45 protein-coding genes and 1 pseudogene (2 of these 46 only partly in view) are annotated in these 57,671 nt (G+C 71.3%); 10 read left to right on the top strand and 36 right to left on the bottom strand.

All coding sequences use genetic code 11. The features are described 5' to 3' along the window. Positions 1 to 207, bottom strand: the 5' end (the start) of a protein-coding gene (ureA, locus tag ACIP79_RS25640) for an urease subunit gamma (protein ID WP_401226928.1). It extends 504 nt beyond the left edge of the window; 207 of the gene's 711 nt are visible here — the first part of the coding sequence; it begins with the start codon at positions 205 to 207; the stop codon falls past the left edge of the window. A 145-nt stretch (positions 208 to 352) separates the two neighbouring features. On the opposite strand from ureA, the gene ACIP79_RS25645 reads away from it, so the two are divergent. Next, positions 353 to 1,795, top strand: a complete 1,443-nt coding sequence (locus tag ACIP79_RS25645) for a cytosine permease (RefSeq protein WP_401226929.1) — start codon at positions 353 to 355, stop codon at positions 1,793 to 1,795. Between the two features lie 53 nt (positions 1,796 to 1,848). Here ACIP79_RS25645 and ACIP79_RS25650 read toward each other — a convergent pair whose 3' ends face one another. Both ACIP79_RS25650 and ACIP79_RS25655 read right to left on the bottom strand, forming a co-directional pair. Next, a complete protein-coding gene (locus ACIP79_RS25650; RefSeq protein WP_383686748.1) occupies positions 1,849 to 2,937 on the bottom strand; it encodes a branched-chain amino acid aminotransferase in 1,089 nt (362 codons plus the stop codon). Positions 2,938 to 3,205: 268 nt separating this feature from the next. Beyond that, complete coding sequence (locus ACIP79_RS25655) at positions 3,206 to 4,249, bottom strand: 3-isopropylmalate dehydrogenase (RefSeq protein ID WP_383686745.1); 1,044 nt, start codon at positions 4,247 to 4,249, stop codon at positions 3,206 to 3,208. Positions 4,250 to 4,402: 153 nt separating this feature from the next. Between ACIP79_RS25655 and ACIP79_RS25660 the strand changes: the two genes are divergently transcribed. After that, positions 4,403 to 5,974 carry a purple acid phosphatase family protein gene (locus ACIP79_RS25660; protein ID WP_401226931.1) on the top strand — a complete coding sequence of 524 codons (1,572 nt, stop codon included), beginning with the start codon at positions 4,403 to 4,405 and terminating at the stop codon, positions 5,972 to 5,974. Between the two features lie 105 nt (positions 5,975 to 6,079). On the opposite strand, the gene ACIP79_RS25665 is transcribed toward ACIP79_RS25660, so the two are convergent. The 4 genes from ACIP79_RS25665 to ACIP79_RS25680 form a co-directional block, all read right to left on the bottom strand. Next, positions 6,080 to 6,223, bottom strand: a complete 144-nt coding sequence (locus ACIP79_RS25665; RefSeq protein WP_401226932.1) for a hypothetical protein — start codon at positions 6,221 to 6,223, stop codon at positions 6,080 to 6,082. 306 nt (positions 6,224 to 6,529) lie between these two features. Beyond that, entirely contained in the window at positions 6,530 to 7,072 is a 543-nt protein-coding gene (locus tag ACIP79_RS25670) for a GNAT family N-acetyltransferase (protein WP_401226933.1), read from the bottom strand. Between the two features lie 89 nt (positions 7,073 to 7,161). After that, the gene (gene pruA / locus ACIP79_RS25675; protein WP_401226934.1) at positions 7,162 to 8,793 is read right to left on the bottom strand and encodes an L-glutamate gamma-semialdehyde dehydrogenase; all 1,632 of its coding nucleotides are present in this window, start codon (positions 8,791 to 8,793) and stop codon (positions 7,162 to 7,164) included. 31 nt (positions 8,794 to 8,824) lie between these two features. Then, entirely contained in the window at positions 8,825 to 9,751 is a 927-nt protein-coding gene (locus ACIP79_RS25680; protein ID WP_401226936.1) for a proline dehydrogenase family protein, read from the bottom strand. Between the two features lie 164 nt (positions 9,752 to 9,915). Here ACIP79_RS25680 and ACIP79_RS25685 point away from each other — a divergent pair, with 164 nt between their 5' ends. Further along, the gene (locus ACIP79_RS25685) at positions 9,916 to 11,103 is read left to right on the top strand and encodes a PucR family transcriptional regulator (protein WP_401226938.1); all 1,188 of its coding nucleotides are present in this window, start codon (positions 9,916 to 9,918) and stop codon (positions 11,101 to 11,103) included. 19 nt (positions 11,104 to 11,122) lie between these two features. On the opposite strand, the gene ACIP79_RS25690 is transcribed toward ACIP79_RS25685, so the two are convergent. Continuing rightward, positions 11,123 to 11,713 carry a TetR/AcrR family transcriptional regulator gene (locus ACIP79_RS25690; protein ID WP_401226940.1) on the bottom strand — a complete coding sequence of 197 codons (591 nt, stop codon included), beginning with the start codon at positions 11,711 to 11,713 and terminating at the stop codon, positions 11,123 to 11,125. Positions 11,714 to 11,810: 97 nt separating this feature from the next. Between ACIP79_RS25690 and ACIP79_RS25695 the strand changes: the two genes are divergently transcribed. Together ACIP79_RS25695 and ACIP79_RS25700 are read left to right on the top strand one after the other, a co-directional pair. After that, positions 11,811 to 13,415 carry an MFS transporter gene (locus ACIP79_RS25695; RefSeq protein WP_401226942.1) on the top strand — a complete coding sequence of 535 codons (1,605 nt, stop codon included), beginning with the start codon at positions 11,811 to 11,813 and terminating at the stop codon, positions 13,413 to 13,415. A gap of 142 nt (positions 13,416 to 13,557) precedes the next feature. Next, on the top strand, positions 13,558 to 16,536 hold the full coding sequence (locus tag ACIP79_RS25700) for an AAA family ATPase (protein ID WP_401226943.1): 2,979 nt from the start codon (positions 13,558 to 13,560) through the stop codon (positions 16,534 to 16,536). Between the two features lie 160 nt (positions 16,537 to 16,696). On the opposite strand, the gene serA is transcribed toward ACIP79_RS25700, so the two are convergent. The 6 genes from serA to ACIP79_RS25730 form a co-directional block, all read right to left on the bottom strand. Further along, a complete protein-coding gene (serA, locus tag ACIP79_RS25705) occupies positions 16,697 to 18,295 on the bottom strand; it encodes a phosphoglycerate dehydrogenase (RefSeq protein WP_383681386.1) in 1,599 nt (532 codons plus the stop codon). Positions 18,296 to 18,600: 305 nt separating this feature from the next. After that, positions 18,601 to 19,602 carry a ketol-acid reductoisomerase gene (ilvC, locus tag ACIP79_RS25710; protein ID WP_383681384.1) on the bottom strand — a complete coding sequence of 334 codons (1,002 nt, stop codon included), beginning with the start codon at positions 19,600 to 19,602 and terminating at the stop codon, positions 18,601 to 18,603. Between the two features lie 115 nt (positions 19,603 to 19,717). Beyond that, a complete protein-coding gene (gene ilvN / locus ACIP79_RS25715; RefSeq protein WP_326720500.1) occupies positions 19,718 to 20,245 on the bottom strand; it encodes an acetolactate synthase small subunit in 528 nt (175 codons plus the stop codon). 20 nt (positions 20,246 to 20,265) lie between these two features. Further along, a complete protein-coding gene (locus ACIP79_RS25720; protein ID WP_401226945.1) occupies positions 20,266 to 22,137 on the bottom strand; it encodes an acetolactate synthase large subunit in 1,872 nt (623 codons plus the stop codon). A gap of 228 nt (positions 22,138 to 22,365) precedes the next feature. After that, on the bottom strand, positions 22,366 to 25,341 hold the full coding sequence (locus ACIP79_RS25725) for a putative bifunctional diguanylate cyclase/phosphodiesterase (protein ID WP_401226946.1): 2,976 nt from the start codon (positions 25,339 to 25,341) through the stop codon (positions 22,366 to 22,368). 442 nt (positions 25,342 to 25,783) lie between these two features. After that, entirely contained in the window at positions 25,784 to 26,737 is a 954-nt protein-coding gene (locus ACIP79_RS25730) for a 2-hydroxyacid dehydrogenase (protein ID WP_401226948.1), read from the bottom strand. Positions 26,738 to 26,813: 76 nt separating this feature from the next. Between ACIP79_RS25730 and ACIP79_RS25735 the strand changes: the two genes are divergently transcribed. Together ACIP79_RS25735 and ACIP79_RS25740 are read left to right on the top strand one after the other, a co-directional pair. Beyond that, positions 26,814 to 27,821, top strand: coding sequence for an aldo/keto reductase (locus ACIP79_RS25735; protein WP_401226950.1), 1,008 nt, complete (start codon positions 26,814 to 26,816; stop codon positions 27,819 to 27,821). A gap of 195 nt (positions 27,822 to 28,016) precedes the next feature. Further along, a complete protein-coding gene (locus ACIP79_RS25740; RefSeq protein WP_401226951.1) occupies positions 28,017 to 29,201 on the top strand; it encodes a PQQ-dependent sugar dehydrogenase in 1,185 nt (394 codons plus the stop codon). 404 nt (positions 29,202 to 29,605) lie between these two features. On the opposite strand, the pseudogene ACIP79_RS25745 reads toward ACIP79_RS25740, so the two are convergent. From ACIP79_RS25745 to ACIP79_RS25815, 15 genes and pseudogenes are all read right to left on the bottom strand, one after another. Continuing rightward, positions 29,606 to 29,935 (bottom strand): annotated as a pseudogene (locus tag ACIP79_RS25745) (DUF6191 domain-containing protein); the annotation flags it as partial. Between the two features lie 38 nt (positions 29,936 to 29,973). Beyond that, positions 29,974 to 33,054, bottom strand: a complete 3,081-nt coding sequence (locus ACIP79_RS25750) for an AAA family ATPase (RefSeq protein ID WP_401226952.1) — start codon at positions 33,052 to 33,054, stop codon at positions 29,974 to 29,976. A gap of 383 nt (positions 33,055 to 33,437) precedes the next feature. Continuing rightward, a complete protein-coding gene (locus ACIP79_RS25755; RefSeq protein ID WP_401226954.1) occupies positions 33,438 to 33,635 on the bottom strand; it encodes a hypothetical protein in 198 nt (65 codons plus the stop codon). A gap of 206 nt (positions 33,636 to 33,841) precedes the next feature. After that, a complete protein-coding gene (locus tag ACIP79_RS25760; RefSeq protein WP_401226956.1) occupies positions 33,842 to 34,447 on the bottom strand; it encodes a hypothetical protein in 606 nt (201 codons plus the stop codon). A gap of 64 nt (positions 34,448 to 34,511) precedes the next feature. Beyond that, on the bottom strand, positions 34,512 to 35,078 hold the full coding sequence (locus ACIP79_RS25765; protein WP_401226957.1) for a GNAT family N-acetyltransferase: 567 nt from the start codon (positions 35,076 to 35,078) through the stop codon (positions 34,512 to 34,514). Beyond that, positions 35,056 to 37,299, bottom strand: a complete 2,244-nt coding sequence (locus ACIP79_RS25770) for an MMPL family transporter (protein ID WP_401226959.1) — start codon at positions 37,297 to 37,299, stop codon at positions 35,056 to 35,058. Before ACIP79_RS25770 ends, ACIP79_RS25765 begins: the two co-directional genes overlap by 23 nt. 249 nt (positions 37,300 to 37,548) lie before the next feature. Next, positions 37,549 to 39,066 (bottom strand): Asp-tRNA(Asn)/Glu-tRNA(Gln) amidotransferase subunit GatB, encoded by a 1,518-nt coding sequence (gene gatB / locus ACIP79_RS25775; RefSeq protein WP_401226960.1) that lies wholly within the window; start codon positions 39,064 to 39,066, stop codon positions 37,549 to 37,551. A 16-nt stretch (positions 39,067 to 39,082) separates the two neighbouring features. Further along, on the bottom strand, positions 39,083 to 39,325 hold the full coding sequence (locus ACIP79_RS25780; RefSeq protein ID WP_383681367.1) for a hypothetical protein: 243 nt from the start codon (positions 39,323 to 39,325) through the stop codon (positions 39,083 to 39,085). Continuing rightward, the gene (gene gatA / locus ACIP79_RS25785) at positions 39,322 to 40,827 is read right to left on the bottom strand and encodes an Asp-tRNA(Asn)/Glu-tRNA(Gln) amidotransferase subunit GatA (protein WP_401226962.1); all 1,506 of its coding nucleotides are present in this window, start codon (positions 40,825 to 40,827) and stop codon (positions 39,322 to 39,324) included. The genes ACIP79_RS25780 and gatA overlap by 4 nt, the downstream gene beginning before the upstream one ends. A 5-nt stretch (positions 40,828 to 40,832) precedes the next feature. After that, positions 40,833 to 41,129 (bottom strand): Asp-tRNA(Asn)/Glu-tRNA(Gln) amidotransferase subunit GatC, encoded by a 297-nt coding sequence (gene gatC / locus ACIP79_RS25790; RefSeq protein WP_015036350.1) that lies wholly within the window; start codon positions 41,127 to 41,129, stop codon positions 40,833 to 40,835. Positions 41,130 to 41,610: 481 nt separating this feature from the next. Further along, a complete protein-coding gene (locus ACIP79_RS25795; protein ID WP_401226963.1) occupies positions 41,611 to 43,827 on the bottom strand; it encodes a putative bifunctional diguanylate cyclase/phosphodiesterase in 2,217 nt (738 codons plus the stop codon). Between the two features lie 259 nt (positions 43,828 to 44,086). After that, positions 44,087 to 46,279 carry an NAD-dependent DNA ligase LigA gene (gene ligA, locus ACIP79_RS25800; RefSeq protein WP_401226965.1) on the bottom strand — a complete coding sequence of 731 codons (2,193 nt, stop codon included), beginning with the start codon at positions 46,277 to 46,279 and terminating at the stop codon, positions 44,087 to 44,089. Positions 46,280 to 46,294: 15 nt separating this feature from the next. Further along, on the bottom strand, positions 46,295 to 47,302 hold the full coding sequence (locus ACIP79_RS25805) for a methionine synthase (RefSeq protein WP_401226967.1): 1,008 nt from the start codon (positions 47,300 to 47,302) through the stop codon (positions 46,295 to 46,297). 31 nt (positions 47,303 to 47,333) lie between these two features. After that, the gene (locus ACIP79_RS25810) at positions 47,334 to 48,023 is read right to left on the bottom strand and encodes an SDR family oxidoreductase (RefSeq protein WP_401226969.1); all 690 of its coding nucleotides are present in this window, start codon (positions 48,021 to 48,023) and stop codon (positions 47,334 to 47,336) included. A gap of 16 nt (positions 48,024 to 48,039) precedes the next feature. Further along, the gene (locus ACIP79_RS25815; protein WP_401226970.1) at positions 48,040 to 48,579 is read right to left on the bottom strand and encodes a TIGR00730 family Rossman fold protein; all 540 of its coding nucleotides are present in this window, start codon (positions 48,577 to 48,579) and stop codon (positions 48,040 to 48,042) included. A 51-nt stretch (positions 48,580 to 48,630) separates the two neighbouring features. Between ACIP79_RS25815 and ACIP79_RS25820 the strand changes: the two genes are divergently transcribed. Then, entirely contained in the window at positions 48,631 to 48,954 is a 324-nt protein-coding gene (locus ACIP79_RS25820; protein WP_401226972.1) for a DUF427 domain-containing protein, read from the top strand. Positions 48,955 to 49,007: 53 nt separating this feature from the next. Here ACIP79_RS25820 and mnmA read toward each other — a convergent pair whose 3' ends face one another. Further along, positions 49,008 to 50,135: a tRNA 2-thiouridine(34) synthase MnmA gene (mnmA, locus tag ACIP79_RS25825; protein WP_383681354.1), complete on the bottom strand. Its 1,128-nt coding sequence runs from the start codon at positions 50,133 to 50,135 to the stop codon at positions 49,008 to 49,010. Positions 50,136 to 50,195: 60 nt separating this feature from the next. On the opposite strand from mnmA, the gene ACIP79_RS25830 reads away from it, so the two are divergent. After that, positions 50,196 to 50,969 carry an N-acetylmuramoyl-L-alanine amidase gene (locus tag ACIP79_RS25830; protein WP_401226974.1) on the top strand — a complete coding sequence of 258 codons (774 nt, stop codon included), beginning with the start codon at positions 50,196 to 50,198 and terminating at the stop codon, positions 50,967 to 50,969. Here the strand turns inward: ACIP79_RS25830 and ACIP79_RS25835 are convergent. From ACIP79_RS25835 to ACIP79_RS25845, 3 genes are all read right to left on the bottom strand, one after another. Then, a complete protein-coding gene (locus ACIP79_RS25835) occupies positions 50,962 to 52,131 on the bottom strand; it encodes a cysteine desulfurase family protein (protein ID WP_401226976.1) in 1,170 nt (389 codons plus the stop codon). The genes ACIP79_RS25830 and ACIP79_RS25835 overlap by 8 nt on opposite strands. Positions 52,132 to 52,225: 94 nt before the next feature. Next, entirely contained in the window at positions 52,226 to 52,558 is a 333-nt protein-coding gene (locus ACIP79_RS25840; protein ID WP_401226978.1) for a DUF4190 domain-containing protein, read from the bottom strand. 45 nt (positions 52,559 to 52,603) lie between these two features. Further along, the gene (locus tag ACIP79_RS25845; RefSeq protein ID WP_383681346.1) at positions 52,604 to 52,771 is read right to left on the bottom strand and encodes a hypothetical protein; all 168 of its coding nucleotides are present in this window, start codon (positions 52,769 to 52,771) and stop codon (positions 52,604 to 52,606) included. 187 nt (positions 52,772 to 52,958) lie between these two features. Here ACIP79_RS25845 and ACIP79_RS25850 point away from each other — a divergent pair, with 187 nt between their 5' ends. After that, positions 52,959 to 53,585, top strand: coding sequence for a TetR family transcriptional regulator (locus ACIP79_RS25850; protein WP_401226979.1), 627 nt, complete (start codon positions 52,959 to 52,961; stop codon positions 53,583 to 53,585). Between the two features lie 1,196 nt (positions 53,586 to 54,781). On the opposite strand, the gene ACIP79_RS25855 is transcribed toward ACIP79_RS25850, so the two are convergent. The 3 genes from ACIP79_RS25855 to ACIP79_RS25865 form a co-directional block, all read right to left on the bottom strand. After that, entirely contained in the window at positions 54,782 to 55,642 is an 861-nt protein-coding gene (locus ACIP79_RS25855) for a thioesterase family protein (protein ID WP_401226981.1), read from the bottom strand. 84 nt (positions 55,643 to 55,726) lie between these two features. Beyond that, entirely contained in the window at positions 55,727 to 56,392 is a 666-nt protein-coding gene (locus ACIP79_RS25860; RefSeq protein ID WP_383681342.1) for a trimeric intracellular cation channel family protein, read from the bottom strand. Between the two features lie 77 nt (positions 56,393 to 56,469). Continuing rightward, positions 56,470 to 57,671, bottom strand: the 3' portion of a protein-coding gene (locus ACIP79_RS25865) for an ABC transporter ATP-binding protein (RefSeq protein ID WP_401226982.1). 85 nt of this gene lie beyond the right edge of the window; 1,202 of the gene's 1,287 nt are visible here — the last part of the coding sequence; the start codon falls outside the window, past its right edge — the gene reads right to left on this strand; the stop codon is at positions 56,470 to 56,472.

Here is a 57,671-nt window from a genome sequence, read left to right on the forward strand (position 1 = left end):
CACGTCGTCGGGGCCGAGCACAGACCGGGCCGCCTCGACCGCCTCCGCGAGCCGCCGCCCGTCGCGGGCCGCCTCGCACACGGTGTCGGCGATGAGCGCGGTCGCCTCCGGCACGTTCAGCCGCAGGCCCCTGGCCCGGCGGGCACGGGCCAGCTCGGCGGCCCCGAAGAGCAGCAGCCGGTCGCGTTCCGTGGGGGTCAGTCTCACGAAGCGACACCTCCTTGACCTTCCGTGATTTAGAACATCACTCTAACCATGCGCTTCACGGAACGGAAACATTGACGTGTGAGCTTGGATCACGTCACATTGAACGCCACTCAAACTTCAGGCGGCCGTCGAAGGAGACCCAGCCATGCCGGTAGAACAGCGCGGAGTCGACACCATCCCGGACGAGGAGCGCACCAGCGGCCCTCGCGACCTCGTCTCGATCCTGCTCGGCTCCAACCTCTGCCTCGGCGTGATCATCTTCGGCTGGCTGCCCGCGTCCTTCGGGCTCGGCTGGTGGGCCTCCGTCGGCTCGATCGTGGCGGGCACGCTGCTCGGCACCGCGATCACCGCGCCGCTCGCCCTGGTGTCCCTGCGCACCGCGACGAACCTCTCCACCTCCTCCGGCGCCCAGTTCGGCGTGCGCGGACGGCTGGTCGGCTCCGTCGTCGGCCTGCTGCTCGCCCTCGGCTACACCGCGCTGACCGTGTGGATCGGCGGCGACGTGATGGTGGGCGTACTGAACCGGCTCTTCGGACTGCCGGCCGGCGGTCTCTCGTACGGCGTGATCTACGGGCTGCTCGCCGCGGCGACCGTGGCGGGCGCGGTGTACGGCTACCGCGTGCTGCTCGCCATGTCCCGGGTGCTGGCGATCGGCATGACGGCGCTGCTGGTGGTGGGCGTGATCGCGTACGCCCCGCACTTCACCACGGCCCCGCTGCCGGAGGCCGGCGGCTATCTGCTCGGCTCCTTCTGGCCGACCTGGCTGCTCGCCGCGGTGGCGGCGGGCCTGTCCGGCCCCATCGCGTTCATCACCCTCCTCGGCGACTACACCCGCTACATCTCGCCGGCCCGGCACTCCTCCCGCAAGGTCCTGCACGCCACCTGGCTCGGCCTGACCGTCGGCCTGCTGGTCCCCCAGCTCTTCGGCACCTTCACGGCGTACGCGGCGCGCGCCGCCCTCGACTACGCGGGACCGCTCGTCTCCGCCTCCCCCACCTGGTACCTGGTCCCGCTGCTGCTCGCCGCCTCCGCGGGCTCGGTCGGCAACGCCGGCCTGATGCTCTACTCGATGGGCCTGGACCTCGACGCGATCATGCCGCGCGCCTCGCGCACCCACGCCACGCTCGCGGTCGCCGTCGTCGCCACGGCCTGCGTTTTCGTCGGGCACTACGCCTCCAGCGCGCAGGACGCGATGACCTCCTTCGTCCTCCTCCTGACCGCCATCGGTACCCCGTGGGCCGTCATCACCCTCATCGGCTTCGCGCGCTGCCGCGGCGTCTACGACCCGGACGCCCTCCAGGTCTTCAACCGCCGTTCGCGGGGCGGCGTCTACTGGTTCCGGGGCGGCTGGAACATCCCGGCCGTGGTGGCGTGGGCGCTCGGCGCGTCCACCGGGCTGCTGGCGGTGTCGCTTCCGTCGTACGAGGGGCCGCTGCTGTCGCTGACGGGCGGGGTGGACTGCAGTTTCCTGCTGTCGGGGCTGGTGGGCGGCGTCGTGTACGCCGGTCTGACGTACGCGCGCCCGGCCGAGCCGCCTGCCGGCTCCGGCATCGGCCCCGAGGTGGAGCACCGTTCCCCGGTGGCGTGACGCACGGCGGGGCCCGCACCGGTCCACCCGGCGCGGGCCCCGTCAGGTCGGCGTCAGCCCAGCTTGTGCATCCAGCCGTGCCGGTCCTCGCTGGTGCCGCGCTGGATGTCGAGGAGCGCCTCACGCAGCCGCAGCGTGACCGGGCCGGGCTCGCCGCCCGACTGCTGCCACTCGGCGCCGGTGCGCTTGACCGTGCCGACGGGGGTGATGACGGCGGCGGTGCCGCAGGCGAAGACCTCGGTGAGCGTGCCGTTCTCGGAGTCGCGCTGCCACTGCTCGATGGAGACGCGGGCCTCCTCGGACTCGTAGCCCAGGTCGCGGGCGACGGTGAGGAGCGAGTCGCGGGTGACACCGGCGAGCAGGGAGCCGGTCAGCTCGGGGGTGACGATCCGGTCGCCGTACACGAAGTACAGGTTCATGCCGCCGAGTTCCTCGACCCACTTGTGCTCGACGGCGTCGAGGTAGGCGACCTGCGCGCAGCCCTTGGCCGCGGCCTCCGCCTGGGCGAGCAGGGAGGCGGCGTAGTTGCCGCCGGTCTTGGCGTCGCCCATGCCGCCGGGGACGGCGCGGACACGGTCCTCGGAGAGCCAGATGGAGACGGGCTTCACCCCGCCCGGGAAGTACGCGCCCGCCGGCGACGCGATGACCAGGAAGAGGTACTCGTTGGCGGGCTTCACGCCCAGGCCGACCTCGGTCGCGATCATGAACGGGCGCAGGTAGAGGGACTCCTCCCCGCCATGCGCCGGCACCCACGCGCTGTCCTGCTGCACGAGGAGGTCGCAGGCCTCGATGAACGTCTCGACCGGCAGCTCGGGCATGCCCAGCCGGCGGGCCGAGGCCTGGAAGCGCTTGGCGTTCATGTCGGGGCGGAAGGTGGCGACGGAGCCGTCGGACTGCCGGTACGCCTTGAGTCCCTCGAAGATCTCCTGCGCGTAGTGCAGGGTCATGTTCGCCGGGTCGAGCGAGAGCGGGCCGTAGGGGACGAGCTGGCCGTCGTGCCAGCCGCGGCCCTCGGTCCACTTGATGGTCACCATGTGGTCGGTGAAGTAGCGGCCGAACCCGGGGCTGGCGAGGATCGCCTCGCGCTCCGCGGCGGAGCGGGGCTGCGAGGAGGGCTTGAGCTCGATCGTGGGCGTCGTCATGAGTGGTTGTCCTTCACCGGATGATGTGTGTGGCGGGCCGCGCTCACGCCAGTACTGCCAGTGGCCAGTGCTAGGACGTCCGAGCATTCCCTCATTCCGCGGCTCCGTGTTCGAGTATCGCAAGAGCGGAGTCGTGGACGAAACGGTGTGAATGCGGCCCAGGGGATTGCCCAGGGGTAGATGGTGGCACCCGGCGAGGGCATAGGGAAAGCCGCCGGGTGCGGATGCGACCCGGCGGCTACTGCGAAGCGTCAGTGGCGTGGCGGGGTCAGCCGGCTACTCGTACGGCGAGCGCGTCGCCGATTTCCTCGGTGGAGCGGGCGGGTCCGCCCACGCGCTCGGCCAGGTCGGCGGCGACGGCGGCCTCGATGCGGGCGGCCTCGGACTCGTGGCCGAGGTGGCGCAGCAGGAGGGCGACGGAGAGGACCGTGGCGCTGGGGTCGGCCTTGCCCTGGCCCGCGATGTCGGGCGCCGAGCCGTGCACGGGCTCGAACATCGAGGGGAACTCGCCGCTCGGGTTGATGTTGCCGGAGGCGGCGACGCCGATGCCGCCGGAGACGGCCGCGGCGAGGTCGGTGATGATGTCGCCGAAGAGGTTGTCGGTGACGATCACGTCGAAGCGGGCGGGGTCCGTGACGAGGTAGATCGTCGCGGCGTCCACGTGGATGTAGTCGGTGGTGACCTCGGGGAACTCCTCGGCCACCTTGTTGAAGACGTTCGTCCACAGGTGACCCGCGAAGGTCAGCACGTTGTTCTTGTGGACCAGCGTGAGCTTCTTGCGCGGGCGGGCCTGGGCGCGGGCGAAGGCGTCGCGGACGACACGCTCGACCCCGAAGGCCGTGTTCACGGAGACCTCGGTGGCGACCTCGTGCGGGGTGCCCTTGCGGATGGTGCCGCCGTTGCCCGTGTACGGGCCCTCGGTGCCCTCGCGGACCACGACGAAGTCGATCTCCGGCTGTCCGGCGAGCGGGGTGGCCACACCCGGAAGGAGCTTCGACGGACGCAGGTTCACGTGGTGGTCGAAGAGGAAACGGAGCTTCAGCAGGAAACCGCGCTCCAGGACCCCGGAGGGGACCGACGGGTCGCCGATCGCGCCGAGCAGGATCGCGTCGTGCTTCTTGAGGGCCTCGGCGTCGGCGTCGGTGAGGGTCTCACCGGTCGCGTGGTAACGCTTGGCGCCGAAGTCGAACTCCTTCGTCTCCAGCTTCACATCCTGCGGAAGGACGGCGGAGAGGACCTTGAGCCCCTGGGCCACGACCTCCTGGCCGATGCCGTCACCGGGAATCACTGCGAGATTGATGCTGCGAGACATGCCAGCACCGTACTCCTCGTCCCATGGGATGACACGCGGTGTCCACCATCCGGACGGCCGGCGCCGTGGCGTACCGACCCGTCGACCCCCGTTCACCCGTATGACCGGCGGCTGTTGGCACACGCTGGGAAGTTCACCGGCATGGACCCCCGCATGAACCCGAGCCCGGACCTCCCCGACTTCGGCATCCCGCCCCGGCTCGCCCGCAGGATGAGCATGGCGGAGCAGCACGAGTACCTGCGGACGAAGCTCACGCGGCGGCGCGCGCTGGTGACCGCGGGCGCGCTGGCGGGCGGCGGGCTGCTGGCCGGCTGCGCGTCCGGCGGCACGGCCGACGCCACGAGTCCCCTGCCCGGCGCGACCGGCCTGGTGCACGGCTCCGCCATCACACCCTTCGGCCGCCATCTCGCCTTCGGCGCTGATCCCAGGACCCAGATGCGGATCTCCTGGCAGGTGCCGCTCGCGGTCAGGAAGCCGTACATCCGGGTGGGCCTGGCGCCCTGGGACCTGAGCCGGAAGATCGACGCCGAGCTCCGCGACCTGCACACGCCGGGGCTGACCGGGGTGCGGCTCGCGCTGGACCAGTACTACCTGCACGCGGCGCTCGACGGTCTGCGTCCGGGCACGAAGTACTACTACGGCGTCGGCCACGAGGGGTTCGACCCCGCGGCCCCGGGCCGCCGTTCCCAGCTGGGCTCCTTTCGCACGGCGCCCGCCACCGCTCCGGCGAAGTTCGTGTTCACCGCCTTCGGCGACCAGGGCGTCACGCCCGACGCGCTCGCCAACGACAAGCTGATCCTCGGCCGCCGCCCGGCGTTCCACCTGCACGCCGGTGACATCTGCTACGCGGACGTCACCGGCCACGGCGAGAAGTCGGACTCCTACGACCCCGGCGCCTGGGACCTGTTCCTCAAGCAGACCGAGCCGGTGGCGAAGTCGGTGCCCTGGATGGTGACCACCGGGAACCACGACATGGAGGCCTGGTACTCACCGAACGGCTACGGCGGCCAGTCGGCCCGCTGGAGCCTCCCGGACAACGGCTTCGACGCGCGCGACGCGCCGGGCGTCTACTCCTTCACGTACGGCAACGTCGGTGTCGTCGCGCTGGACGCGAACGACGTCTCGTACGAGATCCCCGTCAACCAGGGCTACAGCGGCGGCAGGCAGACGGCCTGGCTCGACAAGCGGCTCGGGGAACTGCGCGGGAGCGTCGACTTCATCGTGGTCTTCTTCCACCACTGCACGTACTCGACGTCCTCCCACGCCTCCGACGGGGGCGTGCGCGACGCCTGGCTGCCGCTGTTCACCAAGCACCAGGTGGACCTGGTGATCAACGGGCACAACCACGTGTACGAAAGGACCGACGCCGTCAAGGGCGGCAAGGTGGGCAGGCGAGTGCCGATCGGCGGCTCCACGGACCCGACGCGGGACGGGATCGTGTACGTCACGGCGGGCGGCGCGGGCAAGAGCCTCTACAGCTTCCCCGTCGGGGTCGAGGACAGCTTCGAGGGAAAGGTCGCCGACCGCGAGTCCGTGGACACCTTCCACTGGACGAAGTCGCGGAACCAGCGGACCGAGAGCGTGGAGTGGTCGCGCGTGCGGTACACCGGCTACTCCTTCCTCTCGGTGGAGGCGGAGTCGGGCGCGACACCCCGGCTCACGGTGTCGGCACTGGCGGAGAACGGCAGGCGCGTCGACCACTTCGAGGTGCGGCGCGGGGCGTGAGCACCCGGCAGCGCGGCGCGGGGCCCGCGCACTCCGGGGTGCGGCGCGGACGCGTGCCCGCGCCACACCCCGTGCGGGCGCGGCTCCCGTGCTGAGCGGCGGGCCTCAGTGGCCCGTCGAACCGCCGTTGTCCCTGCGGTCGAGGGCACGCTGAAGGGCCGCGGCGGCGTTCTTGCGGTCGGACTCACTCGTACGGGACGCCTTCGTACGGGACACGCGGCGGACTCGGCGGACGGTCGTCTCGGCCATGATGATTCGACTCCTTGCCTCCGGACGCGGGGCGGCCGGAAGTGCGGTGAGGGGGGATTCGAGACGCCGGAAGAGACGGGGAGCGGTGCCGCAGGGGTTGCCTGCCAGGGGCTCCGGCTCACTGCCGTCATTCGCTTGGTCGAGCGAGACGTTCGGCTCCTACAAAACTAGGCGAGGAGCACGCGTCTGTCTCCACAATTACTCGGACTTCCTACTATCTGAGACGGCGGATCCGGGCACACCGCGCTGACCTGCGCCGACAGCCTTCACGCCGACGCCCTCGCGCGGACCCTCAGAGCACAGCCCTCAGAGCACGTCCCCGTCCCGCCAGTCGAAGACCAGGTCGTACGCCGTGTCGAGGGCGCCGGTGTCCGGCGCGGGCCGGACGAAGACGGCGCCCTCCTCGTCCGGCAGGTGCACGACACCCTCGGGGGCGAGGGCGCAGACGCGGCCGGGCCAGCGCCGCCAGCCGCGCGCCAGATAGAGCGCCGCCCCCTCGTCGCTCGCGGACAGCGCGCCGAGCCCGTACGCCGCGTCCACCACCCGCTCCAGCTCCGCCATCACCCGGCCGCCCAGCCCGGTACGCCGCACGTCGAGGCGCACGCCCACGGCCTCCACGTATCCGACCCGCAGTGAGCGCCCCCGGTGCAGCACCCGGCGCTGGATCACCGAGCCGTGCGCGGCGAGTCCGTGCTCGTCCCGCACCAGCACATGTACGCCGCCGAGACCGTGGTCCCAGTCCTCGTCGCTGAAGTTCCCCTCGAAGGCGGCGTCGAGGAGGGCGTGCCCGGCGTCGAGTTCGGCGGCCGTGAGGTCCGCGGTGTGGGCGGTGCGCAGTCGGGGGGTCATGGGCCAAGTATTGCCAGCGGCCGACGACACGGGCCGGGTGGCCGCCTTCTTTCGGCGGCCACCCGGCCCGGAACTCACGACGTGGGGGTTCAGCCCATGTGCGGGTACGTGTAGTCGGTCGGCGGGACCAGCGTCTCCTTGATGGCGCGGGTCAGGGTCCAGCGCTGGAGGTTCTGCGGGGCGCCGGCCTTGTCGTTGGTGCCGGAGGCACGGCCGCCGCCGAAGGGCTGCTGGCCGACCACGGCGCCGGTCGACTTGTCGTTGATGTAGAAGTTGCCGGCCGCGTAGCGGAGCTTGTCCATCGTGTACGCGGTCGCCGCGCGGTCGCCCGAGATGACCGCCCCGGTGAGCGCGTAGTCCGAGGCCGACTCCATCTGGGTCAGCATCTCGTCGTACTTGTCGTCCTCGTAGACGTACACACCCAGGAACGGGCCGAAGTACTCCGTCGTGAAGACCTCGTTCTCGGGGTCCGAGCACTCGACGACGGTCGGGCGCACGAAGTAGCCGACCGAGTCGTCGTAGGAGCCGCCCGCGACGATCGTGCAGGCCGGGTCCGCCTTGGCGCGGTCGATGGCCGCCTTGTTCTTGGCGAACGCGCGCTCGTCGATGACCGCGCCGACGAAGTTCGCCAGGTCGGTGACGTCACCCATGGTCAGGTAGTCGACCTCGGCCGCGAACTCCTCCTTGAAGCCGGAGTTCCAGATGGAGGCCGGGATGTAGGCGCGGGAGGTCGCGGAGCACTTCTGGCCCTGGTACTCGAAGGCGCCGCGGGTCAGCGCGGTCTTGAGCACCGCGCGGTCCGCCGACGGGTGCGCGACCAGGAAGTCCTTGCCGCCGGTCTCGCCGACCAGGCGCGGGTAGGTGCGGTACTTCGCGATGTTCTCGCCGACCGTCTTCCACAGGTGCTGGAAGGTCGGTGTCGAGCCGGTGAAGTGGATGCCCGCGAGGTCGCGGTGGTTGAGGGCGACCTCGGAGACCGCGATGCCGTCACCGGTGACGAGGTTGATGACGCCCTTGGGGAGACCCGCCTCCTCCAGGAGCCGCATGAGCAGCACGGCGGCGTGCGTCTGCGTCGGCGACGGCTTCCAGACGACGACGTTGCCCATGAGCGCGGGCGCGGTCGGCAGGTTGCCCGCGATCGCCGAGAAGTTGAACGGCGTGATCGCGTAGACGAAGCCCTCCAGCGGGCGGTGGTCCAGGCGGTTCCAGACGCCGGGCGAGTTCGCCGGGGGCTGCTCGGCCAGCAGGTCACGGGCGTACTTGACGTTGAAGCGCCAGAAGTCGACCAGTTCGCAGGGGCAGTCGATCTCGGCCTGCTGGGCGGTCTTGGACTGGCCGAGCATGGTGGAGGCGGCGAGGGTCTCGCGCCAGGGCCCGGACAGCAGGTCGGCGGCGCGCAGGATGATCGCGGCGCGGTCGTCGAAGGACATCGCGCGCCAGGCGGGCGCGGCGGCGAGGGCCGCGTCGATCGCGTCCTGCGCGTCGGCCTTCGTGGCGCCGCGGCCGGTGCCGAGCACGGCCTTGTGGTTGTGCGGCTGGACGACCTGGAAGGGCTCGCCGCCACCGAGGCGCCGCTCGCCGCCGATGGTCATCGGAAGGTCGATCGGGTTCTCGGCCAGCTCCTTGAGCTTGGCCTCCAGACGGGCGCGCTCGGGCGAACCGGGGGCGTAACCGTGCACCGGCTCGTTGACGGGGGTGGGGACCTGGGTTACAGCGTCCATGGTTTCCGTGACTCCTTAACTGAGCGGTGGATCAGCCCTTGGTCAGAATGCTGCGGGCGAAGAAGAGGAGGTTGGCCGGCTTCTCCGCGAGGCGGCGCATGAAGTAGCCGTACCAGTCGGTGCCGTACGCGGTGTAGACACGCATCCGGTGGCCCTCGGCGGCGAGCCGCAGGTGCTCCTCGCCGCGGATGCCGAACAGCATCTGGAACTCGTACTCGTCGAGCTTGCGCCCGGCCTTGCGGGCCAGTTCCTGCGCGATGGAGATGAGGCGCGGATCGTGGGACCCGATCATCGGGTACCCGGCGCCCTCCATCAGGATGCGCAGGACGCGCACGTACGCCTTGTCGACCTCGGCCTTCTGCTGGTGGGCGACCTCGGCGGGCTCCTTGTACGCGCCCTTCACGAGCCGCACCCGGCTGCCGCTGTCGGCGAGGCGGCGGGCGTCGGCCTCGGTGCGGAACAGGTAGGCCTGGATGACGCAGCCGGTCCCGGGGAACTCCTTCCGGAGCTCCTCGTGGATGGCGAACATCGAGTCGAGGGTGGTGTGGTCCTCGGCGTCCAGCGTGACGGCGGTGCCGATGGCGGCGGCGGCCTCGACGACCGGGCGGACGTTGGCGAGCGCCAGCTCGTGCCCGCCCTCCAGCGCCTGCCCGAACATCGACAGCTTGACGGACATCTCGGCGCGGGTGCCGAGGTCCAGCGCCTCGAGGTGCTCGACGAGCTCCAGGTAGGCGTCCCGGGCGGCGTACGCCTGCTCGCGGGTCGTGATGTCCTCGCCGACGACGTCGAGCGTGACGGAGAGACCCTTCGCGACGGCGTCCTGGACGACCGGGACGACCTGGTCGACGGACTCACCCGCGATGAAGCGGGCCACGACCTGTTTGGTACCGGGGGCGGCCGACACGAAACGACGCATCCGATCGCTGCGCGACGCGGCGAGAATCACGGGACCCAGCACGGGGCACCTCCACAACAAAGCCAGCAGGAGGCCGAGTCCCGACGATTCGGGTACGGCACGGAGAACCACCGTGAAACCTAGGGATCCCTCCGATCCTCTGCCATCGACAGCTGTCACGCATCCGTGCCCTGGATCTCAGACAGATGTATGAAGGCGGGGCGGAAATGCGGGAGAATGCCCGGGTGACGGCTGAACACAGGGGTGACTACCAGGAGCTGGTCGACGAGATCTCGGCGCTCCTGGGCATGCCGGCGACCCTGGAGAACCGTGACTTCGAGCTGATCGCCTTCGCCGCGTACGACAGCGAGGGCGAGCTCGACCCCTCCGCCCTCGACCCCGTGCGCACCCGCTCGATCCTGACCCGCCGCTCCACCACGGCGGTCCGCACCTGGTTCGAGGGCTTCGGCATCACCCGGGCCACCGCCCCGGTCCGCATTCCGCCCACCCCGGAGGCGGGCGTGTACCGGGGCCGGATCTGTCTCCCCGTACGCCATCGGGGTGTCGTCCGGGGCTACGTCTGGCTGCTCGACGACGATCCGGGGCCGACGGCGGACCAGCTGGCCGCCGCCATGGACGTCGCCTCCCGCATCGGAGCGCTGCTCGCGGACGAGGCACAGGCGGGCGCCGACCTCACCCGCGAACTCCGCGCCGTCCTCACCGCCGAGCGCGGCTGGCAGCGCGACATGGCCGTCGCCGAGCTGCGTACGGCCCTCGGCGCGCGCGGCGACGGCCTGCACACGGTGGTGTGCGTGGCCCCCTGGCCCTCGGCCGACCCGGACGAGGCCCCGTCCGTGCGTACGGTGCCGGGCGCGACTGCGCTGTGCACGGTGCCGTGGGGCACGGCGGGACAGAGCCTGGCGCTGCTCGTACGGCTCAGGTCGCCCGACGTGCTGACCCCGGCGCTGACGGCGGCCTCCCGGTTCGTGCGGGAGGCGGCGGGGAACGCGGCGGCCGGTGTCGCCGGCGCCCGCACCGGTCTCGCCGAACTGGGGGTCGCCTGGCAGGAGGCGTCCGCCGCCGCGCGCGCCGTGCTGGCCGAGCCCCGCCTGGGCCCGGTCGCCGAATGGTCCTCGATCGGCCCCTTCCGGCTCCTGACGTCGCTCCCCCCGGACGCGGCCCACGATCCCGTCGTACGCACCCTGTTGGAGCCGGCCCACCGCGAACTCGCCCGCACGGCCGAGGTCTATCTCGACTGCGCAGGCCAAGCGGGCCGCACCGCCGCCGAGTTGGGCATTCACCGGCAGACCCTCTACTACCGCCTGTCCCGCGTCGAACAGCTCACCGGCCTCGACCTGGACGACGGCGAGGACCGGCTGCTGCTGCACATGGCACTGAAGGGGGCGCGGCTCTGACGCGCCGCCGTCCGGACGCTCAGCCCGCGGGCTTCGCCGACGCCTCGATGACGCGCCGCAGTCCCTCGGTGAGCCGCGCGGCGTCGGTGGCGGACTCCGGGTCGAAGGTCCACTGCGCGATGAGGCCCATCATCAGGGTCGAGTAGAACTGTCCGACCGTGTCGACCTCGTCCTCGGTGACGTCCTCCTCCAGACCGCCCATGAACAGCGGGACGAAACCGCGTGACCCCTCCCGCTGTGCCCGCGCCAAGTGGTCGCGGACCTCGGGCAGTTGGTCCCCCATGGCCACGATCTCCATGCTCAGACGCCACATCGAGTGGGGTTCCCGCATGGTGCTGATGACGTTCGCCCAGACCTCCTGGAACCGTTCGAGGGAGCCCGGCGCGGCAGCGCTGCTGACGCCCTCGACGGGGTCGAAGGCGTCGGAGAGGCCCTCCACCAGGGCGATGTAGGCCTCGGCGAGGAGCTTGTCCTTCGATCCGTAGTGGTAGCCGATCGAGGCGAGATTGGTCCCCGACTCCTTCACGATGTCGCGCGCGGTCGTGCGCACGAACCCCTTCTCCAGCAGGCAGCGCTTGGCGCCTTCGAGCAGATCCTCACGGTGTCCCATGGCCGCCAGCCTACCGCCGATTCAGACAACCGTCCCATACACACGTCTTACACGCTCGTACTAGACAGACGTTTAAGACGCTCGTACAGTCCCTGTCATGACGAACTCGACGTGCTCGACGAACACGGACCATCGGCCGCCCGCCCGAGCCGGCCGTCGCGAATGGACCGCCCTCACCGTCCTGATGCTTCCGCTGCTGCTGGTCTCGATGGACGTCTCGGTCCTCTACTTCGCGATCCCCTCGATCAGCGCGGATCTGGAGCCGAGCGGCACCCAACAGCTCTGGATCTTCGACATCTACGGGTTCGTCCTGGCCGGCCTGCTGATGACGATGGGTTCGCTCGGCGACCACGTCGGCAGCCGCCGGCTCCTGCTGTTCGGCGCCGCCGCCTTCGGCGCGGCCTCGCTCGTGGCCGCGTACGCGAACAGTGCCGAGACCCTGATCGCGGCCCGCGCGGTCCTCGGCATCGGCGGGGCGACGCTGATGCCCTCGACGATGGCGCTGGTCCGCACGATGTTCACGGACCCCGGTCAGCGCGCGAAGGCGATCGGCCTGTGGTCCGGCGTCATGACCGGCGGTATCGCGCTGGGTTCGGTGATGAGCGGAGTCCTCGTCGAGTACTTCTGGTGGGGCTCGGTCTTCCTGGTCAACCTGCCCGCGATGGCGCTCCTGCTGATCGTCGGCCCGGTCCTGCTGCCCGAATCCAGGAACCCGGCGCCCGGCCGCTTCGACCTGGTCAGCGTGCCGCTCTCCATGGCCGCCGTACTCCCCGTGATCTACGGCCTGAAGGAACTCACCGCCGAGGGCTGGCACACGCTGTACGTCCTCTCCGTCACCGTCGGCCTGTTCTTCGCCTACCTCTTCGTGCAGCGCCAGCGCACCGCGAAGTCCCCGCTGATCTCCCCCGCCCTGTTCCGCGGCCACGGCTTCACGCCCGCCGTCGTCCTCAACCTCGTCTCGGCGTTCGGGATGATGGGCTCGGCGTACTTCACGACCCAGTACCTCCAGTCGGTCCTCGGCAAGAGCGCGCTGGAGGCCGCCCTCTGGGGCCTGCTCCCCTCGGTGCTCATCGGCGTCGCGGCCCCCGTCACCACCCAGCTCGTCCAGAAGGGCGTGGACCGCGGATACGTCGTCACCGGGGGCTTCGTCGTCGCGGCGCTCGGCTACGGCCTGCTGACCCTCGCCGGGACGGACTCGCTGTGGCTGGTGCTCGCGGGAGCCGGAGTCCTGGCGTCCGGCATCGTCACCGTCATGTCCCAGATGATGGACCTCGCCCTCGGCACCGTCCCGGCGGCCAAGGCGGGCGCGGCCTCCTCGCTCCTTGAGACCGGCACCGAGTTCGGCGGTGCGCTCGGTATGGCGGTCCTCGGCTCCATCGGCACGGCGGTCTACCGCGACCAGGTTCCCTCCGACGTCCCGCCCGCGGCCCAGGAGACCCTCGGCGGTGCGCTGGCGGTGGCCCGCCGGCTCCCCGACGCCGCCGGCCACTCCCTGACGAACGCCGCCCGGGATGCCTTCACCGCCGGTATGCACGCGGCGGCGATCGCCGGCATGGTGCTGCTGCTGGGGGCGGCGGTCCTGGCGGCGACGACCCTCCGCGGGGTCCGGGTACGCGAGTCTTCGCCCCCTCCGCCCCTACCCGTCCCATCCCTCGGGGGCTCCGCCCCCGAACCCCCGCTCCTCAGACGCCGGAGGGGCTGAAATTCTTCAGCCCGTCCGGCGTTTGAGGACGAGCGCGAAGCGCGAAAGGGGGGTCTGGGGGCGCAGCCCCCAGGAACGGGACGGGAAGGGGCGGAGGGGGCGAGAAAAACCCGGCCGCCCCCTGACGGTCACCCATGCCAGGATGGTCAACGTGGCACAGACATTCGGTACGCCGTTCATCGGCCGGGCAGACGAACTCGCCCGCCTCACCGGCGTGCTGACCCGCGCCAAGCAGGGCGACCCCCACGCCGTACTCCTGGCAGGCGACGCAGGCGTCGGCAAAACCCGCACACTCTCAGAAGCCGCCACCCACGCCGCGAACACCGGCATGACCGTCCTCACCGGCCACTGCGTGGACCTCGGCGACGTGGGCCTGCCCTACCTCCCGTTCACGGAGATCCTCGGCGTCCTGGCCGCGGACGACCGCTACGCCACCACGCTGGCGGCCCACCCCACGGTCAACCCCCTGCTGGGCACCGGCACCGGCCCCGACACCGGCAACCGCCTCAGCCTCTTCGAGGGCATGGCCTCGCTGCTCTCCGACATCGCCGACCTCACCCCCGTCCTCCTCATCCTCGAAGACCTCCACTGGGCCGACCAGTCCTCACGCGACCTGCTGCGCTTCCTGCTCAGCCGCGGTCTCCTGCAGAGCCCGGCCTCCGGTACCCCGCCGCACCCCCTGGCGATCTTCGCCTCCTACCGCGCGGACGACCTGCACCGCCGCCACCCCCTGCGCCCGCTGCTCGCCGAACTGGTCCGGCTGCCCGCCGTCGACCGGCTGGAGCTGCGGCCACTGCCCGACGCCGAAGTAGCCACGCTTGTACGGCAGTTGGGCACGGGCCCGCTGTCCGACACGACCGTCCGCCGGATCGTCGACCGCGCCGAGGGCAACGCCTTCTACGCGGAGGAGCTGCTCGCCGCCACCGCCGACACCCTCCCCGGCGACACCGGCTCCGCGCCCGGCGCCATGCCGAGCGGTCTGGCCGACGTACTCCTGATCCGGATCGAGCAACTCTCCGACACCGCACAGCAGGTACTGCGCACGGCGGCCGTCGCCGGACGCCGCGTCGAGCACGACCTGCTGCGAGATGCCGTACAACTGCCCGAGGACGAGCTGGAGTCGGCCCTGCGCGAGGCCGTCGGCCGGCAGTTGCTCGTCCCCGGCGACGACGGCGCGTACTCCTTCCGGCACGCCCTGACCCGGGAGGCGGTGTACGCGGACCTGCTGCCCGGGGAGCGGGTCAGACTGCACCGTACCTTCGCCAAACTCCTTGCCGGGCAGGGCCGTTCGGCCAAGAGCGCGGCGGAGCGCGCCCACCACTCGCGGGAGAGCCACGACCTCGCCGACGCGCTCGTCGCCTCGCTCGAAGCCGCCGACCACGCCCAGCGGGTCGGCGCTCCCGCCGAGGAGCTGCGCCATCTGGAGACGGCGCTGGAGCTGTGGCCCGCGGTGGACGCCGCCGCCCGCCCCGAGGGCGACGTCGACCCGGTGGCCCTGACGCTGCGCGCCTCCGCGGCGGCGGCGCACGCCGGGGAGACGCACCGGGCGGTCTCCCTCACCCGTTCCGCCCTCGCGAGAGCCGGTTCGGACGCGGACTCCGAACTCGCCGCCCGCGTCCGCTACACCCTCGCCGGCAACCTGATGCGCGTCGACAGCCTCAAGGCCGCGTTCACGTACAGCAGCGAGGCGCTCGCCCTGATCCCCGCCGAGCCCCCGTCGCGCACCTGGGTGTGGGCGGCGGCCACCCACGTCATGGCGGCGCGGCACATGGGGCAGGACCAGGACGCCGAGCGTGTCGGGCGTCAGGCGCTGCGCATCGCGGAGGAGCTGCGACTCGCGGACGCGCAGGCCGACTTGATCATCTCCCTCGTCGGCATGGAGGAGCGGAACCGGCGCACCGCCGAGGGCCGTGCGCAACTCCGCCTGGCGCGGGACCTCGCCCGGCGCGCGGGCCACGTCACGATCGAGATGCGCGCGCACTTCAACCTCGCCATCGGCTGCTACGAGTCCGGCGCTCTGGACGAGTGCCTGAGCTGGCTCTCCGAGGGACTGGAGCGCGCGAACCGCTCCGGCCTGCTCTCCGCGCCGTACGCCCTGGAGCTGCGCTACCTCCAGTCGCTGGTCCTCTACACCCTGGGCCGCTGGGACGAGTGCGCCAGGACGGCCGCCGCCGACGCCGAACGGCTGCCCGCGGCGGGCGGGTTCGCGATCGGCCCCGCGCTGTACGTCGCCCTCGCCCGCGGCGAGGAGCACGCGGCCACGCGGGCCCGCGCCCTGCTCGACGGGCCGTTCGACTGGATGGCCACGCTCGTCGCGGGCATTCTGCTGACCGACGACGCGGCCCTGCGGGGTGACGCCGAGGGCGCCGTCGCCTGTGTGCGGGCCAACCTCGCCATGCTCGCCGACGGCTCGGTCTCCGGCCGACCCGACATCGGCGTCCGGCTCTCCGCGCTGGCCCTGTCCGCCGTCGCCGACGCGGCCGTCGAGAGCCGGCTCACCGGTGACGACGCGAGCGCCCACCACTGGAGCGGCGTCGCCACCGAGCTGGTGGAGCTCGCCAGGACCACGGCGGCCAAGGGCGAGGACGGCTCCCGGCAGGGCCCGGAGGGGCTGGCCTGGCTGGCCCGCGCCGAGGCGGAGTGGCTGCGCGCGGACTCCGGCCCCGATGTCGCGGCGTGGGAGAAGGCCGTCGCCGCGTTCGGCTACGGCGACCCCTACGAACTGGCGCGCTGCGAGCGGCGCCTCGCCGAGGCCCTGCTGTCGGCGGACCGCCGCGAGGAGGCCGCCGAGCACGCGCGCGCCGCCCGCGACACCGCCGTCGCCCTCGGTGCCGTACCGCTCCGCGAGGCGGTGGACGCCCTCGTCCGGCGCGGCCGACTCGCCGAACCAGCGTCGGCCGCCGACCGCGTCGCCGCGCTTACCGCCCGCGAGAGCGACGTCCTGCGCCTCCTCGCCCGCGGTCGCACCAACCGCCAGATCGGCGAGGAACTGTTCATCAGCGGCAAGACGGCGAGCGTCCACGTGTCGAACATCCTCGCCAAACTGGGCGCCGCCGGCCGCACCGAAGCCGTCGCGATCGCCTACCGCGAGGGCCTGATCGTCCCCGAGCCGACAGCCTGAACGCAGGAAGCCGGCCGGGCTGGATGATCCAGCCCGGCCGGCGACGATGTCTTTCAGCCCGACCGGCGATGATGTCTTTCAGCCCGACCGGCGTTTGAGGACGAGGCCGTCAGGCCGAAGCGGGGGCCTGGGGGCGGCAGCCCCCAGAAGTCGGGCACCCTCAGACGAGGTTGACCGAACGAGCCGAAGTCGCTCCGATCTCCTCGGCCACCTCCGTCAGCACGTTCTGCGGGACGGTGTCGTCGACGGTGAGGACCGCGAGGGCCTCCCCGCCCGCGGCGGCACGCGCGACCTGCATACCGGCGATGTTGATGCCCGCCTCGCCGAAGATGCGGCCGACGGTGCCGACGACACCGGGACGGTCCTCGTAGCCCAGCACGACCATGTGGTCGGCGAGCGCGAGGTCCACGTCGTACTCACCGACGGCGACGATCTTCTGGAGGTTCTTGGGACCGGCCAGCGTGCCGGAGACCGAGACCTCCTGGCCGTCGCCGAGCGTGCCGCGCACGGTGACGACGTTGCGGTGGTCCGGGGACTCCGAGCTGGTGGTCAGCCGGACCTCGACGCCGCGCTCCTGCGCGAACAGCGGGGCGTTGACGTACGACACGGTCTCGTCGACGACGTCCTCGAACACGCCCTTCAGCGCACTGAGTTCGAGCACCTTGACGTCGTGCTGGGTGATCTCGCCGTACACCTCGACGTCGAGACGGACCGCGACCTCGCTGGCGAGAGCGGTGAAGATACGGCCGAGGTTCTCGGCGAGCGGCAGGCCCGGCTTGACGTCCTCGGCGATGACGCCGCCCTGGACGTTCACCGCGTCCGGGACCAGCTCACCGGCGAGCGCGAGGCGCACCGAGCGGGCGACGGAGACGCCTGCCTTCTCCTGGGCCTCGTCCGTGGAGGCGCCGAGGTGCGGGGTGCAGACGACCTCGTCGAGCTCGAACAGCGGGGAGTCCGTGCAGGGCTCCTTCGAGTACACGTCGAGGCCGGCACCCGCGACGCGGCCCTCCTTGAGCGCTGAGTACAGCGCCTCCTCGTCGACGATCCCGCCGCGCGCGGCGTTGACGATCCGCACGGTCGGCTTGACCTTGTGCAGCGCCTCGTCGCCGATGAGACCGAGCGTCTCGGGCGTCTTGGGAAGGTGCACGGTGATGAAGTCCGAGACCTCGAGCAGCTCGTCGAGGGAGAGGACCTTCACGCCCATCTGCGCGGCTCGCGCGGGCTGGATGTAGGGGTCGTACGCGACGACCTTCATGCCGAACGCGGACATGCGCTGTGCGACGAGCGCGCCGATGCGGCCGAGGCCGACGACACCGAGGGTCTTCTCGGCGAGCTCGACGCCGGTGTACTTGCTGCGCTTCCACTCGCCGTTCTTCAGCGCGGTGTTGGCCTGCGGGATGTGGCGCGCGGTGGCGAGGAGCAGGCCGCAGGCGAGCTCGGCGGCGGTCACGATGTTCGAGGTGGGGGCGTTGACGACCATCACGCCGGCCTTGGTGGCGGCGGATACGTCGACGTTGTCCAGGCCGACGCCGGCTCGTGCGACGACCCTCAGCTTCTTCGCGGCCGCGACGGCCTCCGCGTCGACCTTCGTGGCCGAACGGATCAGGATCGCGTCGACATCGGCGATGGCGGGCAGCAGTTCGGCGCGGTCCGCGCCGTTGCAGTGCCGGATCTCGAAGTCGGGGCCCAGGGCGTCGACGGTCGCGGGCGACAGCTCTTCAGCGATGAGTACGACGGGTTTCGTTGACGCAGTGCTCACGTGAGTCCTCACAGGTCCAATGCGGACGGCCGTCCCGACGGCCGCATGCGGTGGAGGGTTGTCAGCGGATCCGGGGAAGTGCACTCCCCCGGCGTCGCTTAGCCGCGTGGAAGACGCACGACGCTGTGGGCCTGACGCGTTGTTGATGTGCAGCAGTGTAGTGGCGCCGACCGAGCCGCCTCACGCCTCCGCGGAAGGATCACCCGTCCGTGGTCGGACAGGATGGACAAGGCCGTTCTTCCAAGCGTTACCGGGGGTTCGGCGAAGGGGCCGGAGCGATCCGCCCCGACCCCTTCGCGTACGGCTTACGCCTCGTCGTCGTTGACCCACGACATGAGCTTGCGGAGCTCCTTGCCGGTGGTCTCCAGCAGGGACTCGGCGTCCGCCTGCTTGTACTCGTTGTACTTCTTCAGACCGCCGTGGTACTCGGCCATCCACTCGCGCGCGAAGGTGCCGTCCTGGATCTCGGCGAGGACCTTCTTCATCTCGGCCTTGGTGGCGTCCGTGATGATGCGGGGGCCGGTGACGTAGTCGCCCCACTCGGCGGTCTCGGAGACCGACCAGCGCATCTTCTCCAGGCCGCCCTCGTACATGAGGTCGACGATGAGCTTCAGCTCGTGGAGGCACTCGAAGTACGCGATCTCCGGCTGGTAGCCGGCCTCGGTCAGCGTCTCGAAGCCCGCCTTGACCAGCGCCGCGGTGCCACCGCAGAGGACGGCCTGCTCACCGAACAGGTCGGTCTCGGTCTCCTCGGTGAAGGTCGTCTTGATGACGCCGGCGCGGGTGCCGCCGATGCCCTTCGCGTACGACAGGGTCAGCGGGAACGCCTTGCCCGTGGCGTCCTGCTCGACGGCCGCGATACACGGAACGCCGCGACCCTCCTCGTACTGGCGGCGGACCAGGTGGCCGGGGCCCTTCGGGGCGACCATGCAGACGTCGATGCCGGCCGGCGGCTTGATGAAGTCGAAGCGGATGTTCAGGCCGTGGCCGAAGAACAGCGCGTCGCCCTCGTTGAGGTTGTCCTTGATGGACTCCTCGTAGACCTGGGCCTGGATCGGGTCCGGCACCAGGATCATGATGACGTCGGCCTCGGCGGCTGCCTCGGCGGGAGTCACCACGCGCAGGCCCTGCTCCTCGGCCTTCGCCTTGGACTTGGAGCCCTCGTGCAGACCGACGCGGACGTCGACGCCGGAGTCGCGCAGCGACAGCGCGTGGGCGTGGCCCTGGCTGCCGTAGCCGATGACCGCGACCTTGCGGTTCTGGATGATGGACAGGTCGGCGTCGTCGTCGTAGAACAGCTCGGCCACTGGGGTTCTCCTTGGTGTGCGGTGTCGCGTCCCACCGTACGGCGGGCGAGGGAGGGGAAGTTTTCGGGTCTCGGTATGCGGGCGGCCGACGATCGCCGGCCGCCCGTTTCAGGCCTCAGGCAGACCGGTCCAGCGCGCGCAGGGAGCGGTCGGTGATCGAGCGCGCCCCGCGGCCGATCGCGATCGTGCCGGACTGGACGAGTTCCTTGATGCCGAACGGCTCCAGCATCTTGAGCATCGCCTCCAGCTTGTCGCTGCCGCCGGTGGCCTCGATGGTGACGGCCTCCGGGGAGACGTCCACGGTCTTGGCGCGGAACAGCTGGACGATCTCGACGATCTGGGAGCGCGTCTCGTTGTCGGCGCGCACCTTCACCAGTACGAGTTCACGCTGAACGGCGGAACCGGGCTCCAGCTCGACGATCTTCAGGACGTTGACGAGCTTGTTGAGCTGCTTGGTGACCTGTTCGAGCGGCAGGGCCTCGATCACGTTCACCACGATCGTGATGCGGGAGATCTCGGGGTGCTCGGTGACGCCGACGGCCAGCGAGTCGATGTTGAAGCCGCGCCGGGAGAACAGGGCGGTGATCCTGGCGAGGACACCGGGCTTGTTCTCGACGAGGACGGAGAGGGTGTGCTTGCTCATGGGTCTGACTCGGCTCTCTCTCAGTCGTCTTCGTTGTCGCCGAAGTCGGGGCGGACGTCCCGGGCGAACATGACCTCGTCGTTGGACGTCCCGGCGGCGACCATCGGCCACACCATCGCGTCCTCGTGGACGATGAAGTCGACCACGACCGGACGGTCGTTGACCGAGTTCGCCTCCTCGATCACCTTGTCGAGGTCGGCCGGGGACTCGCAGCGGATCGCGTAACACCCCATGGCCTCCGACAGCTTCACGAAGTCGGGGACGCGGGTGCCCGCGCTCGGCTCCTTGCCGCTGGCGTCGGGGCCCGAGTGCAGCACGGTGTTGGAGTACCGCTGGTTGTAGAAGAGGGTCTGCCACTGGCGGACCATCCCGAGGGCGCCGTTGTTGATGATGGCGACCTTGATCGGGATGTTGTTCAGGGCGCAGGTGGTGAGTTCCTGATTGGTCATCTGGAAGCAGCCGTCACCGTCGATCGCCCAGACCGTACGGTCCGGTTGGCCGGCCTTGGCGCCCATCGCGGCCGGGACCGCGTAGCCCATCGTCCCGGCGCCGCCGGAGTTCAGCCAGGTCGCGGGCTGCTCGTACTGGACGAAGTGCGCTGCCCACATCTGGTGCTGGCCGACGCCCGCCGCGAAGATCGTTCCCTCCGGGGCGAGTTGGCCGATGCGCTCGATGACCTGCTGCGGGGCGAGCGAGCCGTTGTCGGGCTGGTCGTAGCCGAGCGGGTAGGTCTCGCGCCAGCGGTTGAGGTCCTTCCACCAGGCCGCGTATTTCGGCCCGGCGGCCTCGCCGGTGTGGCCCTCGCTGTGCTCCTTCTGCACGGCCTGGATCAGGTCGGCGATGACCTCCCGGGCGTCACCGACGATCGGCACGTCGGCGGCACGGTTCTTGCCGATCTCCGCGGGGTCGATGTCGGCGTGCACGATCTTGGCGAACGGGGCGAAGCTGTCCAGCTTGCCCGTGACGCGGTCGTCGAAGCGGGCTCCGAGGGCGACGATCAGGTCGGCCTTCTGCAGCGCGGTGACGGCGGTGACCGCACCGTGCATGCCCGGCATTCCCACGTGCAGCGGGTGGCTGTCGGGGAATGCGCCGAGCGCCATCAGGGTGGTGGTGACGGGCGCTCCGGTGAGTTCGGCGAGGACCTTCAGCTCGGCGGTGGCGTTCGCCTTGAGGACGCCACCGCCGACGTAGAGGACCGGACGCTTGGCGCCGGTGATCAGCTTCGCGGCCTCGCGGATCTGCTTGGCGTGCGGCTTGGTCACCGGGCGGTAGCCGGGCAGGTCCATGGCCGGCGGCCAGGAGAAGGTGGTCCTGGCCTGGAGGATGTCCTTGGGGATGTCGACCAGGACAGGCCCCGGGCGGCCGCTGGAGGCGATGTGGAACGCCTGCGCGATCGCCTGGGGGATGTCCTCCGCCTTGGTGACCAGGAAGCTGTGCTTGGTGATCGGCATGGTGATGCCGACGATGTCCGCCTCCTGGAAGGCGTCCGTGCCGATCGCCTGGGACACGACCTGCCCGGTGATCGCGACCAGCGGCACGGAGTCCATGTGGGCGTCCGCGATCGGGGTGACCAAGTTGGTGGCGCCCGGCCCGGACGTCGCCATGCACACTCCGACCTTGCCGGTGGCCTGCGCGTAACCGGTGGCCGCGTGACCCGCGCCCTGCTCGTGCCGGACGAGCACGTGCCGCACCCGCTTGGAGTCCATGAGCGGGTCGTACGCCGGGAGGATGGTGCCGCCGGGAATGCCGAATACCGTGTCGGCCCCGACCTCCTCAAGAGAGCGGACGAGGGACTGCGCTCCCGTCACCTGCTCGGGGGCGGACTGCTGTCCTCCGGAACGGGGCCGCGGCTGCGGGTGATGGGCCCCGGTGGCCTGCTCGGTCATCGGCATTCTCTTCTCGATGCTGAGGGTTTTTGCGAAGTTTGTGCGATGTACGACTGGTGCCTGTGCAACAAAAAACCCCTCGTGCCGTGAGGCAAGCGAGGGGAGCGCGCCGGTGCGTTCACTGGGTGGTCCGGCTCTGTCGATCCGGTGGGTCCCAGCTCAGCCGACGCGCTTTCCAAGTACGAGAATTCGGGTGCGCATGGCAATGACCCTCTCCCTGGCACGCACCGACTGTCAAGTGGGTGGGACGGGAGTCTCATTATGTGAGCGCAGTGCCGTACCGCCCCCATAGACGGCGGGCACGCCACTGCGGTAGACGCCCGCGCCGCCGCCCGCGAACGCGGGTTCGACGGGCCCGTGCGGCACCGGGTAGTGGCCCATGGACAGCGCCCTGCACAGCCGGAACTCGTCCAGCGGCGCGGAGAACGCCATGCCCTGTCCATGGGTGCAGCCCATCGCGCGCAGGGCGACGACCTGCTCCGGAAGGTCCACGCCGTCGGCCACGGACTGGAGCCCGAGGTCGGTGGCGATCCGCAGCAGACCGCTGGTGATCTTGTGCAGCCGGGCCGACTCGACGACGCCTTCGACGAGGTCCCTGTCCAGTTTCAGTACGTCGACGGGGAGCCTTCTCAGTGCCGTGATGGCGGCGTAGCCACTGCCGAAGGCGTCCAGGGCGATCCGGACGCCGAGCCGGCGCAGCGCGTTCAGCCGGCGCTCCAGCTCGTCGAGGGAGGCCCGGGGGTCGGTGTCGGACAGCTCGATGATCAGCGCACCGGAGGGGAGCCCGTGCCGGGTGAGCAGGGCCTCCACGGAGCCCAGCGGCCCGGAGCGGTCCAGCAGGCGCCGGGCGTTCATCCGGACGGCGACGGGCACGACGGCGCCACCGGCGGCACGCTCGGCGGCCTGCTCGATGGCCTCCTCCAGCATCCAGCGGCCCAGCTCGGCGGTCCTGTCGCTGTCCTCGGCGACCCGCAGGAACTCCGCGGGAGTGAACAGGACGCCCTGGGAGGAGCGCCAGCGGGCCTGGGCGGTGACCGTCGTGATCCGGCCGTTGTCCAGCGAGACGACGGGCTGGTGCAGCAGGGTGAACTCGCCGTCCTGGAGGGCGGAACGCAGCCTGGTCGCGAGCTCCGCCTTGCGGACGACGTCCTGCTGCATCTGGGGCGCGTACAACTCGACGCGGCCCTTGCCGGTGGCCTTGGCGCGGTACATGGCGAGGTCGGCGTTTCTCAGCAACTCGCCCGCGCCGAGGCCTGGTTCGGCGAAGCCGACGCCGATGGAGGCGGCGACCCGGACATCGTTGCCGTCGATGGTGTAGGGCTGCGAGAGCCTGAGCCTGAGGCGGTCGGCGAGTTCGAGGATCTGGTGCTCGCGGGCGGTGCGGTCGCGGCTGCCGTCGCCGACGATGAGCGCCGCGAACTCGTCGCCGCCGAGACGGGCGGCGGTGTCGCCGTGCCGTACGGAGTCCTGGAGTCGGCGGGCGGCCTGGACGAGGAGTTCGTCACCCGCCTGGTGCCCGATGGTGTCGTTGACCGCCTTGAAGCCGTCGAGGTCGATGAAGAGGACGGCGGTGCCGCGGTCGGTGGAGCGGCGGCCCGAGAGGGCCTGCTGGACGCGCCGGGTGAACAGGGCGCGGTTGGGCAGGTCGGTGAGCGGGTCGTGTTCGGCGTTGTGCTGTAACTGCGCCTGTAGTCGCACCCGTTCGGTCACGTCACGGCTGTTGAAGATGAGGCCGCCGTGGTGTCGGTTGACGGTGGACTCCACGTTCAGCCAGCCGCCGTCGCCGGACCTGAAGCGGCACTCGATACGGGTGGTGGGCTCCTCGAAGTGACTCGCGGCCAGGAATCGGCGCACCTCGTGGACCACACAGCCGAGGTCCTCGGGGTGGATGAGCGAGGCGAGTTCGGAACCCACGAGCTCCTCGGCGTCGCAGCCGTAGACACCGGCGGCGGCCGGACTGACGTATCTCAGAATGCCGTTCGGAGCGGCGATCATGATGACGTCGCTGGAGCCCTGCACCAGGGAGCGGAAGTGGTTCTCCTTCTGGGCCAGTTCCTGGGTGAGGGTGATGTTGTCGAGGAGCATGATGCCCTGGCGGACGACGAGGGCCAGGACGACGAGACCGGCGGTGATGAGCACCACGCGGTCGACGTTGCGGCCGTTCAGGACGTTGTAGAGGATCCCCAACGTGCAGACGGCGGCGGCCAGATAGGGCGTGAGCGCGGCCAGCGATCCGGCGATGGGGCGGGTGGCCGGATACCGACCGTGGTCCCCGCCGTGTCCCGCTCCGGGGAGAGGCGGCTGCACCTGCCCTCCCGGGTGCCCCGGCCGGCTTTCCTGCCGCTGTCCCGGGATGTGCTCGCGCACCACGCGCGCGTGCCCGCCGGAGTCGTACCGCTCGACGCCCGGCTGACCGAACCGGGGGCCGACCCAGGGGGCGTAGGCGAGGAGGAGCGAGCCGGCGAACCAGCCCGCGTCCAGGAGCTGCCCCGAGCGGTAGTCGTTGTGCAGCAGGGGCGAGGTGAAGAGGGCGTCGCACATCACGGTCAGGGCGAGCGCGCCGATCGCGGTGTTCACCGCGGAGCGGTTCACCGACGAGCGCCGGAAGTGCAGGGCCAGCACCATGCTGACCAGCGCGATGTCGAGCAGTGGATACGCCAGTGAGAGCGCGGTGTGCGCGACGCTCGGTCCGTCGAACCTCGCCGCCTGGGCGAGCGCGAGACTCCACGACAGCGTGAGCAACGAGCCGCCGATGAGCCAGGAGTCGAGCGCGAGGCAGACCCAACCCGCCCTGGTCACAGGCCTCTTGGCGAGGACGAGGAGGCCCACGATGGCGGGCGGCGCGAAGCAGAGGAAGAACACGTCGGCGAAGCTGGGGCTGGGCATGGGGCGGTCGAGGACCACCTCGTACCACCCCCAGACCGCGTTGCCCAGGCATGCCATGGCGGAGGAGAGCGCGAAGAGGAGCCAGGCGGGTCGAAAGCGGCTGCGGCGGCTCTGGGCGTACCGGAAGCAGGAGACCGCGGCGGCGCCCGCCGCGGCACTCAGTCCGAAGTCGCCCATGAAGAGCGCGAGGCTCGCGGAGCCCCAGCCGAGCGCGGAACCGACGGCGTATCCCGCGCACACCAGGGCCAGTACGAGTTGGGAGACCAGGCCTGTCCCGCCTCCGAGCACCGGCCGACGGGTCAGCAGCGCTCCGGGGAAGCTCACCGGACCCACCGGGTCCGCACCCCGGGGTCCCGCTGGTCCGTGTGTGCCGGGTGCGCGTGCCTCCGGCGACCGCTGTGCCTTCGGTGGTGATGGCCGCTCTGTCCGCTGTGGCCGCACTGCCCGCGTCGCCGCACGGTCGCGCGCCAGGGTCGTCGTCGGCAGCCCCGCCGCGTCGGATCGGTGGTCCATAGGCCGTGCATCGCCCGTCGCCCCCCTCGCAGTCTCAATGTCCATCCCCGGCGCCGAACTGTGCGCGGCGCAGCCCCAGTCGGGACGATACACCAGTCTCGTCACTCAGGGACATAGTTCCTCTACGCTCCGTGACGACCAGGGAGTTTGCCGGCACTGCCCGCATTCGGAGAACTGCGGAGGGTGTCAAAAGCGGACGGCGAGCGAACGGGACATGGCCCGCGCGCCTGTCACGGAGCGGCCTGCGCGCCCGTCATGACGCGGCCCCCGCACCCGTCGTAAGGACCACGTTCCGCAGCGGCTCCCGGTTCACGAAACGATTCAACTGGGCCACCAGCAGCCGCTCGGCGCGCGGCAGGAACGCGGACGTGGGTCCGCCGACGTGGGGACTGACGAGTACGCCCGGCGCGTGCCACAACGGGTGCCCCGCGGGCAGGGGTTCGGGGTCGGTGACGTCGAGGGCGGCGGTGATGCGACCGCTCTCCAGCTCGGCGAGGAGCGCCTCGGTGTCGACGACGGGGCCGCGGGCGACGTTCACCAGGAGGGCGCCGTCCTTGAGGCGGGAGAGGAAGTCGGCGTTCACCAGGCCGCGGGTGCTGTCGTCGAGGGGCGTCGACAGGACGACGACGTCGGCCTCGGGGAGCAGGGCGGGCAGATCGGTGAGTGCGTGCACGGGACCGCGCTCCGTGGTGCGCGCGGAGCGCGCGACGCGCGCCACCCGCGCGACCTCGAAGGGAGTGAGCCGGTCCTCGATGGCAGACCCGATCGACCCGTACCCCAGGATGAGCACGGACTTGTCGGCCAGCGCGGGGCGGAACCCCGGGCTCCACTCCCCCTTCTCCTGCGCCCGCACGAAGTCGGGGATGCCCCTCAGCGAGGCGAGGATCAGCGTGAGGGCCAGTTCGCCGGTGCTTGCCTCGTGCACTCCGCGCGCGTTGCACAACTGCACGCCCGCGGGGAGGACTTCGAGGCTCGGCTGGACGTGGTCGACACCCGCGGAGAGCGTCTGCACGACCCGTAGCGAGGTCATCTCGGGCATCGGTCGCCGCGAGACGGCGGGCGGCTTCATGTAGGGCACGACATAGAACTCGCAGTCGGCCGGATCCGCGGGAAACTCCTGGTCACCGTTCCAGTAGAGGTAGTTGGGGCCCTCCGGGAGCCCGTCGATGTCCTCCGCGTGAAAGGGGAGCCATACGTCTGAAGTCATGCTCAGGAGGCTATGTCAGGCGCCGGGAGGCGCAGAGGTTAGGTTGGGGTGCCAGGAGAGGGAGGGTCACGGCCAGGTGGAGCGCAGGACGATCGGGGCGGCGGCGCTCGAGGTGGGGGCTGTCGGGCTCGGGTGCATGCCGATGAGCTGGGCCTACACGGGTTCACGGCAGCGCGGTGAGGAGTCGGTCCGCGCGGTGCACACGGCGCTCGACCGGGGAGTGACGCTGCTCGACACGGCCGACATGTACGGGCCCTTCACCAACGAGCTGCTGATCGGACGGGCCCTGAGGGAGCGGCGCTCCGAGGCCTTCCTGTCGACCAAGGTCGGCCTGCTGGTGGGCGAGCAGCACATCGTGGCCAACGGCCGTCCGGGCTACGTGAAGCGGGCGTGCGACGCGTCACTGCGCCGGCTGCAGACGGACGTGATCGATCTCTATCAGCTGCACCGGGCGGACCCCGAGGTACCGGTCGAGGAGACCTGGGGCGCGATGGCCGAGCTGGTGACCGCCGGAAAGGTGCGCTCGCTCGGGCTGTGCGCGGTGGGCGCGCGTTCAGCCCGCCGTTCGGGGGCACGGTTGCACGACGGAACGATCCGGCAGCTGGAGCGGGTGCAGCAGGTCTTCCCCGTGAGCGCCGTGGAGGCGGAGCTGTCGGTGTGGTCCACGGAGGCGCTGGACGCGCTGCTGCCGTGGTGCGCGGCGCGCGGGGTGGGCTTCCTGGCGGCGATGCCGCTGGGCAACGGCTTCCTGACCGGCACGCTGACGCCCGGCGAGGGTTTCGAGCCCGACGACGTACGCGCCCGGCACCCCCGCTTCACCGCCGAGATGATGGCCGCGAACCAGCCGATCGTCGTCGGCCTGCGCCGCGTCGCCCGGCGGCACGGCGCCCAGGAAGGGGCCGTCACACCCGCGCAGGTGGCGCTGGCGTGGGTGCTGGCCCAGGGACGGCACGTGGTGCCGGTGCCGGGGGCCAAGCGGGAGCGGTGGGTCGCGGAGAACGCGGGGGCGGCCGGGCTGGACCTGACCGCGGAGGATCTCGCCGAGGTGGCGGGGTTGCCGAGGGCTCAGGGATCCTGGGAGTGAGCAGCGTCTCCGAACCAGGCGTCGGTGGGCCCCACCTCGGTGGCACCACACGTCGGTGAGAGCCCGTGTCCTTGGAAGTACCGGGCGGACACTGGGCGGCCATGAGCACGTGGCCGGATTTGGGTGTCCGTGATCGGGAACTCGTGGGACGCGAGCGGTGTATGAACAGTAGGACCGCCGCGTCGAAGGGACCCCATGATCGTGCAGCAACGACGAGTGGTGACGGCCGTGTTGGCTGCGGCCGCGCTTGTGATGACGGCCGGCTGTTCGTCCGACGACGGAGGACCGGCCTTCGGCGGCGGCACATCGCCGAGCAGCAGCGGTGCCGGGGGTACGGAATCGGCGGCATCCCCCTCCGAGCAGGCCGCCGACGAGCCACCGCCCGACAAGGGCTCCGTGAAGGTGGTGCGCACCGTCACCGAGGATCTCGACTCCCCCTGGGGCCTGGCCCCGCTTCCCGAGGGCGACCTGCTGGTGTCCTCGCGGGACGAGGGGACGATCACGCGGGTCGACGAGGAGAGCGGCGAGAAGACGGAGCTCGGCGAGGTCTCCGGGGTGGCCCCCGAGGGCGAGGGCGGTCTCCTGGGCATCGCGCTCTCCCCCGAGTTCGCCTCGGACCACCTTGTCTACGCGTACTTCACGACGGTGTCCGACAACCGGATCGTCCGCATGCTGTACGACGAGAACAAGCCGTCCGGCGATCAGCTCGGCTCGCCGGACACGATCTTCAAGGGCATCCCCAAGGGCTACATCCACAACGGCGGCCGGATCGCCTTCGGCCCGGACAAGATGCTGTACGCGGGAGCGGGTGAGACGGGCCAGACCGGTCTTGCCCAGGACACGAAGTCGCTGGGCGGCAAGATCCTGCGGATGACTCCGGAGGGCGAACCGGCACCGGGCAATCCGTTCGCCGACTCGGTCGTCTACTCGTACGGCCATCGCAACGTCCAGGGCCTCGCCTGGGACGACAAACAGCGCCTGTGGGCCGCCGAGTTCGGCCAGGACACCTGGGACGAGCTGAACCAGATCAAGCCGGGCGGGAACTACGGCTGGCCGGTGGTCGAGGGCGAGAGCGACAACTCCAAGTACCTGAACCCGATCGCCCAATGGTCCACGGACGACGCCTCCCCCAGCGGCATCGCCTACGCGGAGGGCTCCATCTGGATGGCGGGCCTCAAGGGCGAGCGCCTGTGGCGCATCCCCCTGGACGGCACCAAGGCCTCCGCCGATCCACAGGCCTTCCTTGAGGGTGATTACGGCCGACTGCGGACCGTGGTGTCCGCGGGTGGCGGCAGACTCTGGCTGGTCACGAGCGAGACGGACGGGCGCGGCAGCCCCGAGGCCGGGGACGACCGGATCCTGGAACTGGAAGTGACGTGAGCACCCGAGCCGGGGTGGCGTGACCCAGGGGCCGCGGCCGGTGCAGTGGCACGCCGCTCAGTCCGCGGCGGTCTCGCCTGCTTCCGGCGCGGCTGCGGGCTTGCCTGCATCAGGCGCAGCGGCGGTCTCGCCTGTTTCCAGTGCGGCGGCGGTCGCACCTACTTCCGGTGCACCGGCGGGGGCACCTGATTCCGGCGCGGCTGCGGACTCGCCTGCTTCCGGCGCAGCGGCGGTCTTGCCTGTTTCCAGTGCGGCGGCGGTCGCACCTACTTCCGGTGCACCGGCGGGGCCCCTGTTTCCGACGCGTCAGCGGTCCCGCCTCCTTCCGGTACACCGGCGGTCGAACCTGCTCCCGGCGCACCGACGGCCACACCTGCTTCCGGCGCACCAGCGACCTCGCCTACTTCCGCTGCACCGGCGTTCCCGCCAGGTCGCAGTGCCCTGTCGGGCTGATCGGCTTCCGGCGGCTCGGTCGGCTCGTCGGCATCCGGGGCCGACTCCCCCGCATCCGCATCCGCGGTATCGTCCGCGTCCGTCACGGGCGCGACCGGGCTCCGCGGGGTGACCGTTCCCGGGGCCGGGGCCCGTACGACCACCTTGCCCGAGGTGAGGTCTATGGGGCCGCGGCCGGGGTCGCCGTCGTTCAGGTCCACCCGGCTCAGTTCCAGCCGCTTGCGCTCGTCGTTGGTGTGCTTGCGACCTGGTGCGAACAGTTCCTCGAACATGTTGAACACGGCGCCTCCCTCGGCCCGGGTCCTTTACAGCGTAAACCTCAGCTCACGGCCTGGGCGGCGGGGGTCTCCGGGGGGAACAGCCGCAGCCGGTGGGCCAGGGCCGCCGCCTCACCGCGGCCGGAGACGCCGAGCTTGGCGAGGATGTTCGACACATGGACGCTGGCCGTCTTCGGGGAGATGAAGAGCTCCTCGGCGATCTGGCGGTTGCTGCGGCCGGCGGCGACGAGGCGCAGGACGTCGCGCTCCCGGCTGGTGAGACCGAGGGCGACAGCGGGGTCGACGTGGGCCGGGGCGGACGGCTCGATGGCGCGGCCGAGGACGAGCCGGGCCCGCTGGGCGAGCAGGGTGACGGCGTCGGCGAGCGGGCGGGCACCGAGGTGGTCCGCGGCGGCTCGGGCCAGCCGGAGGAGTTCCGTGGCGCGGGCGCGGTCCTCGTCGTAGGCGCCCGAGGCGAGCAGGGCGTCGGCGAGGCGGTGGCGGACGCGGGCGAGGTCGTAGGGGCGCTCAAGGGATTCGAAGGCGGTGACCACTTCGGACCAGTCCTGCGGGGCCGCCACCCCCTCCGCGCGGCGGAGTTCGGCGTGTACCCATTCCGCGTAGGCGAGCCAGAGCGGTGCACCGGTGGCCAGGCACTTGGCGGTGGATCGCAGGTGCTCCACCGTCTCGGCGCGGCCGGCCTCGGCGAGCGGCAGCCCGCGGGCGTCGCCCTCCGCGGTGGCGGCGGCGAGCAGCAGCGGCCAGCCGTAGCGCTGGGTTCCGGGCGGGAAGCCCACGCTCAGGGCTTCCTCCAGTGCGGCGCGGGCGTCGAGGAGCCGGCCCTCGCCCGCGGCGATGCCGATGGCGGCGCCCAGCAGGGGCAGGGCGTGCTGCGGCATGGGGTCGTGGGTGCCGAAGTGGGTGCGTGCGGCGGCCAGTCGGCGTGCCGCCTCGGCGAGATCGCCGCGTGCCAGCGCGAGGCAGGCCAGCCGGATGGCACCGACGCCGGAGGCCTTGCCGCTGAGTCCGATGCGCAGTGCGTTGCCCGCCGCCTCGACGGCCTCGTCCCACTGTCCGAGCGAGTCGAGGGACTCCGAGAAGTTGCCCCAGACGTAGGCCTCGGTTTCCAACAGGCCTTTTCTTCTGGTGAGTTCGATGCCCTCCCGCAGGACCGAGACGGCCTCGCGGGAACGGCCGAGCGACTCCAGGTGGGAGGGCAGGTTGATGTGGACCCGGCCGACGACGAGGGAGGCGCCGCGCCGGTTCACCCGCTCCTTGACCTCCCACAGCTCGGCGAGACCCGCCTCGATGTCGCCCGCGTCGACCATGAGACCGCCGAGGGTGAGCCGGGCGTTCAGTTCGATGTCCCGGGCGCCGACCATGCGGGCGTACTCCACGGCGCGCTCGGCGGCCGAGAGGGCGCCGGGTCCCGGTTCGTGCAGCATGGACCAGGCGGCGACGTTCGACAGGACGTCGGCGTGCACCTCCGACGGGGGCAGACCGCGCACGAGTTCCTGGGCGGTGCCCAGTTCCCGCCAGCCGTCGCCGCGGGCCTGCGCCTGGACCAGACGGGAGCGCTGGCACCAGAACCAGGCGGCGCGCAGCGCGTCCCCGTCGTCCTCCAGCAGGTCCAGCGCACGCTTGGTGATCTTCAGGGCGCGTTCGCGCTCCCCGCAGAGTCGCCCCGCGACGGCGGCCTCCGCCATCAGGTCGAGGTAAGCGAGCGGCGCCGCCGGTTCGCAGCCGCCGGAGGTCCCCGCCCGCCCTTCAGGCAGTGCGGGAGGGTAGACCTCCACGTAGTCCACGGGCCGCAGCTCGGCCCGTACGGCGTCGGAGGCGACGTCCCACAGCTCCATCGCCCGCTCCAGAAGCCGCAGTTGCTCGGAGTGGGCGTGGCGGCAGCGGGCCTCGACGGAGGCATCGAGGACGGCGGGGAGGGCCTTGGCCGCATCGTGGGCGTGGTACCAGTAGCTGGCGAGCCGGGTGAGCCGCTCGTCGGCCGGGACGAGCGCCGGATCGGCCTCCAGGGCTTCGGCGTAGCGCCGGTTGAAGCGGGAGCGCTCGCCGGGCAGCAGGTCGTCGCTGACGGCCTCGCGGACCAGGGAGTGGCGGAAGCGGTAGCCGTCGCCCGCGGGGGTGGCGAGCAGGATGTTGGCGCCGACGGCGGCCCGCAGTGCCTCGATGAGGTCGTCCTCGGCGAGCCCTGCCACGGCGGCCAGCAGCGGGTACTCGACGGTGGAGCCGCCCTCGGCGGCGATCCTGGCGACCCGCTGGGCGCTCTCGGGCAGGCCTTCGACGCGTACGAGGAGCAGGTCGCGGAGGGTGTCCGTGAGCGGCGTGCGGCAGCCCTGGTGGGAGGCGACGGCGAGTTCCTCGACGAAGAACGCGTTGCCGTCGGAGCGTTGGAAGATGTCGTCGACCTGGGACGGGTCCGGCTCGCGGGCGAGGATCCCGGCGATCTGGCGGCCGACCTCGGCGCGGCTGAAGCGGCCGAGTTCGATACGGCGGACGGTGCGGAGGCGGTCCAGCTCGGCCAGCAGGGGGCGCAGCGGGTGGCGGCGGTGGATGTCGTCGGCGCGGTAGGTGGCGACGATGACGAGCCGGCCGCTGCGCAGGGTGCGGAAGAGGTAGGCGAGGAGGTGCCGGGTGGAGGCGTCGGCCCAGTGCAGGTCTTCGAGGGCGAGGACGACCGTCCGCTCGGCGGCCATGCGCTCCAGCAGGCGGGCGGTGAGCTCGAAGAGGCGGGCCATGCCGTCCTCCTCGTACCGCCGCTCCGGGGCGCTTGCGCCCAACTCGGGCAGCAGCCGGGCCAGTTCCTCCTCCTGTCCGGCGGCAGCGGCGGCGAGGTCGTCCGGGAGGAGTCGGCGCAGGGCGCGCAGGGCCGTGGAGAAGGGGGCGAAGGGCAGTCCGTCGGCGCCGATCTCCACGCAGCCGCCGCATGCGACGATCGCGCCGCCGTGTCCCGCGGCGGTGGCGAACTCCTCGATCAGGCGGGTCTTCCCGACCCCTGCCTCGCCGCCGAGCAGCAACGCCTGCGGCTCGGCCGCGGCGGCGCGGGCGAGCGCGTCGTTCAGCACGCCCAGCTCGTCGGCGCGACCGACGAACACCGGACTGACGGACCTGGTCTCCACGGGCCCGAGCATCGCACAGCGGTCCGACAACGCGGCACCGGTTATCGACGGGGCGCCCGTCGGTCCCGCCGTCCGGAGAACGGCCGTTGCCCCCGTCGCCGCGACGCCGTCGGCCGGCCCCGCTGTCCCGATGTCGGCCGCCGATCCCGCTGCCGCGACGGCCGCGGGCGATCCCGTCGCCGGAACCGCCGCAGTCGTTCCGGTCGCGGGATCAGTCACCGTCCGCCCCGTCGCGGGAACGGCCACCGTACGTCCGGTCGCACGAACCACGACCGTCGGTTCGGTCCCCGCGGGCCCGGACCCCGTAGGGACGGACCGCACGGGCGGCGTTGATCCCGCAAGCCCGGAAGAACGGCCGACCCCCGTACGGCCGTCCTCCCGTCGCCCGGCGGTGCTCACGCCACGCGGGCGAACCGGTGCCGGCGGTGGCCGCGGCTATGCGCCTGCCCCTCCGAGTCGTTGCCGGCCGACTCACGCACGGCGGCGCGGCGGGCGGCCCGGCGGCTGCGGATCGCCTCGCGGGCGATCCGGTGGTTCTGTGCCTCGCGGATCAGCTCGGCGGAACGGATCTGGTGGAGCTCGTACTCGAACATCTCGTACCCCTGGTGAAGAGTCGGTTTCGGGCCTCGCTTGTTGCGATGCCTCAACCTTCGTCTCCAAGGGGGGTGCGCCACATCGGGAGAGTTCCGCATCTTGGGCGCACGAAGGGCCTTAGGTCCGCCGTACGTGACGTAGGGCGGACCTAAGGCCCCTCAGAAAAGCCGGAAGCCGGAAGGCGGAAAGCGCGGTGAGCGTGCGCTCAGCTGGTCGCCTTCGGCATGGCCAGCAGGATGTCGGTGTACTTGAGCACGGCCAGCAGCAGGCCGATGATCGCGAGGGAGACGCCGGCCCAGGCCACGGACTTGACCCAGGTGGTCTGCACCACGCGGTCGGGGTTGCCGAACGCCGGGCGGACCAGGACGCCGACGCCGACGATCAGGGCGACCAGCGCGAAGATGCCCGCGACCAGCGCGTTCGCGTTCCACGAGTTGCCGTAGACCTGCTCGATCTGGGTGGAGACGGTCGCGGTCGACGCGGTCTCCAGCTGGCCATACAGCGAGTCGCGCGCCTGCGCGACCGTGCCCAGCCAGCCGCCCGTCAGCGAGACGAGGCCCAGCGCGGCCGAGACCACGGCGGCGGCACCCAGGCCCACCCCTGAGGGGGCCTTCTCGGCGACCGGCAGGACCTGCTCGTCGTCGCCCTCGTACTCGGCGTCGTCCGAGCCGTCGGCCACGGTCTCCCCGTCCGTCGCGGTGGCCTCGTCGGCCGCGGCGACGTCGCTCTTGGTGACGTCCACTTTCCCCTCGTCGCTCTTCGCCTCGGTGCCGGTCTCGATCCCGGCCTCGTCAACAGTCTTGGATCCCATACCTCGCACCGTACGGATGCTGTATGAGAGGTCCCTTAATGTTCGCGGTAATGGAGGCCGATCGTTATCGTCCCGCACGCGCGCGTGCCTCGCGCCACTCGGGCGCGAGCACCGACCAGACCTCCATGTCACTGCGTACGCCCCGGTACGGATAGCTCTCGCGCAGTACGCCGTCCCGGGTCATGCCCAGCCGCCGCGCCACCTTCAGGCTCGGTTCGTTCGCGGCCGGGGCGATCCACTCGACCCGGTGCATGCCGCGTTCGTCGACCGCCCAGTCGATGATGATCCGCGCCCCGCGGGTGACGAGTCCGCGCCCGGCGGCCGCGGGTTCCAGCCAGCAGCCGGCCTCGCAGTTCCCCATCGCGGTGTCGAAGATCCGGAACATCAGCCCGCCGACGAGCCTGCCCTCCAGCCAGATCCCGTACAGGTACCCCTGGTCGGCGGCGCGCTTGTCCGCGTACGCCTGGAGCAGGCTCCTGGCCGCGGGGAGGTCCTTCACCGCGTCGGGCAGGGAGACGTGCCGGCCGATGAACTCGCGGCCCCGCTCGATGTGCGCCAGGAACTCCTCGGCGTGCCAGGGCTCCAGGGGCCGTAGTTCCGCCCCGTCGTCACCCAGGGATATCGCGAACATCCTGCCGTCGCTCCTTCTCCAGTACGTCCGCCACCTCGGCGTCCGTCGCGGCGGCCAGCCTCTCATGGGCGGCGCGGCACTCGGGAGGCTCGATGCTGATGTGCGGCAGGCGCCGGTCCAGCCAGCGGGGCAGCCACCAGTTGGCGCCGCCGAGCAGGTGCATGAGGGCGGGCACGAGGAGCGTCCGCAGGACGAAGGCATCCAGGGCGACGGCCGCGGCGAGGGCGATGCCGAACATGGCGATGACGCGGTCGCCGCTGAGTACGAAGGCGAGGAAGACCGAGATCATGATGACGGCGGCGGAGTTGATCACCCGGCTCGTCTCGGCGAGGCCGACCCGGACGGCGCGCCGGTTGTCGCCGGTTTCCAGCCATTCCTCGTACATCCGGCTGACCAGGAAGACCTGGTAGTCCATGGAGAGCCCGAAGAGCACCGACACCATGATCACGGGCAGGAAGGGTTCGATCGGGCCCGCGCGGCCGAGGCCCAGCAGTTCGCTGCCCCAGCCCCACTGGAAGATCGCGACGACGACTCCGAATGCGGCGGCCACGGCGGCAATGTTCATCACGGCGGCCTTCAGGGGGATGCCGATCGAGCGGAAGGCGAGCAGCAGGAGGGCGCAGCCGAGGCCGATGACGACGCTCACGAAAAGGGGCAGTTTGCCGACGATGACGTCCGCGAAGTCGTCGTAACTCGCCGTCACCCCGCCGACCTGGACGTCGAGGGAGGTGCCCGCCTCGGCGCGCGGCAGCACCTCGGTGCGCAGCCGGTCGACGAGGGCGCTGGTGCGCTGCGACTGCGGCGCTGAGTCCGGTACGACGGTGAGGTACGCGGTGTCGCCGCCGCTGCCGTACTCCGCCGCGGTCACGGAGGCGACGCCCTCGGTGGCCCGGAGCGTGGCGTCCAGGTCGTCGAGCGCGAGTCTGTCCTCGGCGCCGCCGACCTGGGTGACGAGGGTCAGCGGGCCGTTCACGCCGGGCCCGATGCCGTTCGCGATCAGGTCGTACGCCTGGCGCGTGGTCGACCGTTCCGGGTTGTTGCCCTGGTCGGAGGTGCCCAGGTGGAGCGAGAGCGTGGGCAGGGCGAGCAGCGCCATGACGAGGAGGGCGAGGGAGCCGAGCAGTCTGGGGTGCCGCTCCACGAAGACCGACCAGCGGGCGGCGAGTCCGGTGGGGATCTCCGGCTGGGGCCCGTGCTCGGACAGCCGGCGCCGCTCACGGCGGCTGAGCGCGCGCGGCCCGATGCAGGAGAGCAGCGCGGGGAGCAGGGTCACGGAAGCCGCGACGGTGAGGATCACGGTCAGCGAGGCGGCGATGGCGACGCCGTTGAGGAAGCCGAGCCGCAGGATGAGCATGCCGAGGAGGGCGATGCAGACGGTGGCTCCGGCGAAGACGACCGCGCGGCCCGTGGTGGCCACCGCGTTCCGTGCGGCCTCGGGCACCGGGAGTCCGCGTTTGAGGCCGCGCCGGTGCCGGGTCACGATGAACAGGGCGTAGTCGATGCCGACGCCGAGCCCGATCAGCAGGCCGAGCATGGGCGCGAAGTCGGCGACGGTCATGGCGTGTCCGAGGAGCGCGACCGAGGCGTACGCGGTCCCGACGCCGACCAGGGCGGTGGCGATGGGCAGCAGGGCCGCGGCGAGCGACCCGAAGGCGAGGAAGAGGACCACCGCGGCGACGAGGACGCCGACGATCTCGGCGACATGGCCGCCGGAGGACTCGGTGAGCCCGATCGCGCCGCCGCCCAGCTCCACCTGGAGGCTGCCCGAGTCGGCCGCCTTCGCGGTGTCGACGACCGCGTGGGCCTCGCCCTCGTCGATGTTCTCGGCGGGATCCTCGAAGGTGACGGTGGCGTACGCCGTACGTCCGTCGAGGCTGATCCGGCCGGTGCCCTGCCCCTCGTACGGGCTGACGACGGAGGCCACTCCGGGCAGGTCCTCGATCCGGTCCAGGGTGCGGGTCATCGTCTGCTGGACGTCGGCGGAGCGCACGGTGCCGGTGGTGGTGTGCCAGACGACGCTGTCGCTGGCGCCGCCGAGGCCGGGGAAGCCCTCCCGCAGGAGCTGGGTGGCGCGGTCCGACTCGGTGCCGGGTACTTCGTAGTCGTTCGAGTAGGCGGAGCCCATGACGGCCGCGGCCGCGGTGACGCCGCCGAGTGCGAGAAGCCACAGCAGGACGACGACGAGGCGGTGTCGGACACACCAGCGTGCGAGGGCTGCCACGGACGTGCTCCCTGGGGGCGGTTCGAGGATCTTTGGACGGGAACAGCCGCCAGAGGACGGTCGGAACCTCTGGAGGAATGAAAAGCCCGCAAAGAACACCTGAGCAGTGCCCTGCCACTCTTGCAGCCAAATGTGATCGTTCTTCGCATTCGTGGGCTTGTTCACATGAGCGGGATCCCACTCACCCGGACATGCCGGGGGGACGCGTCGAAACCGACGCGTCCCCCCGGGTGGCGAAAAACGCCTGGCTCAGCCCTCGCTGACGCCCAGCCGCTCAAGGATGAGTTCCTTGACGCGGGCCGCGTCCGCCTGGCCGCGGGTGGCCTTCATGACCGCGCCGACCAGCGCTCCGACGGCCTGGAGCTTGCCGCCCCGGATCTTGTCGGCGATGCCCGGGTTGCCGGCGATGGCCTCGTCGACGGCGGCGGTCAGCGCGCCCTCGTCGGAGACGACCTTCAGACCGCGCTTCTCGACGACCTCGTCCGGGGTGCCCTCGCCGGCGAGCACGCCCTCGATGACCTGGCGGGCGAGCTTGTCGTTGAGGGAGCCCTCGGCCACCAGGGCGGTGACCCGGGCGACCTGCGCCGGCGTGAAGGGCAGGTCCTCAAGGGCCTTGCCCGTCTCGTTGGCGCTGCGGGCCAGCTCGCCCATCCACCACTTGCGGGCGGACGCCGCGTCGGCGCCCTCCTCGATGGTGGCGACGATCAGGTCGATGGCACCGGCGTTGAGGATCGACTGCATGTCGTGGGCACCGACGCCCCACTCCTCGCGCAGCCGGTTGCGGCGGGCCAGCGGCTGCTCGGGCAGCCCGGCGCGCAGCTCCTCGACCCACTCGCGGGACGGCGCCACGGGGACGAGGTCGGGCTCCGGGAAGTACCGGTAGTCCTCGGCCTCCTCCTTCACGCGGCCCGAGGTCGTGGACCCGGTGTCCTCGTGGAAGTGGCGGGTCTCCTGGATGATCGTGCCGCCGTCGTTGAGCACGGCGGCGTGCCGCTGGATCTCGAAGCGGGCGGCACGCTCCACGGAGCGCAGCGAGTTGACGTTCTTGGTCTCGCTGCGGGTGCCGAACTTCTCCCGGCCGTGCGGGCGCAGCGACAGGTTCACGTCGCAGCGCATCTGGCCCTGCTCCATGCGGGCCTCGGAGACGCCGAGCGCCTTGATGAGCTCGCGCAGCTCGGCGACGTACGCCTTGGCGACCTCGGGGGCCCGCTCGCCCGCGCCCTCGATCGGCTTGGTGACGATCTCGATGAGCGGGATGCCCGCGCGGTTGTAGTCGAGCAGCGAGTGCGAGGCACCGTGGATTCGGCCGGTGGCGCCGCCGACGTGCAGCGACTTGCCGGTGTCCTCCTCCATGTGGGCGCGCTCGATCTCCACGCGGAAGACCTCGCCGTCCTCCAGCTGGACGTCCAGATAGCCGTTGAAGGCGATCGGCTCGTCGTACTGGGAGGTCTGGAAGTTCTTCGGCATGTCCGGGTAGAAGTAGTTCTTCCGGGCGAACCGGCACCACTCGGCGATCTCGCAGTGCAGCGCGAGACCGATCTTGATCGCGGACTCGACCCCGATCGCGTTGACGACCGGGAGCGAGCCGGGCATGCCGAGGCAGGTGGGGCAGGTCTGCGAGTTGGGCTCGGCGCCCAGCTCGGTGGAACACCCGCAGAACATCTTGGTCTTGGTGCCGAGTTCGACATGGACCTCAAGGCCCATGACGGGGTCGTACGTCGCCAGGGCGTCCTCGTACGACACCAGTTCGTCGGTCGTGGTGGTCACGGTGAAAACTTCCCTCTCAGCCCAGCAGGACGTCGTCGTCGCCCAGGCGCTTGAGCTCCCGGTAGAGGATGGCGAGGCCGGTGACGATGGCGGCGGCGGATACGGCGGCGTCGACGAGCCGCAGGAAGTCGCCGTCCTGCCGGGCGAGCTTGGCCTGCTTGGCGACGCTGAGCGCACCGAAGGCGGTGCTGCCGAGCGCCACGTACACACCGGTCTTGGACTTCTTGAAGTTCTTGGCTTTCTTGGCCATGGCACTCATAGCGACGGAGCCTCCTCGATCAGCGGGTGCCCCCACCTTTCCACGAAGGCCGCCTCGACGGCGGCGCCGACCTTGTAGAGCCGGTCGTCCTTCATCGCGGGGGCGATGATCTGCAGCCCGACCGGAAGGTTGTCCTCCGGTGCGAGTCCGCAGGGCAGCGACATGGCGGCGTTGCCCGCCAGGTTGGTCGGGATGGTGCAGAGGTCGGCGAGGTACATCGCCATCGGGTCGTCGGCGCGCTCACCGATCGGGAAGGCGGTGGTCGGCGTCGTGGGGGACACGATCACGTCGACCTGCTCGAACGCCTTCTCGAAGTCACGCGTGATGAGCGTACGGACCTTCTGGGCGCTGCCGTAGTACGCGTCGTAGTAGCCGCTGGACAGTGCGTACGTGCCCAGCATGATGCGGCGCTTGACCTCGTCGCCGAAGCCCTCCTCACGGGTGAGGGCGGTGACCTCCTCGGCGGAGTGCGTGCCGTCGTCGCCGACGCGCAGGCCGTAGCGCATGGCGTCGAACCGGGCGAGGTTCGAGGAACACTCCGACGGCGCGATCAGGTAGTACGCGGAGAGCGCCAGGTCGAAGGACGGGCAGTCCAGCTCGACGATCTCGGCGCCCAGTTCCTTGAGGAGGGCGACGGACTCGTTGAAACGCTGGACGACTCCGGCCTGGTAGCCCTCGCCGGAGAACTGCTTGACGACGCCGACGCGCATTCCGGCGACGGAGCCGTTGCGCGCGGCCTCGACGACCGGCGGGACCGGGGCGTCGATGGAGGTCGAGTCGAGCGGATCGTGCCCGGCGATGACCTCGTGGAGCAGCGCCGCGTCCAGGACAGTACGGCCGCAGGGGCCGCCCTGGTCGAGGGAGCTGGAGAACGCCACCATGCCGTAGCGGGAGACGCCGCCGTACGTCGGCTTGACGCCGACCGTGCCGGTGACGGCGGCGGGCTGGCGGATGGAGCCGCCGGTGTCCGTGCCGATGGCGAGGGGTGCCTGGAAGGAGGCGAGCGCGGCGCTCGACCCGCCGCCGGAGCCGCCGGGGATGCGGGTGAGGTCCCAGGGGTTGCCGGTCGGCCCGTACGCGCTGTTCTCGGTGCTCGACCCCATGGCGAACTCGTCCATGTTGGTCTTGCCGAGGATGACGACGTCGGCGGCCTTCAGTTTCCTGGTGACGGTCGCGTCGTACGGCGGGATCCAGCCCTCGAGGATCTTGGAACCGACGGTGGTCGGGATCCCCTCGGTGGTGAAGATGTCCTTGAGCGCGAGGGGGACGCCTGCCAGCGGGCCGAGCTTCTCGCCGTCGGCGCGCTTGCGGTCCACTTCGCGGGCCTGCGCGAGAGCGCCTTCCCGGTCCACGTGGAGGAAGGCGTGCACCTTCTCGTCGACGGCCTCGATCCGGGCGAGGTGCGCCTCGGTGACCTCGACGGCGGTGAACTCGCCGGAGGCGATACCGGCGGCGATCTCCGCGGCGGTCAGCCTGATGATGTTGACGTTCGTGTCCGTCATGGTGATTAGTCCTCCCCCAGGATCTGCGGCACCTTGAAACGCTGCTGTTCCTGGGCCGGGGCGCCGGAGAGCGCCTGCTCGGGGGTGAGCGACGGACGGACCTCGTCCGCGCGCATGACGTTCGTCAGCGGCAGCGGGTGTGAGGTCGGCGGTACGTCTTGGTCGGCGACCTCGCTGACGCGGGCGACCGCGCCGATGATGTCGTCGAGCTGGCCGGCGAAGTGGTCGAGCTCTTCGCCCTTCAGCTCCAGACGCGCCAGCCGTGCGAGGTGGGCGACCTCCTCGCGCGTGATGCCAGGCATGCAGCGATCCTCTGGGGTGAGTGTGTGTGGTTTGGGCCCAATCCTATGGGGCGGGGGGCGGTGCCCGCGCCGGGGTTCTTCCGAGGGCCTCGCCCACCCGCGCCCGCCCGCGACCCTCACCCGAAAAGTGAACCTCTCCGGTGGAGGTTCCGCACCGCCGACGACCGCCCGTCCGTCCGGGGACCGCGCCATCGTCGACAAGCTTCAGCCGCCGAGGGCCGGGCACGCAGTACCCTGCACCGCCGGCGCCGTCCGTCCGGGGACCGCGCCATCGTCGACGGGCTTCGGCCGTCGAGGGCCGGGCGCGCAGTTCCCCGCGCCCCCGACGGGGCGCCGCAGGCCCGTCCGCGCGCGGTCAGGCGCCGACGGTGCCGGGCCCCCACAGGCGACGAGCACCTTGTCGACGAGGCTTTCCGGGCGGTGCGCGGGCGGGAGAACCAACGGCACCCCCACCGGACCCGCGCCGGACGGCGAGCGGTGGCTACTCCGCCGCCGGCAGCGCGGCACGCGGACGCTGCCAGCCCCGCGACCCCCGCGCCCGCAGCCAGGCGGTGGTGTCCTCCGGCGGCATCGCGGCGGCGACGAGCCAGCCTTGTACGGCGTCACAGCCCATGTCCCGCAACCGCTCCCACGTCTCGTCGTCCTCCACACCCTCGGCGACGACGAGCAGTCCGAGCGAGTGCGCGAGATCGATGGTGCAGCGCACGATCGCCGCGTCCTCGTTGTCCACGGCGAGCTTCGCGACGAAGGACCGGTCGATCTTCAGCTCGCTGACCGGCAGCCGGCGCAGATGGACGAGCGAGGAGTACCCGGTGCCGAAGTCGTCCAGTGACATCTTCACGCCGTGCCCGGTCAGCGCGGCCAGCGTGTCCGCGGCGCGCTGCGGATCCTCCAGCAGCACGTGCTCGGTGATCTCCAGCTGGAGCGAGCCCGCGGGAACGCCGTGCCGGGCGAGCCGGGCGGCCACCGAGCCGGCGAACCCGGGGGTGTGGACGTCGCGCGGCGAGACGTTCACCGCGACCGGCACGTGGAGTCCCTGCGCCCGCCATCGCGCGACCTGCGCGAGCGCCGTCTCCAGGACGTACTCCGTGAGGTGCGGCATCAGTCCGGAGGACTCGGCGATGGCGATGAACTCGTCCGGCGCCACCCTGCCCCGCTCGGGGTGCACCCACCGCACGAGTGCCTCAAGCCCGGCCACCTGGCCGTCGAACCTGACCTTCGGCTGGTAGTGCAGCTCGACGTCCCCGGTGTCCAGGGCCCGGCGCAGATCCCCCAGCAGCCCCAGCCGGTCCGGGGTGTTGGAGTCCCGCTTGGACTCGTACACCTCCACACCCGTCCGGTCCCGCTTCGCCTGGTACATGGCGACGTCCGCCCGCCGGAGCAGCCCCTCCGCGTCGAGCGCGTGGTCGGGGAAGACGGCGAGCCCGGCGCTGGCCTCCAGGACGAGCGAGAGGCCGTCCAGGTCGAGGGAGGAGCCGAGCGCGGCGACGAGGTTGCGGGCCACGCGGGTGGCCGAGGTGGTGGAGTCGGCGATCGGCAGTAACACGGCGAACTCGTCGCCGCCCAGCCGGGCGGCCTCCGCGCCGCGCGGCAGGTTGAGCCGCAGCCGATCGGCTATCTGAAGGAGCAGCCGGTCACCGGCGAGATGGCCGAGCGTGTCGTTCACCGAACGGAAGCGGTCCAGGTCGATCAGCATCAGCGCCGCCCGCGCGCCGATGCGCTCGGCGTCGTCCAGGGCGGTCCACGTACGTTCGAGCAGCCACTGCCGGTTCGGCAGCCCGGTCAGCGGGTCGCGCAGTTGCTCCTCCGCCCGCGCGCGGGCGATCCACAGCGTGGAGTCGAGGGCGATCAGCGGGATCGAGAACAGCGGCAGCAGCATCGGCTGCGCGGTCGCGACCACACAGATCAGCGGCGTGATGCCGAGCAGCGCGACCGCGACGAGTCCCTGTCTGACCAGGGCGGTGCGCGCGACGGTCGGCAGGCCGCCGGTGCGCGGCGCGTGCACGTACCAGAGCAGGGTGCGGGTGGCCGCGAGATACGCGGCCGCGGCCAGGAACACCTCGGGTACGGCGGAGACGGTCCAGGTCTCGGGATTCCAGGGCGTCTCGACGGACGGAACGCGTCCCCACGCGGCCAGGACCAGCCCGCCCGCGCCGATGCCGAGGATGTCGACCGCGCCGTGCAGGATGCCCCGGCGCCAGCGGTTGCGGCGGGCGATACCGACCAGGACGACGACGGTCAGGCTGACCATCTGGGCGGGCACCCAGCCGTAGAGCAGCAGGACGGCGAGGGTGAGGGCGGCGCCGGATCCGGTGCCGCCCCACCAGCGGGAGCGGCCGAGGGCGACGAGGTGGCCGACGATGATGCCGGTCAGCAGGGCGAGTGCCCAGCCGACGGCGCCGGAGGGGAAGAGCGCGTGGTCCTCGGTGAAGGCGCGGTAGAACCCGGCACCCAGGACGAACCCGGCCGCCGCGACGACCGCCGCGGGCAGCGCGGGCCAGGATATGGGCCGTTCGGGTTCGTGGCCGGCCATGCCGGGGCCGGGGGCGAGACCGGCGACCCCCACACCGCCGCCGGCCGAGCGGGGCGGGAGACCCGGGCGCTCCGGGGTCCGCGTCGTCCCGCGTGCCGCCCCGAGCCACGCGCCGGTCATCCGGCGCAGCCGTGAGTCAGGGGCGGCGCTATCGGTCGGTTCCATTCCCGTCCCTCTCACAGCCGGCGGTGCCCACACCACGCGGTCCTGGCCGAAGACAACTGGCCACGTCCGCCGCGTCCGAAAACCGTTCCCCGGCTCCAGAGGAGCCGGAGATGCGCCGACCGCGGCCGGGCACGGTGGGCGCACACCTCAACAGTAGGCCGCAGAAGGCTTCCACGGGCAGCGGTCGTCGACGGTTGCCCGAATGCGACCCGGCCACCCGTATGCATCTGATATGCGCCGAACGGGTGGCCTTCAACCTCTACTCCTCGATCGGAAGCGCGACTTCCGCCGCCGCGTCCGCCCCCTGGTCGAGCAGGACGGCGAAGCCGTCCTCGTTCAGAACGGGAACCTTCAGCTGCATGGCCTTGTCGTACTTGGAACCGGGATTGTCTCCCACAACGACGAAAGATGTCTTCTTCGAGACAGAACCGGTCACTTTCGCACCCCGGGTCTGCAGGGCCTCTTTTGCGCCGTCCCGGGTGTGGTGTTCGAGCGTTCCGGTGACCACAACGGTGAGCCCTTCGAGCGGACGCGGCCCCTCGTCCTCGCCCGAGCCCTCCTCCTCCATACGGACCCCGGCCGCCCGCCACTTGCGCAGGATCTCGCGGTGCCAGTCCTCGGCGAACCACTGCTTGAGGGAGGCCGCGATGATCGCGCCGACGCCGTCGGTCGCGGCGAGTTCCTCCTCGGTGGCCGCCTCGATCCGGTCGATCGAGCGGAACTCGCGGGCCAGCGCCTCGGCCGCGACCGGCCCGACGTGACGGATCGACAGCCCCGTGAGCACCCGGGCGAGCGGGCGCTCCTTGGCCGCGGCGATGGTGTCGAGCATGGCGACCGCGTTCTTCTTCGGCTCGCCCTGCTGGTTGGCGAAGACCGTGGCGACCTTCTCCTCGCCCGTCTTCGGGTCGCGCTTGGGCAGCCCGCTGTCCTGGTCGAGGACGTACGCCTTGATGGGCAGCAGCCGGTCGATGGTCAGGTCGAAGAGGTCGCCCTCGTCCACGAGCGGCGGCTCGGCGGGCTCCAGCGGCTTGGTGAGCGCCGCGGCGGCGACGTACCCGAAGTGGTCGATGTCCAGCGCCTTGCGGCCCGCCAGATAGAAGAGCCGCTCCCGCAGCTGGGCCGGGCAGGTGCGGGCGTTCGGACAGCGCAGGTCGATGTCGCCCTCCTTCATGGCGCGCAGCGCGGTCCCGCACTCCGGGCACTCGGCCGGCATCACGAACTCCCGCTCGGTGCCGTCGCGCAGGTCCACCACGGGCCCGAGGATCTCCGGGATGACGTCACCGGCCTTGCGCAGCACGACCGTGTCCCCGATGAGGACGCCCTTGGCCTTGACGACCTCCTGGTTGTGCAGGGTGGCGAACTCGACCTCGGAGCCGGCCACCGTGACCGGTTCGACCTGGGCGTACGGCGTGACGCGGCCCGTCCGTCCGACGCCCACCCGGATGTTGATCAGCTTGGTGTTGACCTCCTCGGGCGCGTACTTCCAGGCGATCGCCCAGCGGGGCGCGCGTGAGGTGGAGCCGAGGCGGCCCTGGAGCGGGATCTCGTCGAGCTTGACGACCACGCCGTCGATCTCGTGTTCCACGGAGTGGCGGTTCTCGCCGTAGTACGCGATGAACTCCCGTACGCCGTCGAGGTCGTCGACCACGCGCGCGTACCGCGTGGTCGGCAGGCCCCACTCGTGGAGCAGGTCGTACGCCTGGGAGAGGCGGCTGATGTCGAAGCCCTCGCGGGCGCCGATGCCGTGCACCACCATGTGCAGGGGCCGGGTCGCGGTGACGCGCGGGTCCTTCTGGCGCAGCGAACCGGCCGCCGCGTTGCGCGGGTTGGCGAAGGGCTTGTCGCCGGCCTCCACAAGGCGGGCGTTGAGTTCCTCGAACTTCTCCATCGGGAAGTAGACCTCGCCGCGGATCTCCACGAGGCCGGGGACGCGGTCGCCCTTCAGGCGGTCCGGGATCTCCGCGATCGTCCGGACGTTGGGCGTGATGTCCTCGCCGGTGCGGCCGTCGCCGCGGGTCGCCGCGCGGGTGAGACGGCCCTGCTCGTAGGTGAGGTTGACCGCGAGGCCGTCGACCTTGAGCTCGCACAGGAAGTGGTGGTCGGGGGTGCCCACGTCTCTGGCGACGCGCTCGGCCCAGGCCGCGAGCTCCAGGTCGTCGAAGGCGTTGTCGAGCGAGAGCATCCGCTCGCGGTGCTGGACGGACGTGAACTCGGTCTCGTACGCGCCCGCGACCTTCTGCGTCGGTGAGTCCGGGGTGCGCAGCTCCGGATACTCGTCCTCCAGGGCCTCCACCGAGCGCAGGAGTTTGTCGAACTCCGCGTCGCTGACGACCGGCTGGTCCTTCACGTAGTACCGGAAGCGGTGCTCCTCGATCTGCTCGGAGAGCAGCGCGTGCTTCTCCCGCGCCTCGGCGGGTACCGATGTGGGCTCTGCGTGCTGTTCGCCGGCCACCGTGTTGTCCTCCCGTTACTCAGGGTTGTCCGCGAGGGATCTCGCCGCCCGGACGCAGTGAGCGAGCGTCCTGCGCGCATGGTCGGGGGAAGCCCCCGCCAGCCCGCACGACGGAGTGATGGTGACCGCCTCCGCGAGAAGCCCCGGATGCAGCCCCAGCCTGCGCCACAGCGTCCTGACACCCATGACGCTACCGGCAGGGTCCGACAATGGGCCGTCCTCGCCGGGGACGACACCGGCGAAGAGCTGTGTGCCGCCTTCGACCGCTTCCCCGACCGCGTCGTCGTCACGCTCGGTGAGGAGCGAGAAGTCGAAGGAGATCCCCGCGGCGCCCGCCCGGCGCAGCAGGGCGAACGGCACGTCGGGCGCGCACGAGTGCACCACGACCGGCCCTTCGCCGTGCACCCCGACGACCTCGCGCAGGGTCGCCTCGGCCAACTGCCGGTCCACGGCCCGGTGGGCGCGGTAGCCGCTCGCGCTCTTCACGTGCCCGCGCAGTACGGCCATGAGGGAGGGCTCGTCGAGCTGGAGGACAAGTTGGGCTCCCGGCAGGCGCCGACGCAGCTCGTCGAGATGGACGCGCAGCCCCTCGGCGAGCGAACCGGCGAGATCCCGACAGGCGCCGAGGTCGGAGAGGGCCACCTCACCGTTGCGCAGCTCCAGCGCGGCGGCCAGCGTCCAGGGCCCCACTGCCTGCACCTTGAGCGGCCCCTCGTACCCCTGGAGGAACTCCTCGACGGCGTCGAGGTCCTCCCCCAGCCAGGAGCGCGCCCTGCGGGTGTCCCGCCCCGGCCGGTCCCCGATCCGCCATCCGCTGGGCTCCACGCGCGCGTACATCTCGACGAGCATCCCGGCGGTCCGCCCGATCATGTCGGCGCCGGGCCCCCGCGCGGGCAACTCGGGCAGATGCGGAAAGTCGTCGAGGGACCCGGTGACGGTCTTCGCGGCTTCCCGCGCGTCCCCTCCGGGCATGGATCCGACCCCGGTCGCGGAACCGAACCTGAACCTGCTGTTTTCGCTCACGCCGGAAGCCTACGGAATGGCTCCGGCGAGGTCAGCGGCCCGGTCGCACGGTGAGATCGTTGACCTCCGCGTCCCTGGGCAGGTCGAGGGACATCAGGATGGTCGTCGCGACGGACTCGGGGTCGATCCACTTCCCCGCGTCGTACGGCTTGCCCTCCTGCTGGTGGACCTTCACCTGCATGGGGCCGGCCGTGCGGCCGGGGTAGACGGAGGTGACGCGGACGCCGTTTCCGTGCTCCTCGTGGCGTAGCGAGTCCGCGAGGGCCTTCAGGCCGTGCTTGGAGGCGGCGTACGCGGACCAGTCGGCGCTCGCGTTGAGGCCGGCACCGGAGTTGACGAACAGGACGTGCCCCTGGGAGAGCCGGAGTTGGGGCAGGAAGTGGCGGGTCAGCTCGGCGGGGGCGATCAGGTTGACGTTGAGCTGGTGGCGCCAGGACTTGGGGGTGAGCTCGCCCACCGGGCCCAGGTCGATCACGCCGGCGATGTGCAGCAGCGAGTCGACCCGGTCGGGCAGCGTCTGGTGGGAGAACGCCCAGGAGAGCTTGTCGGGGTCCGCGAGGTCGCCGACCAGGGTCGCCGCTCCGGGGAACTGTGCGGCGAGCTCCTTCGCGCGGCCCGCGTCGCGCGCGTGCAGCACGATGTCGTCCCCGCGCGCGTGCAGGCGGCGGGCGACGGCCGCTCCGATGCCGGAGCCCGCCCCGGTGATCACATGGGTAGCCATGCCCGCCATGCTCGCATCACTGCTGGCCCTGGCTCTCCTCCAGGTAGGCGAGCGCGCCCACCGGCTCCTCGGCGAAGAACACCAGATCGGTGAGCGGACGCGGCAGGAAGCCCTCGACGTCCATCCGCCGGAACTGCTCCTTCAGACCGTCGTAGAAGCCCGCCGTGTTGAGCAGCACCACCGGCATCTCCGTCTTCCCGTGCTTCTTCAGCTCCAGGATCTCGGTCGCCTCGTCGAGCGTCCCCGTACCCCCGACCATGATCACCACCGCGTCGGCCTTCTCCAGGAGCAGCGCCTTGCGCTCGGCCAGGTCACGCGCGACGACCATCTCGTCGGCGTTCGGCCGTGTCCTGGATGCCAGGAACTCCACGGAGACCCCCACAAGCCGCCCGCCGGCCTCCTGCACCCCGTCGGCGACCACCTTCATGAGACCGACGTCCGAGCCGCCCCACACCAGCGTGTGCCCGCCCCTGCCGAGCAGTTCGGCGAACTCCCGCGCGGGGCCCGTGTAGCGGTCGTCGAGGTCGGCGGCGGAGAGGAAGACGCAGATATTCATGCGGCCACGGTACGGGGGGAAGAATGTTGCTCCCGACGGTGCTGTCCAGGTATGGCTGAAGGACACACGATCACCATCGAGCAGGGCACGGAACGCGTACGCGTCGTGCACGGCGACCAGGTCCTGGCGGAGAGCGACCGCCCCCTGTTGCTGCGCGAGACCGGCTGTCCCGTGCGCTACTACCTCCCACCGGAGGATGTCCGCCTCGATCTGCTGGCGGCTTCCGAGACCCACACGCACTGCCCGTTCAAGGGCGACGCGTCCTACTGGTCGCTCCCCGACGCGGCCGACCTGGTCTGGGGGTACCCCGACCCCAAGCCCGAGGTCGCCCAGATCAAGGACCACCTGTGCTTCTACGACGTGGAGGTGGTGTGACCCGCTGAGGTCCGTCTGACCGCCGCTCCCGGGGCATGCCCCGGGAGCGGCGGTCAGACGGAGGCCGTCGCGCGCGTGGTCGTCGCGATCGTCGCCGAGCCGACCACGCGGGTGCCGTCGTACAGGACGACCGCCTGGCCGGGGGCGACCCCGCGGACCGGCTCGGTGAAGGCGACCTCCAGGGTGCCGTCGACGAGTTCGGCGGTGACCGTCGTCTCGCCGCCGTGGGCGCGCAGCTGGGCGGTGTAGGTGCCGGGGCCGGTGGGGGCGGTGCCGCACCAGCGGGGCTTGACCGCCGTCAGGCCGTTGACGTCCAGGGCCGCCGCCGGGCCGACCGTCACCGTGTTGTCGACGGGCGAGATGTCCAGGACGTAGCGCGGCTTGCCGTCGGCGGCCGGGGTGCCGATGCGCAGCCCCTTGCGCTGACCGATCGTGTAGCCGTAGGCGCCCTCGTGGGTGCCCAGCTTGACGCCGGACTCGTCCACGATGTCGCCCTCGGCCTTGCCCAGGCGGTTCGCCAGGAAGCCCTGGGTGTCGCCGTCGGCGATGAAGCAGATGTCGTGGGAGTCCGGCTTCTTGGCGACGGCGAGCCCCCGGCGCTCGGCCTCCGCGCGGATCTCGTCCTTCGTGGTGACCGTGTCGCCGAGCGGGAACATCGCGTGGGCGAGCTGGCGGTCGTCGAGCACTCCGAGGACGTACGACTGGTCCTTGGCCATGTCGGAGGCGCGGTGCAGTTCACGCGTGCCGTCCTCTCGGACGATCACCTGCGCGTAGTGGCCGGTGCAGACCGCGTCGAAGCCTAGCGCGAGCGCCTTGTCGAGCAGCGCGGCGAACTTGATCTTCTCGTTGCAGCGCAGGCACGGGTTCGGGGTGCGCCCCGCCTCGTACTCGGCGACGAAGTCCTCCACCACGTCCTCGCGGAAGCGCTCGGCGAGGTCCCACACGTAGAAGGGGATGCCGATGACGTCGGCGGCACGGCGGGCGTCGCGCGAGTCCTCGATGGTGCAGCAGCCGCGCGCGCCGGTGCGGAACGACTGCGGGTTGGCGGAGAGCGCGAGGTGCACGCCCGTCACGTCGTGTCCGGCTTCCGCCGCGCGAGCGGCGGCGACGGCGGAGTCCACTCCGCCCGACATGGCGGCGAGTACGCGAAGGGTACGGGGGCGCTGCGAGGTCTCAGTCATAACCCCTCCAGGGTACGGGGCCCCGGGAACCGAAGCCCGCGAGTATCCGTTGAAGATCGCATGGGGGAGAAAAAGGCGGACACGGGGACCCGGGCGCACAGTTCCCCGGCCAAGGACGGTGACCGGCGGATCGGGCGCCGGGCCCTGCTCGTCGGCGGTGCGGCGGCCACCGTCGGCAGCGTCGTGCTGGCCCGGGACGAGCTCGCCCGCCTGTGGTGGCGCCTGCCGAGCGTGGAGAAGCCGCGCAAGGAGGGCGAGGTCGACTTCACCGGCGCCCGCTGGGTGGCGGCGTCCTCGGCGAACTGGCGGCGCGCGGACCGGCCCGACGACTACGGCATAGACCGCGTGATCATCCATGTCACCCAGGGCAGCTTCGCCAGCGCGGTGAAGGTCTTCCAGGACCCGGGACACGGCGCCGCCGCGCACTACATCGTCCGCCAGGACGGGCACATCACGCAGATGATCCGCGAGCTGGACGTGGCCTTCCACGCGGGCAACCGGTCTTACAACGAACGCAGCGTCGGCATCGAGCACGAGGGTTTCGTGGACCGGCCGGAGGACCTGACGGACGCCATGTACGAGGCGTCGGCGCGGCTGACGGCCCGGATCTGCGGGCGGTACGGCCTGCCCGTCGACCGGGAGCACATCATCGGGCACGTCGAGGTGCCGGGCACCGATCACACGGATCCGGGGCCGCACTGGGACTGGGACCGCTACATAACCCTCGTACGGCGGGCGCTGACCGCCCAGAGCAGGGCGGCCGGAACCTCCGGCGGGAGCCGGACCTCCGTCACGCCCAGTACCTCCGCCGCGCCCGAGGCGTCCGCTAGCTGAGACCGGCCGTCCGCGCCCGTTCCACCGCGGGTCCGATCGCGCGGGCCACCGCCTGGACGTCGGCCTCCGTGGAGGTGTGGCCGAGGGAGAAGCGCAGGGTGCCGCGGGCCAGGTCGGGTTCGGTGCCGGTGGCCAGGAGGACGTGGCTGGGCTGGGCGACGCCCGCCGTGCAGGCGGATCCTGTGGAGCACTCGATGCCCTGCGCGTCCAGCAGGAGGAGCAGGGAGTCGCCCTCGCAGCCGGGGAAGGTGAAGTGCGCGTTGGCCGGCAGCCGTCCGCCGGGGGCCGGGTCGCCGCCGAGGATCGCGTCGGGCACGGTCTTGCGTACGGCCTCGACGAGGTCGTCGCGCAGGGCTCCGATCTCACTGGCGAACCACTCGTGCTGCTCGGCGGCGAGCCGCCCGGCGACGGCGAACGACGCGATGGCGGGCACGTCGAGGGTGCCGGAGCGCACATGGCGTTCCTGGCCGCCGCCGTGCAGGACGGGTACCGGCGTGTACTCACGGCCCAGGAGCAGCGCGCCGATGCCGTACGGGCCGCCGATCTTGTGGCCGGACACCGTCATGGCGGCCAGGCCCGAGGCGCCGAAGTCGACCGGCACCTGCCCGAAGGCCTGGACGGCGTCGGCGTGCAGCGGGATACCGAACTCCGCGGCCACGTCGGCCAGTTCACGGACCGGCATGACGGTACCGATCTCGTTGTTGGCCCACATGACGGTGGCGAGGGCGACGTCGTCGGGGTCGCGGGCGATGGCCGCACGCAGGACGTCGGGGTGGACGCGGCCGTACGAGTCCACGGGGAGGTACTCGACGGTGGCGCCCTCGTGTTCGCCGAGCCAGTGCACGGCGTCGAGGACGGCGTGGTGTTCGACGGGGCTCGCGAGGACGCGGGTGCGGGCGGGGTCGGCATCGCGCCGGGACCAGTACAGGCCCTTGACCGCGAGGTTGTCGGCCTCGGTGCCGCCCGAGGTGAAGACCACCTCGCTGGGGCGGGCGCCGAGAGCGTCCGCCAGCGATTCGCGGGCCTCCTCGACGGTGCGCCGGGCGCGACGGCCGGCGGCGTGCAAGGAGGAGGCGTTGCCCGTGACGCTCAGCTGGGCGGTCAGTGCCTCTACCGCCTCGGGGAGCATCGGGGTGGTCGCGGCGTGGTCGAGGTAAGCCATGGTGGGCCTGATTCTACGGGCCCGGTCCCGCGTTCCTCCGCCCCCACCCGGTGGTGACTCCTGGTCCGGCCACCGCCCGGGGTCGCACCGCGCCCTAGAAGCTCCAGGACACCGAGCTGTCGAAGTGCATGAGGGTCACCAGGACGACCAGGTCCGCGACGCCCAGGCCGAGTCCCAGGAAGGCTCGTCCCCGGCGGGCCGTGCCGCGGATCAGGGCCGAGGAGGCGAGGACGATCGCGATGGGTCCCAGGAAGACGTTGAGGACCAGCAGGCCGACGAGGCCGAGGATGAAGGAGGCGACGGCCATCCCGTCGGCGTCCCGGCGGCCGGTCCTGCGGGAGGCCGGGGCGGGGGTGCGCTCGGCACTCTCGGCGCTGTCGGTACTCTCGGCGCGCTCAGTACGGTCGGTGGTTTCGGTGAGTTCCATGGGTGAGTCCGCTCCCGACGTTCTGTTGGTGGAGGTCCGGCGGGGTCAGCTGGTGGAGGTGTGGCGTCGGCGTGCGTGGCGCTCGCGTGCCGCGAAGACGGCCAGCCAGACACCGATGACGGCGGCGGCGACCAGGCTGACGGGCAGCGGCACGTGGGCCACGGAACCCATGACGACACCGAACAGCAGGAGTGCGGCGACGAGGAACAGCATGAGATGCCTCTCGTGGAAGTCTCGTGGTCCGGTCCCGGGAGGTGGTGCGGGCCTCGGCACTGGGACCCGTCCTGCTTCCGGGACTTGACGAGTCAGTGAACGGCTGTAGTAACACTTGTTCACTGACTCTCTAGTCTAGCCCGTCACCGGCTTTTCAATCACAGAGAACAGTTGTTAACTGCATGGCATGAGTCACACCCTCGGGATCCGGCAGGTCCAGAAGCAGAAGACCCGACAGGCCCTGCTGGACGCGGCGTTGGGCCTGCTGGAGGAACAGAGCCTGAGCAGCCTCGGTCTGCGCGAGGTCACCCGGGCCGTCGGCGTCGCTCCGACCGCCTTCTACCGGCACTTCCGCTCGACGGCGGATCTCGGGGTGGCGCTCGTCGAGGAGGCGCTGGGCAGCCTGCACCCGATGATCGGGGACACGGTGTCCGCGACCGGCGACAGCGACGAGCGCATCACGCGTGCCGTCGACCTGATCGCCCACCACGTGGCGGCCCACCCCGCACACGTCCGCTTCATCGCGCGCGAGCGGCACGGCGGCGTACAGCCGGTGCGCGCGGAGATCAGCGAGCAACTGGCCCGGTTCGCCGAGGAAGTGCGGACCGAGCTGGCCAAGCACCCCGAGTCCGAGGGGTGGAGCGACGACGACCTGCTCATGCTCGCGGGCCTGTACGTCGACCAGATGCTGATGACGGCCTCTCTCCTCCTGGAGGCGCAGGACGCCTCGGCGGAGGAGCGCGACCGGGTGGCCCGCGTGGCGGCCCGCCAGATGCGGCTGATCAGCATCGGCCGCCGCAACTGGCTCGGCTGACAGTCGCCCCCGACCATCACCCGCCGTACCGCCGCACCGCCGCACCGGCGCACCGGCGCACCGGCGCGGATGACCACCGTGTCCGGCCACCGGCCGCCCCAACCGGCCTGAACAGCCGAGTCTGGCCTTCGGCCACCACAACCGGCCCGGATGCCATTCAAGTCCGGCCTCGACCACCACAACCGGCCCGGATGCCAGTCGAGTCCGGCCTCGACCACCACAACACGCCCGCACGCCAGTCGAGTCCGGCCTCGACCACTCCAACACGCCCGGACAACAATCAAGTCCGGCCAACCGCTGCCCCAACCCGCCCGGCCGACAGCCGAGTCCGGCCGTCGGTCGTCACAACCGGCCTACCCGAACCCCTCGTTCACCATCAGCCGCCGCGGTCGGCCGGAAGGTCAGCCCGTCGGCTGTGCTGCCTGGCTGCCCTGGCCAGCCTGACCACCCGGGCCGCCGCCGGACCCGCCGCAACCACCGCCTCCGGCTCCGCCTCCGGCTCCGCCACTCGGCATGCCGCTCGGCATACCGGACGGCCTGCCTGAGCCGGCCGCACCCGAGGGCATCCCCGAGGGAGCACCGGTCGGCGCGCCGGAAGGCATTCCGGACCCGGCGCCGCCGCTGGGCCGCCCGGACGGGCCTCCGCCAGGCATGCCCGATGGCCTGGCACACTCCGTCTGGCCGGAGGTGCCGCTGTTGGAGGTGGACGAGTCGCCCGAGCCACAGGCCGCCAGCAGGGGCGCGAGGGCGAGCAGTGCGACAGCGGGGACGAGTCGTGTGCGACGGTTCATGAGGGTGACTCCCAGTCAAGTCCCGGGCCCGGTTGATGAATGCCGGATGAGTACGGGATGAGTGGGGCCACAGCACCAGATTCAGGTAGGCCGGCGCTGTGCCAAGGCTGTGCCTTGCTGTGGATCACCGGAAGCGGCAAGTAAAAGCCCGGCGCGGACGCGGACGCCGTACCGGGACCGTGACATCGGGACCACCCACCGACACCGCAACACCGCCCGGACGCAGGCGAGTTCGGCACCCGGCCACACGCGGCACGGGACACGGGACACTCCGCACCCGACACCCGACACCCGACAAGGGAACCCAACGCCCGACACCGACACCGACACGGGGCACCGGCACAGGCACCGTCACCGGCACAGGCCCCGGCCCCGGCCCCGGCACCCAGCCAAACCCCCCGCCGCTCAGCCGATCCGTACCCGCGCGAGTTGTCGGGACTGCGCGACCAGCCGGTCCGTGCTGTCCCACACCTCGGCGTCCTCCTCCAGGAAGCCGCCGGCCAGGTTGCGGGTGGTGATCGAGACCCGGAGCGGGCCCGGTGCCGGACGGCAGCGGACGTGCACCGTGAGTTCGACGGTCGGCACCCAGCCGGAGAGGCCGAGCTCGAAGGCGGTCGGCGGCAGCGCGTCGACCGCGAGGAGCAGCGAGAGCGGGTCCGCGTCCCGGCCGTCGGCCAGCCCGAACCAGGCCCGCATCTCGCCCTTCCCGGACGGCGATCCGAGCGCCCAGCCCAGCGTCGCGGGGTCCAGCTTGAGCATCAGCCGGTCGGCGATCGCCGAGCTGCCGGGCACCGGACCCGGCGCGTCCTGGGGACCGAAGCACTGGTCCATGGGCGGTATCGCGGGCGGTTCGGCGGTCGTGCGGACGTCTTCGGGAAGGGCGCCGAGATCGCCGTACGAGGCGAGGACGCGGATCCGTTCGATCTCGCGGCCCTCGTCGTCGTACTGGAACAGGGACGCCTGGCCGGTGGAGAGGGTCCGGCCGGTGCGTACGACGTCCGTGCGGACGACCGCGGGTCCGGGCTGCGACGCCGTCAGGTAGTGCGCGGAGATCGTGAACGGGTCGGCGTGCGGCAGGGCGTCGGCGAGGGCGCGGCCCAGGACGGCGAGCAGATAGCCGCCGTTGACGGCGCTGATGATCGTCCACCCGGCGGACAGGTCGATGTCGTAGACGCCGGGTTCGCGCCGGGTGAGCGCGGTGTCGCGGTCGAACTCACTGTCGCCGATGGTGGCCCGCAGGGCCCCTGTCGAAGCTGCTTCTGGCATGCCTGAACGGTACAACAGGTACTTACTAAGCGGTAGCTTTTGCTGTTTCGGTGACGTGAACACGCACCTGCGCCGAGACGGCACTCACGGGGTCTCGGGCTCGGTCACCGTCGAGCGCCGGTGCCAGGCACGCGGCGCCCGCCAGTGGAACCGCATCGCGAGCAGCCGCAGCACGAACGCGGTGACGACCGCGAGTCCGCTGGTGAACGTCGTGAGCATGTCGTAGCGGATGCACACGACGACCATCGCGGCACCGACCATCGCCGGCACCGCGTACAGGTCACGGTCCCAACGCAGCAGCGAGGGGACCTCGTTGGCGAGGACGTCACGCAGTACGCCGCCGCCGACCGCGGTGGCGAGGCCGAGGGCGGCCGACTGGGTCAGGCCGAGCCCGTACTCGTACGCCTTCGTCGTGCCCGCGACGCAGAAGAGGCCGAGCCCGGCCGCGTCGAAGACGTTGACGGCGACCTGGGTCCGCTCCACCTGCGGGTGGAGGAAGAAGACGAGCAGGGCGGCGAGCAGCGGGGTGCTGAAGTAGCCGAGGTCGGTGAAGGCGGCCGGGGGCACCGCCCCGATCATCAGGTCGCGGAACAGCCCTCCGCCCAGCGCGGTGACCTCGGCGAGTACGGCGATGCCGAAGACGTCGAAGTTCTTGCGGACCGCCAGCAGGGCGCCGGAGATCGCGAAGACGAAGATCCCCACGAGGTCGAGGACATGCTGGACGGAGGGGGTGAACAGTTCCTGGAGCACCCGACATTTTTACCCGCGCGAAAGGGAGAGCGCGCGTGCGCTCTCCCTTTCGTGGTGGTTCGGCCCCGCTCGGGTACCTACTCCTTGGACTCCTTGGACTCCTCGGACCCCTTGGGCTCGCTGCTCTCGGGCTCGGCCGACGGCAGCGGCGCGGGTGCGGGCGAAGCAGCGGACGCGACCTCTGCCGGCGCCTCCCCCGACACCTCGGCGGACTCGACCGCGGGCACCAGGTCGACCGTCTCCATGGCGACCTTGGCAGCCGACAGGAGCACCGTGTCCTGCGGCGCCTGGTCCTCCGCGTTCTCCGGGTGGTGGCAGGCGACCTGCTGGCCGGGCTTCAGCTCGATGAGCGGCGGCTCGACCGTCCTGCAGATCTCCGTGGCCTTCCAGCACCGGGTGTGGAAGCGGCAGCCGCTCGGCGGCGAGATCGGCGAGGGCACGTCGCCCCTGAGCAGGATGCGCTCGCTCTTGGCGCCCCGGCGCTTGGGATCCGGGACCGGCACCGCGGACATCAGCGCCTTGGTGTACGGGTGCATCGGCGCCTCGTACAGCGAGGTGCGGTCGGCGAGTTCGACGATCTTGCCGAGGTACATCACCGCGATACGGTCCGAGACATGGCGTACGACGGAGAGGTCGTGCGCGATGATCACGTACGTGAGGCCGAGCTCCGTCTGGAGGTCGTCCATCAGGTTCACGACCTGCGCCTGGATCGACACGTCGAGGGCCGAGACCGGCTCGTCCGCCACGACGAGCTTCGGCTTCAGGGCGAGCGCGCGGGCGATACCGATGCGCTGGCGCTGGCCGCCGGAGAACTCGTGCGGGTAGCGGTTGAAGTGCTCGGGGCTCAGGCCCACCAGCTCAAGGAGCCGCTGGACCTCCTTCTTCACGCCGCCCTCGGGCTCGACGCCCTGGAGCCGGAACGGCGCCGAGACGATCGAGCCGATGGTGTGCCGCGGGTTCAGCGAACCGTACGGGTCCTGGAAGATCATCTGGATGTCCCGGCGCAGCGGACGCATGCCTCGCGCGCCGAGCCGGGTGATGTCCTTGCCCTCGAACTCGATGGTGCCGCCGGTCGGGTCCTGGAGCCGGGTGATGACCCGGCCCATGGTCGACTTGCCGCAGCCGGACTCGCCGACCACGCCGAGCGTCTCGCCCTTGCGCACCTCGAAGTCGATGCCGTCGACCGCCTTGACGGCCGCGACCTGGCGCTGGAGGACGCCCTTGCGGATGGGGAAGTGCTTCTTCAGCCCCTGGACCCGGAGCAGCACCTCACGGTCTC

Origin of the sequence: Streptomyces sp. NPDC088747 (genome assembly GCF_044751025.1) — a bacterium.
Lineage (GTDB): Bacteria > Actinomycetota > Actinomycetes > Streptomycetales > Streptomycetaceae > Streptomyces.

What these genes read in the sequence shown, in the direction of transcription:
- ACIP79_RS25645 (WP_401226929.1), top strand. Translation starts at nt 353, where the DNA reads ATGCCGGTAGAACAGCGCGGAGTCGACACCATCCCGGACGAGGAGCGC.
- ACIP79_RS25650 (WP_383686748.1), bottom strand. Translation starts at nt 2,937, where the DNA reads ATGACGACGCCCACGATCGAGCTCAAGCCCTCCTCGCAGCCCCGCTCC.
- ACIP79_RS25655 (WP_383686745.1), bottom strand. Translation starts at nt 4,249, where the DNA reads ATGTCTCGCAGCATCAATCTCGCAGTGATTCCCGGTGACGGCATCGGC.
- ACIP79_RS25660 (WP_401226931.1), top strand. Translation starts at nt 4,403, where the DNA reads ATGAACCCGAGCCCGGACCTCCCCGACTTCGGCATCCCGCCCCGGCTC.
- ACIP79_RS25665 (WP_401226932.1), bottom strand. Translation starts at nt 6,223, where the DNA reads ATGGCCGAGACGACCGTCCGCCGAGTCCGCCGCGTGTCCCGTACGAAG.
- ACIP79_RS25670 (WP_401226933.1), bottom strand. Translation starts at nt 7,072, where the DNA reads ATGACCCCCCGACTGCGCACCGCCCACACCGCGGACCTCACGGCCGCC.
- pruA (WP_401226934.1), bottom strand. Translation starts at nt 8,793, where the DNA reads ATGGACGCTGTAACCCAGGTCCCCACCCCCGTCAACGAGCCGGTGCAC.
- ACIP79_RS25685 (WP_401226938.1), top strand. Translation starts at nt 9,916, where the DNA reads ATGCGGGAGAATGCCCGGGTGACGGCTGAACACAGGGGTGACTACCAG.
- ACIP79_RS25690 (WP_401226940.1), bottom strand. Translation starts at nt 11,713, where the DNA reads ATGGGACACCGTGAGGATCTGCTCGAAGGCGCCAAGCGCTGCCTGCTG.
- ACIP79_RS25695 (WP_401226942.1), top strand. Translation starts at nt 11,811, where the DNA reads ATGACGAACTCGACGTGCTCGACGAACACGGACCATCGGCCGCCCGCC.
- ACIP79_RS25700 (WP_401226943.1), top strand. Translation starts at nt 13,558, where the DNA reads ATGGTCAACGTGGCACAGACATTCGGTACGCCGTTCATCGGCCGGGCA.
- ilvN (WP_326720500.1), bottom strand. Translation starts at nt 20,245, where the DNA reads ATGAGCAAGCACACCCTCTCCGTCCTCGTCGAGAACAAGCCCGGTGTC.
- ACIP79_RS25720 (WP_401226945.1), bottom strand. Translation starts at nt 22,137, where the DNA reads ATGCCGATGACCGAGCAGGCCACCGGGGCCCATCACCCGCAGCCGCGG.
- ACIP79_RS25730 (WP_401226948.1), bottom strand. Translation starts at nt 26,737, where the DNA reads ATGACTTCAGACGTATGGCTCCCCTTTCACGCGGAGGACATCGACGGG.
- ACIP79_RS25740 (WP_401226951.1), top strand. Translation starts at nt 28,017, where the DNA reads ATGATCGTGCAGCAACGACGAGTGGTGACGGCCGTGTTGGCTGCGGCC.
- ACIP79_RS25750 (WP_401226952.1), bottom strand. Translation starts at nt 33,054, where the DNA reads ATGCTCGGGCCCGTGGAGACCAGGTCCGTCAGTCCGGTGTTCGTCGGT.
- ACIP79_RS25755 (WP_401226954.1), bottom strand. Translation starts at nt 33,635, where the DNA reads ATGTTCGAGTACGAGCTCCACCAGATCCGTTCCGCCGAGCTGATCCGC.
- ACIP79_RS25760 (WP_401226956.1), bottom strand. Translation starts at nt 34,447, where the DNA reads ATGGGATCCAAGACTGTTGACGAGGCCGGGATCGAGACCGGCACCGAG.
- ACIP79_RS25765 (WP_401226957.1), bottom strand. Translation starts at nt 35,078, where the DNA reads ATGTTCGCGATATCCCTGGGTGACGACGGGGCGGAACTACGGCCCCTG.
- ACIP79_RS25780 (WP_383681367.1), bottom strand. Translation starts at nt 39,325, where the DNA reads ATGAGTGCCATGGCCAAGAAAGCCAAGAACTTCAAGAAGTCCAAGACC.
- gatA (WP_401226962.1), bottom strand. Translation starts at nt 40,827, where the DNA reads ATGACGGACACGAACGTCAACATCATCAGGCTGACCGCCGCGGAGATC.
- gatC (WP_015036350.1), bottom strand. Translation starts at nt 41,129, where the DNA reads ATGCCTGGCATCACGCGCGAGGAGGTCGCCCACCTCGCACGGCTGGCG.
- ACIP79_RS25795 (WP_401226963.1), bottom strand. Translation starts at nt 43,827, where the DNA reads ATGGAACCGACCGATAGCGCCGCCCCTGACTCACGGCTGCGCCGGATG.
- ACIP79_RS25810 (WP_401226969.1), bottom strand. Translation starts at nt 48,023, where the DNA reads ATGGCTACCCATGTGATCACCGGGGCGGGCTCCGGCATCGGAGCGGCC.
- ACIP79_RS25815 (WP_401226970.1), bottom strand. Translation starts at nt 48,579, where the DNA reads ATGAATATCTGCGTCTTCCTCTCCGCCGCCGACCTCGACGACCGCTAC.
- ACIP79_RS25820 (WP_401226972.1), top strand. Translation starts at nt 48,631, where the DNA reads ATGGCTGAAGGACACACGATCACCATCGAGCAGGGCACGGAACGCGTA.
- mnmA (WP_383681354.1), bottom strand. Translation starts at nt 50,135, where the DNA reads ATGACTGAGACCTCGCAGCGCCCCCGTACCCTTCGCGTACTCGCCGCC.
- ACIP79_RS25830 (WP_401226974.1), top strand. Translation starts at nt 50,196, where the DNA reads ATGGGGGAGAAAAAGGCGGACACGGGGACCCGGGCGCACAGTTCCCCG.
- ACIP79_RS25835 (WP_401226976.1), bottom strand. Translation starts at nt 52,131, where the DNA reads ATGGCTTACCTCGACCACGCCGCGACCACCCCGATGCTCCCCGAGGCG.
- ACIP79_RS25840 (WP_401226978.1), bottom strand. Translation starts at nt 52,558, where the DNA reads ATGGAACTCACCGAAACCACCGACCGTACTGAGCGCGCCGAGAGTACC.
- ACIP79_RS25845 (WP_383681346.1), bottom strand. Translation starts at nt 52,771, where the DNA reads ATGCTGTTCCTCGTCGCCGCACTCCTGCTGTTCGGTGTCGTCATGGGT.
- ACIP79_RS25850 (WP_401226979.1), top strand. Translation starts at nt 52,959, where the DNA reads ATGAGTCACACCCTCGGGATCCGGCAGGTCCAGAAGCAGAAGACCCGA.
- ACIP79_RS25855 (WP_401226981.1), bottom strand. Translation starts at nt 55,642, where the DNA reads ATGCCAGAAGCAGCTTCGACAGGGGCCCTGCGGGCCACCATCGGCGAC.